Genomic DNA, 44538 nt, shown 5'->3' with positions numbered 1-44538 from the left:
CGTGCCGCTCGCCTTCGACGGGCCGGCCATGCTGCGCGGGCTGGCCCGGGCCGAGGCGCTGGCCGTCGTGCCGCCCGGCGGGGCGGACGCGGGGCGGGTCGTCGAGCTGGTGGAGGCGCCGTGAGCCGGCTGCGGCGGATCTCGGCGCCGGGCACGGAGCCGTGGGCGGACGCCGGGATCGTGCTGCCCGCCCGGCGCACCGCGCCCGCGATGGCGCAGGTCGGCTCGCGGCTGCTGCTCGCGCTCGCCGTGCTGGTCGCCACCTCGGTGATCGTCTACCTCGACCGGGGCGGCTACCACGACAACGCGGGCGGCGAACTGAGCTTCCTGGACGCGGCGTACTACGCCACCGTGACGCTCTCCACCACCGGCTACGGGGACATCACCCCGTACAGCGACGGTGCCCGGCTCACCAACATCCTGGTGATCACCCCGCTGCGCGTGCTGTTCCTGATCATCCTGGTCGGCACCACCCTGGAGGTGCTCACCGAACGCACCCGCCTGCAATGGCGGTTGAACCGCTGGAGGTCCACCGTGCGCGAGCACACCGTCGTCATCGGGTTCGGGACGAAGGGGCGCAGCGCCGTCGACACCCTGCTCGGGCAGGGGGTGAAGGCGGAGGAGATCGTGGTCGTCGACCCGCAGCGCAAGGTGATCGAGAGCGCCTCGCAGCACGGCCTGGTCGGGGTGGTCGGCGATGCGACCAGGACCGACACCCTGGTCCGGGCCGCCGTCCCCAACGCGGCCCGGATCGTGGTCGCCCCGGAGCGGGACGACACGGCGGTACTGATCACCCTGACGGCACGCCAGTTGAACAAGGCCGCCACCGTGGTCGCGGCGGTCCGGGAGGACGAGAACGCGCCGCTGCTGCGGCAGAGCGGGGCCGACGTGGTGGTCACCAGCTCCAGTTCGGCCGGGCGGCTGCTCGGGCTGTCGATGCTCAGCCCGCACGCCGGGGCGGTGATGGAGGACCTGCTGACCTACGGGAACGGGCTGGACGTGGTGGAACGGCCGGTCACCCGGGCCGAGGCCGGGCACAGTCCGCGCGAGTGCGAGGAGTTGGTGGTCGCGGTGGTGCGCGGCCGGCGGGTGCTCAACTACACCGAGCCGGAGGCCGCCGTGCTCCAGCTCACCGACCGGGTGATCGTCATCAAGTCCTCCGGTCCGGGCGGGGCCTGAACTCCGAACCGCCGTACGGCGCAGTAGGTTCGGGGCATGCATGCGATGACGATTCCCGTACCCGGCGGCCCCGAGGCGCTGGTGTGGTCCGAGGTCCCCGATCCGGTGCCCGGCGAGGGCGAGGTCCTGGTGGAGGTGGCGGCCACCGCCGTCAACCGCGCCGACCTGCTCCAGCGGCAGGGCTCCTACAACCCGCCTCCCGGCGCCTCGCCGTACCCGGGGCTGGAGTGCGCCGGGCGGATCGTCGCCCTCGGTCCGGGCGTGGCCGGCTGGGCGGTCGGCGACGAGGTGTGCGCGCTGCTGGCCGGCGGCGGCTACGCGCAGAAGGTCGCGGTGCCGAGCGGGCAGCTGCTGCCGCTGCCGAAGGGGCTGAGCCCGGAGCAGGCCGCGGCGCTGCCGGAGGTGGCCTGCACGGTGTGGTCCAACGTCTTCCTCACCGCCCACCTGCGGCCGGGCGAGACGGTGCTGCTGCACGGCGGCGCCAGCGGGATCGGGACGATGGCGATCCAGCTGGCCAAGGCGGTCGGCGCGCGGGTCGCGGTGACGGCCGGCAGTCCGGCGAAGCTGGCCCGGTGCACCGAGCTGGGCGCGGACATCGTGATCGACTACCGCGAGCAGGACTTCGTCGAGGTGCTCCGGGAGGCCACCGACGGGGCCGGGGCGGACGTGATCCTGGACATCATGGGCGCCAAGTACCTGCAGCGGAACGTGGACGCGCTGGCGGTCAACGGGCGACTGGTGATCATCGGGCTGCAGGGCGGGGTGAAGGGCGAGCTCGACCTCAACGCGCTGCTGCGCAAGCGGGCGGCGGTGATCGCCACCAACCTGCGCGGGCGGCCGCTGGCGGAGAAGGCGGCGATCGTGGCGGCGGTGCGGGAGCATGTCTGGCCGCTGGTCGAGTCCGGGGTGGTGAAGCCGGTGGTGGACCGGGTGCTGCCGCTGACCTCGGTGGGCGACGCGCACCGGGTGCTGGAGGCGGGCGAGCAGGTCGGGAAGGTCGTGCTGACGGTCTGAGCGGGGCCGGGCGGCTTCCGGCGACTGTCCGAAATGCTGTGTTTGTCGGTTTGTGTGACGCTGGTCCGGAGCTGTCCCGCCGCCGATGCCGCCCCCCGGGCGCGGTCGGCCGTCGGAAGGACTCCGACCGTGGCCGCAACTCCGCACGCCGTCCTCGGGCCGCTGCCCGCCGCGCCGTACCGCTGTCGTGACCGCTGTGATCGCCGTGACCGCCGGACCCGCGCCGCCCGTCCGACCGGCCGGGCCCGGCGGCTGCTCGCGGCGGCCGTGCTGGGGCTGACGCTCCCGCTGGCCGCCGCGACCGGGGCGGTGGCGGAGTCCCCGCCGAGTGCCTCGGCTCAGGCGGCGGGCTTCCCGGTGGCGGGCTTCCCGGTCTGGGGTGGTGATGGGGCCCAGGACGACGACCAGGCCCAGGGGGACGACCAGGCCCAGGGCGATGACGGGACCTGGGCCGACGACGAGAGCCAGGGTGCCGACGGGCCGGCCGTGTCGTCCGGGCCGGCCGTGGCGTCGCCCAGGGCCGCGCCGCCGCAGTACGTGCTGCCCGACCGGTCCCGCCCGGACTTCGCCGCACTCCGGGCGCACCGCCACCGTCCCGCCCTCGCGCCCGACCAGGTGCCGGATCAGGCCCCCGACCAGGCGTCCGAGCAGGTGCCGGACCGGGCCGGCGGGCAGCTGCCCGAGCAGGTCCAGGACCAGGGCGCCACGGCCGACCAGCCGGACGCGGACGCCCCGGAGGCGTCCGCCCCCGCCCCCGCCGCCGGGCCGGACACCGCCACGGTGGCCGCCGGTCGGTCCGAGGCGGTCGCGGTCGCCCCCGTCCTGCTCCCGGCCCGCTGGCAGGACCCCTCCACGCTCCAGCTGCCGCTGGGGGTGGGGCTGGGGTTGATCGGCTGCGGCCTGGGGCTGGTGGGGCTGCGGCTGCGGAAGGGCTGAGACGAGCGCGCGCCGGGGCGTGCGTCCCGGGGAGTGGAGATTCGGTGCGGGTTCCCGGCGGGTGTGTCCGAGGAGTGGGGTGGGTTTCGCGGGGTGTCGGGGGAGGTGCTGTGCGCGCCCGGGGCGGGGACGGACGGTGGGAACCGAGTATCCGTACGGATTCCCGCGGGGGCCGTCGGGGCGTACCGTCGTCACGGGTGGCGCAGGACGGCGGAACGCACGGGGGCTTCCGCCCGACCAACCCCAGTGAGAGAGAATGTTGTTCATGACGAATCCGATGAACGAGCGCTCGTCGCAGGAGCCCTTCCGGGCCGCCGGCGGGCAGTCGCAGGACGGCCAGAAGGTGCTGATCGTCGGACCGGACGGGCTGCCCGTGGGCCAGGGGTTCGCCACGGTGCCGCTGGAGGGGGACGACGAGGCGGACACGCCGCGCGAGCTCCCGGTGACCGAGATGGTCGAGCAGCCCGCCAAGGTCATGCGGATCGGCAGCATGATCAAGCAGCTGCTGGAGGAGGTCCGGGCGGCGCCCCTCGACGAGGCCAGCCGGGTCCGGTTGAAGGACATCCACGCCAGCTCGATCAAGGAGCTGGAGCTCGGACTGGCCCCGGAGCTGGTGGCCGAGCTGGAGCGGCTCTCGCTGCCGTTCACCGACGACACCATCCCCACCGAGGCCGAGCTGCGGATCGCCCAGGCCCAGCTGGTGGGCTGGCTGGAGGGCCTGTTCCACGGCATCCAGACCGCCCTGTTCGCCCAGCAGATGGCCGCGCGGGCGCAGCTGGAGCAGATGCGGCGCGCGCTGCCGCCCGGTCTGCACAACGGGGAGCCGGACGAGGAGGACCCGGGCCAGGGCCGCGGCATCCGTTCCGGCCCCTACCTGTAGGTCCACTGTCGCGGGGCCCGTCGGGGGGACGGGACGTACCGCGACGATCCGCCCCCGGACCACGGCGCCGCGGCCCGGCGCCGGTGGTCCGGGGGCAGGATCGGCCCTGGACCGATCACCGTCGGCGGAAGCCGATACCCTGACCCCTGTCGCTGGCCGGTCGAGCCGCCGCGGCAGGGGGTTCGCCGGGCCCGCGGGCCGGGCCCACCACGCACGGACGAGACCTAACGTCACGGTTGCGGCAGCACCACCGCGCCGAGGGGGAGCAGAGGACCATGAGCGAGCACGGCAACGCGGCGGTCGAGGGCTCCGCGCTGGGCCACGGCCGCTATGTGCTGCAGCGGCTGCTGGGCGAGGGCGGCATGGCCTCCGTGCACCTCGCCTACGACAGTGTGCTGGACCGGCAGGTCGCGCTGAAGAGCATGCACAGCGAGCTGGGCCGGGACGACTCGTTCAAGGAGCGGTTCCGCCGCGAGGCCCAGGCCGTGGCCCGGCTGGAGCACCCGAACATCGTCACGGTGTACGACAGCGGTGAGGACGTCGCCGCGGACGGCTCCAGCACGCCGTACATCGTCATGCAGCTGATCGACGGCCAGGGCCTGCGCGAGGCGATCAACGAGGCGGTGGTCCAGTACGGCGCGATGCCGACCGAGCAGGCCCTGCGGGTCGTCGTCGGGGTGCTGAACGCGCTGGAGGCCTCGCACGACATGGGCCTGGTGCACCGCGACATCAAGCCCGGGAACGTCATGTTCGACCGCAAGGGCAATGTCAAGGTCATGGACTTCGGCATCGCCCGGGCGCTGGAGTCGGGGGTCACCTCGATGACCCAGACCGGCATGGTGGTCGGCACCCCGCAGTACCTGTCGCCCGAGCAGGCGCTCGGCAAGCCGGTGGACGCCCGTTCCGACCTGTACTCGGTCGGCGTGATGCTCTTCGAGATGCTCACCGGCCAGCTGGTCTTCGACGGCGACTCGGCCTTCTCGATCGCCTACAAGCACGTCCAGGAGGAGCCCCCGGCCCCCTCCGGCCTGAACCGCTCGATCACCCCCGTGGTGGACGCGTTCGTGGCCCAGGCGCTGCGCAAGGATCCGGCGCACCGGTTCCAGAGCGCGGCCGCGATGCGGGACGAGGCGGAGCGGCTGATCGCGGAGCTGAAGGGCGGCGGTGCCGGGCACGCGCTGCAGGCCAGCTCCCCGCTGGTGATCAAGGAGGGCCCGCGCTCGGTGTCCGCGACGCCGCAGGCGCCGCAGACCCCGCACCCGTTCCAGCAGCAGCCGCCCCAGCACCCGCAGCACCCCCAGCAGCAGCACCCCCAGCCGCAGTACCGGACGCCGCCGCCCGCGTACCAGACGCCACCGCCGGCCTACCAGCAGCAGCGCCCGCAGTACCAGACCCCGCCGCCCGCGTACCAGACGCCGCGGCCGCAGGCCCCGCAGACGCCGCAGCCCTTCCGCCCGCCGATGCACGCCCCGGGCCCGCAGCCGATGCCGCCGTACCAGCAGCCGAAGCCCAGCGGCGGCGGCTGTTCGACGGCCTTCGTGGTGATCGCGATCATCGTCGGCGTGCTGGTGCTGGCCGGCATCATCATCGCGATCGTGGTCAACAAGGCGCAGACCACCACCAACGGCAAGTTCCATTCCGAGCGTCCGGCCGCGGTCGTGCTGGTGGGCCCTGAGGCCGACCGGAACGGGCTGGTCTGACCTTTTCCAGCCGCTTCGCACGTGTCACGGCCGCGCGCCGGAAGCGGTAGCGTTCGGGGATACGTAAGCGACAGGGCACCGCGATTCCGAGCGAACGCCCGGGGCGAGGAGCGATGGCACAGACGCAGCAGCCGGACGACGAGGCGGGTGCCCGCGCGAACGGAGCGACCGGCGGAATGCCGCGGATCCCCGAGCCGGGCAGTGAAGCCGCGACCTCCGCGCTGCCGCCGTTCGGCGGGGCCGGCGGGCTGCACACTCCGGGCCGCGGGGTCCCGATGGGCACGGTCGGCGACGGCCGCTACCGGCTGACCCACCGGCTCGGCCGCGGTGGCATGGCCGAGGTGTTCGCCGCCGAGGACATCCGGCTGGGACGCACCGTCGCGGTCAAGCTGCTGCGCGGCGAGCTGGCGCAGGACGAGGTCGCCCGGGTGCGTTTCACCCGCGAGGCACACGCCGTCGCCGCGCTGAACCACCACTCGATCGTCGCGGTCTACGACACCGGCGAGGAGTACGTCGGGGACGAGTCCACGCCGTACATCGTGATGGAGCTGGTCGAGGGCCGGACCGTCCGCGAGCTGCTGGTGGACGAGGAGGCGCCGCCGGTCGACCAGGCGCTGATCATCATCGCCGGGGTGCTGGAGGCGCTGGCGTACAGCCACCGCAACGGCATCGTGCACCGCGACATCAAGCCCGCCAACGTGATCATCACCCACGCCGGCGCGGTCAAGGTGATGGACTTCGGCATCGCCCGGGCGCTGACCGGTGGGGCCACCACGATGACCCAGACCGGCATGGTCATGGGCACCCCGCAGTACCTGTCGCCCGAGCAGGCGCTCGGCAAGGCGGTCGACCACCGCTCCGACCTGTACGCGGCCGGCTGCATGCTCTACGAGCTGCTCACGCTGCGCCCGCCGTTCACCGGCGACACCCCGCTGTCGGTGGTCTACCAGCACGTCCAGGACATGCCGGTGCCGCCCTCGCAGGCCAACAGCCGGGTGCCGCTCGGCCTGGACCCGCTGGTGCTGCGCTCGCTCGCCAAGAACCCGGACGACCGCTTCCAGGACGCCGACGAGTTCCGCGCCCATCTGCAGCACGCGCTGCGCGAGATGCACGGCGCGGCCGGGGCCGGCTGGGTCGGTACGGCCGCCGGGATGCCCGGCGACACCGGGGCCACCCAGGTGCTCCGGCCGGACCAGGCGGCGGCCACCCAGGCCTTCGGCGCGGTCGGCCCGGGCGACCAGACCTCGGTGCTGCCGTACTCGCCGGGCGGCCCGCACACCCCTGCGCCCTACCAGGGGGCGCACGGCGGTGGCGGCGACGACGAGTACGACGACCACGACGACCACGGCCGTCGGCGGCGCGGGCCGTGGGCCTGGGTGGCCGGCGGGATCGCGGTGCTGGTCGCGGCCGGGGCCGGGATCGCCTTCGCGCTCAGCGGGGGCGGCGGCGGCAACCTGCCCGTCCAACCCAGCACGCCCGCACCGGCGGTCAGCACCGTCGAGTCGACCACGCCGAACCAGAACGGCCAGCAGACCCAGCCGCCGTCGACCTCCGGCAGCCGGCGGCCGAACCAGCCGGCCGACACCGGGACGTACGGCAGCGGTGGCGGCACCGGCGGCAACAACATGTCGCCGTCGCCGGGTTCGGGCAAGCACTCGACCTCGCCGTCCCCGACGCCGAGCCACTCGGCCTCCGCCAGCACGACGCCGACCGGCGGGGCGAGCACCGCGCCGACCTCGGGGACGGGCGAGGGCAGCGGTTCGACCGTCCCGAAGCCGCCGCAGCCGTCGACGAAGCCGCCCGGCGGCAGCGGTGGTGCCGGTGGTGCCGGTGGCGCCGGCGGTGCGGGTGCCGCCGGTGGTTCCGGCGGCGGGCCCACGCTGCCGGCCGCCGGCTGACGGGATCAGTTGGCGAAGGCGTCCAGGACCTGCTCGTACTCCTGGCACCACCACGCCAACTGGCCCGCCGAGGCGGGGTAGAGCGGGTCGGCCCGGTGGTCGGCCCGCTGGTAGCGCCACTGCAGCATCCAGAAGTCGTTCAGCCGCTCCCACCAGACCCGGTGCGCGGCGGCCGCCAACTGCTCGGCGGTGGCGGCTCCGGAGGCCCGGTAGGCCTGTGAGTAGCGGCGGACCCGGACCAGGTCCAGGGCGCCGCCGGTGCGGTCGTTGAACAGCAGGGTGGCGGCCCGGACGGCCTCCTCGGCGCGCGGCTGCGGGCCCAGCTTGTCCCAGTCCAGGACGGCCGCGACCCGGTCGCCGTCGTACAGCAGGTTGAGCCCGTGGAAGTCGCCGTGGGTCCATCCGGTGGGCGGGGTGGCGAGCGGGTCGGGGCGGCGGTGGGCGTTTTCGGCGAGCAGTTCCAGCCGTTCGTCGAGCCGTTGGACGACCAGGGCGTCCAGGTCGCCGTACGGGCGGTGGGCGCGGGCGCGGTCCCGCAGGTCGCGGGCGAGTTCGGCGCTGTCGAGGGGGTCGGCGCTGCGGTAGCCGGCGGGTTGGTCGAGGAGGGCGCAGACCTCGTCGAGTGCGCCGTGCAGTCGGCCGAGCAGCGCGCCGAGCGCGTCGCACTGCGACGGTTCGAGCTCGGTGCCGTGCCGGTGTCGGCCATCGGTCCAGGGGAACAGCGCGAACAGCCGGCCGTCCAGGCCGGCCACCGTCCCGCCGCGGCCGGAGCAGCTCAACGGGGGTGCCACGGGCAGTCCCAGGGCGTGCAGGTCGGTCATCGCGCGGTGGTGGGCGAGGATCTTCGGACGGTTGGCGGTGGCGGCGTCGACGTAGCACTTCAGGAAGTACGTCCCGGCCTCGGCGGTGACCCGGTAGCCCCGGTTCAGCAGGCCTTCGGCGACCGGTTCGGCGGTCAGCAGCCGTCCCACCCGGAAGCGGGCCAGGACCTCGGTGAGTGCGCTGCGCGGGACGGGTGGACTGAGGGTCCCTATCGGCGGTGCGGCGAGGTCGGGGCGGGCCGGGGCGCAGGCGAGGGTCTGGCTGAAAGTCACGTGCAGAGGTTATGGCCCCCTGGTGGGGGCCCTTGACAAACCATCACATGTGTGAAGTGCCGTATCAGTACTGATGATCGGCCTGGTGCCGCGCCACGTAGGCGGCCGCCTGGGTGCGTCGCTCCATGCCCATCTTGGCGAGCAGACTGGAGACGTAGTTCTTCACCGTCTTCTCGGCCAGGTGCAACTCGTTGCCGATCTGACGATTGGTCATCCCCTCGCCGATCAGATCGAGGATCCGCCGCTCCTGCTTGGTGAGTTGGGACAGCCGCTCGTCCTCCTTCTCGCCGCCGTCGCGCAGTCGGGCGAGCACCCGGCTGGTGGCGACCGGGTCGAGCAGGGAGCGGCCGGCCGCGACGTCCCGGACGGCGGTGATCAGGTCGGTGCCGCGGATCGCCTTCAGGACGTAGCCGGAGGCGCCCGCCATGATCGAGTCGAACAGCGCCTCGTCGTCCGAGAACGAGGTCAGCATCAGGCACTTGATCTCGGGCAGCCGGGAGCGGATCTCGCGGCAGACCTCGACCCCGTTGCCGTCCGGCAGTCGGACGTCGAGCACCGCGACGTCGGGGTGGACCGCCGGGATCCGGGTGAGTGCCTCGGCGGCCGTGCCGGCCTCGCCGACGATCTCGATGTCGTCCTCGACGGAGAGCAGATCGTGCACGCCCCGCCGGACGACCTCGTGGTCATCGAGCAGGAACACCCTGATTTGTCCGTTATCAGTCACGTGCAAAGCCTCCCATATCACCGTACTCAAGGCCTATCGTGTCCAGCTTCGCGAAGGCGGGATCAGGCCACAACCGACCGAAACCGATACCGAGAACCCCCTTACGTACGGGCGTCCGCCCGGATAACGTGCGCTGGTGTCCTGAAGGCGCTCGAATTGAGAGCTGCGTCACGCCGACCGTCACCCCCACCCTTCCGACGGCGAGCCGGGCGCGGCACCCTCGGGGTCGTAGGCCCTGAACAAGTAGGACGTCCTAGCGCAAGCGCGCCAAGGGCGGACGCTGGGTAACGTTCTCGTGAGGGCCGCCGTCGGAACAGGATCACCACCTGCCACGCCATGGGTGCGCACACCCACGCGCGCCCCGCGAGGCGGTGACCGGACCGGTCACCGGCGACCCCGGGCGGCCGGACAGACCGAGGAGTGAACGTGACCGTCAAAAGCACGGCGAGGACCCGCAAGAAGGCGGCCCCCGCTGTCCCTGACACCCTCCGCGCCACGGGGACGGACGCCCAGCCGGAGCTCGTCCAACTGCTCACGCCGGAAGGCGAGCGGGTCGAGCACCCGGACTACCCCCTCACCACCACTCCCGAGGAGCTGCGAGCCTTCTACCGCGACCTGGTGCTGGTGCGCCGGTTCGACGCGGAGGCCACCACGCTCCAGCGCCAGGGCGAGCTGGGCCTGTGGGCCTCGCTGCTCGGGCAGGAGGCCGCCCAGGTCGGCTCCGGCCGGGCCATGCGTCCCGGCGACTACGCCTTCCCCACCTACCGCGAGCACGGCGTGGCCTGGTGCCGCGACGTCGACCCGCTGAACCTGCTCGGCATGTTCCGCGGCGTGAACCACGGCGGCTGGGACCCGAACGAGAAGAACTTCCACCTGTACACCATCGTGATCGGCGCGCAGGCCCTGCACGCCACCGGCTACGCGATGGGCATCACCAAGGACGGCGCCGACGACGCGGTGATCGCGTACTTCGGCGACGGCGCCTCCAGCCAGGGCGACGTCAACGAGGCCTTCACCTTCGCCTCGGTCTACAACGCGCCCGTGGTGTTCTTCTGCCAGAACAACCAGTGGGCGATCTCCGAGCCCACCACCACCCAGACCAAGATCCCGCTGTACCGCCGCGCCTCCGGCTTCGGCTTCCCCGGCGTCCGGGTCGACGGCAACGACGTGCTGGCCTGCCTCGCGGTCACCCGCTGGGCGCTCGACCACGCCCGCAGCGGCAACGGCCCGGTGCTGATCGAGGCCTTCACCTACCGGATGGGCGCGCACACCACCAACGACGACCCGACCCGCTACCGGCCCACCGAGGAGACCGAGGCCTGGAAGGCCAAGGACCCGATCCTGCGGCTGCGCACCCTCCTGGAGAAGGAGGGCCTGGCGGACGAGGAGTTCTTCGCCGCCGTCGACGCCGAGAGCGAGCAGCTGGGGCTGCGGGTGCGCGAGGGGGTGCGTGGGATGCCGGACCCGGACCCGACGCTGATCTTCGACCACGTGTACAGCGAGCCGCACGCGTTGGTCGATGAGGAACGGGCCGGGTACGTCGAGTACGCGGCCTCCTTCGAGGCGGGGGAGAAGCACTGATGGCCGGGCAGCTGAGCATCGCCAAGGCGCTCAACGAGGCGTTGCGCAAGTCGCTGGAGAACGACCCGAAGACTCTGCTGATGGGCGAGGACATCGGGAAGCTCGGCGGCGTCTTCCGGATCACCGACGGCCTGCAGAAGGACTTCGGCGAGGACCGGGTGATCGACACCCCGCTGGCCGAGTCCGGGATCATGGGCACCGCGATCGGCCTCGCGCTGCGCGGCTACCGTCCGGTGGTGGAGATCCAGTTCGACGGTTTCGTCTACCCGGCGTTCGACCAGATCGTCTCCCAGCTGGCCAAGATGCACGCCCGCGCGCTCGGGCACGTCAAGATGCCGGTCACCGTCCGCATCCCCTACGCGGGTGGAATCGGCGCGGTCGAGCACCACAGCGAGTCGCACGAGGCGTACTTCGCGCACACCGCCGGTCTGCGGGTGGTCAGCCCGTCCAACGCGCACGACGCGCACTGGATGCTGCGGCAGGCGATCGAGTCGGACGATCCGGTCATCTTCCTGGAGCCCAAGCGGCGTTACTGGGACAAGGGCGAGGTCGGGGCCGCCGCGGACCTCGGGCTGCACGACGCCCGGATCGTCCGTCCCGGCGCGGACCTGACGCTGATCGCCTACGGCCCGATGGTCAAGGTCTGCCTGGAGGCCGCCGCGACCGCCGAGGAGGAGGGCCGCCGGGTGGAGGTCGTCGACCTGCGCTCGCTCTCCCCGATCGACTTCACCGCGCTGGAGGAGTCGGTCAAGCGCACCGGGCGGGCCGTCGTGGTGCACGAGGCGCCGGTCTTCATGGGCATGGGTGCGGAACTGGCCGCCCGGCTCACCGAGAAGTGCTTCTACCACCTGGAGGCACCGGTGTTGCGGGTCGGCGGCTACCACGCGCCCTACCCGCCGTCCCGGGTCGAGGAAGCCTTCCTGCCCGACCTGGACCGCGTGCTCGACGCCGTCGACCGCGCGCTCGCGTACTGATCCGGGGGAGCGAAGATGACCACCGAAGTTCGCTCGCTCCGCGAGTTCAAGATGCCCGACGTGGGCGAGGGCCTGACCGAGGCCGAGATCCTCAGCTGGTACGTCAAGCCCGGTGACACCGTCACCGACGGGCAGGTCGTCTGCGAGGTGGAGACCGCCAAGGCGGCGGTGGAGCTGCCGATCCCGTTCACCGGGGTCGTCGAGCAGCTCTTCTTCCCGGCGGGCACCACGGTCGACGTCGGCACCGTGATCATCACGGTGGCGGTCGCCGGTGGGGCGGGGGCCGCCCCGGCCGCGCCCGCCGCTGCCGCGCCCGCCGCTGCCGCGCCCGCCGCCGCCCAGGCGCCGGCCGCCGAGCCGGAGCCGGAGCGGCGGGAGGTGCTGGTCGGGTACGGCCCGCGCACCGGCGCCACCCAGCGCCGGGCCCGGCGGACGACCACCACGACCGTCACCGCGTCCCAGCCGGCCCCGGTCGCGGCTGTTGCCGCCCCGGTCGCGGCCCCGGCCCCGGTCCCGGCCGCCCCGGCGGTCGTCCCGTCCGTGGTCGAACTTCCGTCCGGCGACCGGCCGTTGGCCAAGCCGCCGGTGCGCAAGCTGGCCAAGGACCTGGGCATCGACCTGCGGGCCGTCACCCCGACCGGCCGGGACGGCGTGATCACCCGCGAGGACGTGCACGCCCACGCGGCGGCCCTGACCGCGGCGCCGGCGACGGCGCCGGCCGTCGGGCAGCCGGTCGCGGTCGAGGCGGCCGAGGCCGTGCCGACGCCGCTGCCGGTGTCCACCGCGGGCGACGTCCGGGTGCCGATCAAGGGCGTTCGCAAGGCGACCGCGCAGGCGATGGTGGCCTCGGCCTTCACCGCCCCGCACGTCACCGAGTTCGTCCAGGTCGACGTGACCCGCACCATGAAGTTCGTCCGCAAGCTCAAGGAGAGCGGCGAACTGGGCCGGGACGTCCGGGTCAGCCCGCTGCTGCTGGTCGCCAAGGCGCTGCTGGTGGCGATCAAGCGGCACCCCGAGATCAACGCCCAGTGGGACGAGGCGGCCCAGGAGATCGTGATCAAGGGTCAGGTGAACCTCGGCATCGCCGCGGCCACCCCGCGCGGCCTGATCGTCCCGAACATCAAGGACGCCGGCGCCAAGACCCTTGCGGGCCTGGCCACTTCGCTCGGCGAGCTGGTCGAGACCGCCCGCCAGGGCAAGACCTCGCCGGCCGACATGCAGGGCGGAACGGTCACCATCACCAACGTCGGCGTCTTCGGCGTCGACACCGGCACCCCGATCCTCAACCCGGGCGAGGCGGCCATCCTGGCCTTCGGCGCGGTCCGGGAGCTGCCGTGGGTGCACAAGGGTAAGGTCGTCCCGCGCCAGGTCACCACGCTCGCGCTCTCCTTCGACCACCGGCTGGTGGACGGGGAGTTGGGCTCCCGGGTGCTGGCCGACGTGGCCGGGCTGCTGGAGTTCCCGAAGCGCCTGATCACCTGGGGCTGACGGCCCGCCGGGCATGACGAAGGGGCCCTGTTCCGTACCGCCGTACGGAGCAGGGCCCTTCGTCGTACCCGCCCGTCGACTACCGCTGGCGGCGGAGGCGCCGGACGGCGAGCAGGACGCCGCCCCCGAGGGCGAGCAGCACGGCGGAGGAGGTGGCCAGGAAGGCGTTGGTGGCGGAGGCGCCGGTGTGGGCGAGCTCCGGGGTGCCGGCCGGGGCGGTGGTCGCCGGGGCGGCCGTGGGGACGGCCCCGGCGGCGGGGGCGGCGGTGGTCTTCTCGGCGGCGGGCTGGGCGGCCTTGGCCGGGGCGGGCTTGGCCGGGGCGGGCTTGCCGGCCGGGGCCTGCTGGCCGGCGGTGTCGGCGGCGGGCGCGGTCCTGGGGTGGGTGACCTTCACGGTACGGAAGTCCCAGGACTCCGGCGTGAACTTGTCGTTGCTGGCGTCCGTCACCAGGTTCAGCGAGGTCAGGCCCTTCGGGGCGTCGGGGGAGAGGGACACCCGGAACGTGAAGTCGGCGGTCTGGTGGTTGGCCATCGGCTGCGTCAGCGAGTCGGTGTCGACGTCGATTCCGATGCAGCCCGCGTTGAGCTTCAGCGCCTTCCAGGTGCCGTGCTGCTTGACCTCGACCCGGAGGTCCTTGGTGCGCAGGGGAGCGCCCTGGCCGGCGGACGCCAGGCCGAAGGACGGGGTGGTCCGGGCGACGTCGGCGCCGCTGTCGTTGGCGACCGTCAGACCGAACTCGCTCCAGTTGCCGTCGGCGGCGATGCTGGTGGGGTCGGAGTGCAGGAACGCCGAGGTCGGGACGGTCGGTCCGGCGACGACGGGCGGGGTGTCGTACCGCTGGTCGCCGCAGGCCCAGCCGGTGTCGGCGGCGATGAACTGGACGCCGCCCGCGAGGACGGTGGTGGCGGCGAGCACGGCGATGCGGCGGCGGCCGGAGAAGGCGCGGTCGTTCTTCGCAATACGGGTGATAACGGACGTACGCATGACGTGACTCCCCAAGGTCATGGGTCTGACGGTGTGTGGGTGAAGACGACCGGCCCCGCTCCTGCTGAGCGGAAGCGCCCCCCGGCTCTGCCGGTCTCGCTCTCCGTGCCTTCACCCTGATAGACGTCCATCCCCGCCGGGGGTTGCAGGTGGATCGAAAAGTTTTTTTCGGGAGTCTTCGACCGGGCTTCGGGATACTGCCGGAATGACGGATGAGCTGACGATCCGGCCGGAAGCGCGGTCGGACGAGGGTGGGGAACGTCGGTCGCTGCGGCGGGACGCTTCGGCGCCGGCGCTGCTGGCGGGGCTGATCTGCGTCGTGGTGTCGTTCTCCGGCCCGCTGGTGGTGGTCCTCGCCGCGGCGGCCGCCGGGCGGCTGGACCCGGCGCACACGGCGTCCTGGATCTGGGCGGTGGCGATCGGCAGCGGGGTGAGCGGCTTCGCGCTCAGCTGGTGGACCCGGACGCCGGTGATCACCGCCTGGTCCACCCCGGGGGCCGCGCTGCTGGTGACCAGCCTGGGCGACTACCCGTACCGGGAGGCGGTCGGGGCGTTCCTGGTGAGCGCGGTGGTGGTGACGCTGTTCGGGGTGACCGGCTGGTTCGGCCGGCTGATCGCGGCGGTGCCGGTCGGGATCGTGAACGCGATGCTGGCGGGCATCCTGTTCTCCTTCGGCGCCGGGATCTTCGGCGCCGTGCACAGTGCGCCGGTGCTGGTGGTGGGCAGCTTCGCGGCCTTCCTGCTGGCCAAGCGGCTCGCACCGCGGTACGCCGTGCCGGTCGCGCTGCTGGTCGGCGGGGTGCTGGCGGCGGTCACCGTCGGGCTGCCGCTGCACCCGGGCCCGGGCGGGCCGACCGTGCCGGTGCTCACGGTGCCGGCGTTCTCCTGGTCCGCCGTGGTGGGACTGGCGCTGCCGCTGACGATCGTGGTGCTGGCCTCGCAGAACGCGCCCGGCCTCGGGGTGATGCGGGCCTTCGGCTACCGGGCGGACGACCGGCTGCTGATCGGTGCCACCGGCGCGATGTCGCTGCTGATGGCGCCGCTCGGCTCGCCCGGGGTGAACCTGGCGGCGATCACCGCGGCGATCTGCTCGGGCCCGGAGGCCCACCCGGACCCGCGCCGCCGCTACGTCGCGGGGATGTCCTCGGGCGCGGGGTACGTGCTGGTGGGCAGCTTCGGCGGAGTGCTGGTGAGCCTGTTCACCGGGTTGCCCAAGGAACTGATCGCGGTGATCGCCGGGGTCGCGCTGCTGGCCTCGCTGCAGGGCAGCCTGGCGGCTGCGGTCGCCGAGGAGCGCGGCCGGGACGCGGCGGTGGTGACCTTCCTGGCGAGCGCCTCGGGGATGAGCCTGTTCGGCATCGGCTCGGCGTTCTGGGGGCTGCTCTTCGGGCTCGGCACGCACCTGCTGCTGGACGTCGGGCGGCGGCCGCGGGGTTGAGCCCCCGTCGGCGCTCCGAATCCCTCGGAATTGATTGGTATGACCTGGACGATGTGGATCGTTCGGCCAGGCCGGTGACATTTTCGTCCGCCGGTGGGGGCGACACGCCGGTCCGGGTACGTCTCCGCTCCACCACCTGGGCGACACCGGGTGACCGGAACCCCGAGGACGCACCCGAATGCCTGCTGGCAACCCTGGCCGTCTCGTCCGGAGTCTGGCCGCCCTCGTACTGGTGTCCGCCGCCGGACTCCCCGCCGCCCTGGAACTGGTCGGTCCCTCGCCGTTCGGCGCGATCGGCGCCGGCGTCCCCCTCGACCTGGCGCTGCCGCCGCACACCGCACTCCGCGCCGACCAGCGGATACCCGCGGCCGCGCCGACCTTCGACATACGTCGGACCGGGGACCCGGCCAACCGGATCACCCTGGTCCTGCTCGGCGACGGCTACACCGCGGACGAACAGGAGGTGTTCCGGCAGCAGGCCGACAAGGCCTGGCACTCGCTGATGGACATCGAGCCGTTCCGCACCTATCAGGGGTTCTTCAACATAAGGCGGGTCGAGGTGGTCTCCCCGGCCTCCGGGATAGCCGAGAGCGAGGGCCGCGGCCGCCACCCCGCCACCCCGCTGGGGATGCACTTCTGGTGCGAGGGCACCGCCCGGCTGCTCTGCGCCGACGAGGGCGCCACCGCCCGCTACGCCGGGGACGGCGCCGGGCCGCAGTACCTGATCGCGCTGGCCAACTCGGTCGAGTACGGCGGCGCCGGGGGCACCGGGGTGACCACCCTGGCCGGGGGCAGCCCGGACGCCGGGCGGATCATCCAGCACGAGATCGGGCACACCGTGGGGGACCTCGGCGACGAGTACGACAGCGCCCCGGACGACGCCGACTACCCCAACCTCTCCACCCTCGACGCCGACGACATGCGCAGGAAGCAGACCAAGTGGTGGCGCTGGCTGGGCGCGGTCTCGCCGGACGGCGCCGGCACCGTCGGGGCGTACCGCAGCGCCAACGGCCTCTACCGGCCCACCCCCGACTCGGTGATGCGCACCCTGGGCAGCGCCTACAACCTGCCCTCCCGCGAGGCGATCATCGAGGCGCTGTACCGCAAGGTCCGGCCCACCGACGCCCCCTCGCCGCCGCCCGGCGAGGTCACCGGCCGCCCCCGGCTGGACGTCCGGCCGCTGCCGCTGACCGGCACCCGGCAGCTCGCGGTGGACTGGAAGGTGGACGGCGTCCCGGTCACCCCGCCGGCCCCGGACGGCGGCTGGCTGGACACCGCGGGGCTGGACCTCGCCCCGGGCCGGACGGCGACGGTGACCGCGACCGTCCGGGACACCACCGACTGGGTGCGGGACGAGGCCTTCCGGGACCGCTACATGACCCGGTCGGTGTCCTGGACGGTCACCGGCTGAGGCCGGTGAGCGGCGGGTCCGCGAGGTCGCGTCCCCCGGGGCCGGGGGTCCGCGAGGTCACACCCCCCGGATCTGGGCCTCCCATCATGGGATGACTAACCTGGACGGACTATGACCGTGGAGCCCGCCCGTTCAGCCCCGCCCCTGTCCGTTCCCGCTCCCCGAGCCACCGCCGAGCCCGCCGCCGAGCCCGCCGTCCCGGCAGGAACCGGCGTTCCCGCGCCGCCCGGTGTTCCCGTGCCGCCCGGCGGTCGGGCGGCCTGGCTGGCCTGGTCCGTCGGCGTCAGCGTCTACGTCCTGGCCGTCATCCACCGCACCAGCCTCGGCGTGGCCGGGCTGGACGCCGCCGAGCGCTTCGGCATCGGCGCCTCGGCGCTGTCCACCTTCTCGATCCTCCAGGTGCTGGTCTACGCGGCCATGCAGGTCCCGGTCGGCCTGCTGGTCGACCGGTTCGGGCCGCGCCGGGTGCTGCTGCTCGGCGTCCTGCTGCTGAGCACCGGTCAGCTGGCCTTCGCCTTCAGCTCCTCCTTCGCCCCGGCGCTGGCCTCCCGGGCGGTGCTCGGCTGCGGCGACGCGATGACCTTCATCAGCGTGCTGCGCATAGCCGCCCGGTGGTTCCCGGCCGCGCAGAACCCCTTCGTCGCCCAGCTGACCGGCCTGGCCGGGATGGGCGGCAACCTGGTCACCACCGTGGTGCTCGCCCAGGCGCTGCACAGCGAGGGCTGGACGCCGACCTTCACCGCGATCGCGCTGATCGGCGTCGCGGTGTTCGCCCTGGTCGCGCTGTTCCTCAAGGAGGCACCGGCGGCAGCCGTGCCCGTCGTCGCGCCCGTCGCCCGCCCGGGGATCCGGCGACAGGTCCTCGACTGCTGGCGGGAGCCGGGCACCCGGCTGGGCCTGTGGGTGCACTTCACCACCCAGTTCCCCGGTAACGCCTTCGGCCTGCTCTGGGGCATGCCCTACCTGGTCGAGGCCCAGGGGATGTCCCGGGGCGAGGCGGGTGGGCTGCTGACCCTGCTGGTGCTCTCCAACATGAGCTGCGGCTTCCTCTTCGGCCGGCTGCTGTCCCGCACCGCCCGGGCCCGGATGCCGATCGTGGTCACCGTCATCACCACCACCGGGCTCGGCTGGGCCCTGGTCCTGGCCTGGCCCGGCGGGCACCCGCCGATGTGGCTGCTGATCGGGATCATCCTGGTGATGGGCAGCAACGGCCCGGCCTCGCTGGTCGGCCTCGACTACGCCCGCTCCCGCAACCCGGCCGAGCGGCTGGGCACCGCCTCCGGGATCGTCAACATGGGCGGCTTCATCGGCACGATGATCACCCTCTTCGGCATCGGCGTACTGCTGGACGCCCTCTCCCCGGCCGGCGCCGAATCCTACTCGGCCACCGCCTTCCGCTGGGCGTTCTGCTGGCAGTACGTCCCGCTGGCGGTGGGCACCGCGATGATCCTCCGGCTCCGCCGGAAGGTCGTCGCGGCCGATGCGTAGGGTTTCTGACCTGCGGAAACGCGATTAACCTTCCTAGTAGGAAGGTTAATCGCGGGATCAACCCAACCAAAGGTCAGACATACGGTGTTCGAGTCAGCACCGGTACTCCCGCATGAACTCGGCCATCTGGGAGGCCGTCCCGTAGATGCGGGCGATCTCGCCGACATTCAGTTCCGCGTGCATGAGCCCGCGGGCGGGCGTCGGCGGGTGGCTCGGGTTCCTCGGTAACCCAGTCCTGGAACGGCTTGGAGGTCGTCTTGTTGGACCTCATCAGCAGGGCGTAGAGGCCCGCCTCGCTCACCACCCGCAGGAATGGATTTCCACGGCCGTACAGTTTCTGACCTGCGGAAACGTCGAATGCATCACTTTTAATGATGGTTACCGACCGCATATCGACGGTGCGGTGCTGATGGCCCTCCAGGCCCGCGTGGTTGACGCATGGATGCGCGAGTGGTGCCGACCCGGCGCGCGGTCGTGCGTGTACGCCGGGTGGTGCGCGCTGGTGGGCCTCAGATGGTGACGGCGAAGTTGGCCAGCACCCGTTCGGCCAGTTCCTTGTCGCCCTCGACGCCGACCGGGCCGGGGCGGCCGCGGCCGCAGGCGAGCCGGACGTACGTCTCCCAGTCCATGGTCAGCTGGACGTCGGGGGCCAGGCTGATCGACTCGTCCACGGTGCCGCGGCCGGCCGCGTCCACCCGGACGGTGCGCAGGAACTCCACCGGGCCGGTCACGTCCACCACCAGGGCCGTCCCGGCCGGGGCGCCGGCGCCGTGGGCGACGGCCTTGGGCAGGAACTGCAGCAGGTAGTCCCGGGTGACCAGGGCGCCCGGCGAGTCCAGGTTGCCCGGGACCTCCAGGGCCCGGCGCAGGTCCTGCTCGTGCACCCAGACGTCGAAGGCCCGCACCCGCAGCAGCTCGTGGTACGGGACGTCCGTGGCCAGTGGACCGGCCGGCCAGCGGACCGGCTCCTGCGGCGTCTGCTTGGCGTTCCGCAGCGCCCGGGAGCGCCGGATGACGGTGTACTCCAGCTCGCTGGTCATCTCCAGCGCGGTGTGGCAGCGGCGCTTGTCGACCGGCAGTTCGACGTAGCGGGCGAACTCGGTGGTCACGTGGCGAAGATCACGCGGCAGCGAGTGGATCGGGCGCGGGTCCCCGAGCAGCTCGGACTCCACCGCGATCACGTGCGAGACGACGTCCCGGACCGACCAGCCGGGGCACTCGGTGGCCCGGTTCCAGGAGCCTTCGGGGAGGGGGGCGACCAGCTCCGATATGGACTCGATGCTCTGCGTCCACGCCTCCGTGTAAGCCTGCACGGTCTGGTTGTCCGTCACGGGAATCTCCGGCCCTCCGTCAGCTTTCCTACGCTCCGCGCCCGGCCGTCGCGGTCGGCCGGGATGGTCCGGCTTCCGGGCGCGCACGCTAACCGCACGTTACGCTGCCGGGAGACAGCTGGGCAGCGCTTTCGGGTGACGATCGTAGGTCTCTTGCCGTGGACGGTGGTACTGTGCGCGCTTCATTGATCCAACTCGCGGTCTCGGACGCCGAGCCGCCCGCCGAGCGACGGGCCAGGGCCGCGTCATTGGTGCGGGCGCAGCAGGGTGCCGACCTGGTGGTGCTGCCGGAGCTCTGGCCGCTCGGCGGTTTCGCCCACGACCTCTGGTCGGACGGCGCCGAGACGCTGGACGGGCCGACCTCGGACGCGATGGCGGCGGCCGCCCGGGCCGCCGGGGTCTGGCTGCACGCCGGTTCGATCGTCGAACGCGACCCGGACGGGCCGATCTACAACACCTCGCTGGTGTTCGCGCCGGACGGCGAGCTGGTGCACACCTACCGCAAGATCCACCGCTTCGGCTTCGACAGCGGCGAGGCGGTGGTGATGGGCGCCGGGCAGGAGATCGTCACCGCGCCCACTGACTTCGGCACCCTGGGCCTGGCCACCTGTTACGACCTGCGCTTCCCGGAGCTGTTCCGGGCGCTGCTGGACGCCGGGGCCCAGCTGCTGGTGGTCCCGGCGGCCTGGCCGGCCAAGCGGCGTGACCACTGGACGCTGCTGGCCCGGGCCCGGGCGCTGGAGGAGCAGGCCTTCGTGCTGGCCTGCAACACCGCCGGGACGCACGCCGGGGTCGAGCAGGCCGGGTACAGCGTCGTGGTGGACCCGTGGGGCCGGGTGCTGGCCGAGGCGGGGGCGGGCGAGGAGGTGCTGACCGTCGAGTTCGACCCGGCCGAGGTGGGCCGGGCGCGGGAGGAGTTCCCGGTGCTGCGGGACCGGCTGCTGGGCATCCCGGCGCCCGTCCAGCGCTAGGCCCGGTCCGGCCGATCTTGCCGGACAGGACCTGGCGCATCCCTTTTCGGAGGGTTGGTTCGTACCTACCCCGGGCCGGTTTGAGAAGATGAGCACTCGTCGTGTTCCCTGCCGCCGGTCGGCCGGTCCGTCGCGGGTCGGTTCGGCGGCCCGCCCGAGGAGGTCGCGCGCATGTCCGGCACCGGCGCCGGCGACACCCCCCGCCCGGTCATCCACCGCAACAGCCTGCGCGAGCAGATCGCCGGTGCGCTCCGCGAGGAGATGATGGCCGGCCGGTTGGAGGCCGGCCGCAACTTCACCGTCAAGGAGATCGCCGAGCTCTACGGCGTCTCCGCGACCCCGGCCCGGGAGGCGCTGGTCGACCTCGGCGCGCAGGGGCTGCTGCGGGCCGAGCACCACCGCGGCTTCACCGTGCCGGAGCTGTGCTGGGACGACTTCCTGGAGATCTTCGAGTCCCGGGTGCTGATCACCGACAGCTTCTACCGCCAGTTCGCCACCCGCCGGGCGCTGCCCGACCTCACCCGGCTGCCCTCGCTGCGGCGCCGGGCCGACGCGGCGGTGCGGGCCGCCCGGGCCGGGAACCTGGATGTGATGGTGGGCTGCGACCGCCGGTTCTGGCAGGAGGTCTCCGCCCTGCTCGGCAACCGCCGGATCGAGGAGTACCTGGACTGGCTGCGGGTGCAGTCCTGGATGTACGCCGCGCCCTACCTGCGCGCGCTGCCCACCCTGGCCGGGGTCTGCTGGGACCGCCACCCCGAGCTGGTCGAGGCGATCGGGGACCGGGACCTGGTCGGCGCGCACCGGATCATCTGCGAGTGCAACCTGTTCACCGCCCGACTGCTGGCCGGGCTGGCCGGGCGGCCGCTGGAGTCGGTGACGGTGCTCGGGCTGCTCACCGAGGCCGCCGCCGGGGAGCCGCTGCCGGTCCCGGTCGAGCCGCCGCCGGCCGCGCCGTCCCCGGCCCGGCCGTCCGCCGGGTCCGCGACCCCGTCCGTGGACGCGTCCGGGTCCGGGGTTCCGTCCGGGGCCTCGTCCGGGGCCCCGTCGGAGTCCGGGACGCCGTGGTCGGCACGGTCCCGGCAGGGCGACGAGGTCGGCCGGGAGCTGGGCCGTGAACTGGGCCTGGGCCTCGGCCTGGTGCCGCAACCGCGCTTGGGGCCGCACACCAGGTTCGGCCGCCGACTGTCCCAACCCCGGCTGTCCGAACCGCCCCCCGAGGCCCCGCAGGGACGGCCCGATCCGCACCCCGCTCCGGGCCGGTAGGGTGGCGGGCGTCGAACCTCGGTACCCGTACGGGCCGTCCGGGTACCGACCCCGCCCCCCGTCGTCGTCCCGCCCCGCGGGCGATCCCGCCGTCCGGAGAGGAACTGCCGGCCATGGCCTGCGACCTCTGGCTCGTCCCGCTGGTGGACGTGCTGAGCCACAGCCCCGACAACCCCTTCCGGGACGACCTCGCGCACTACAACGCGGTGCTGACCTCGCGCGGACTGCCCGAGGTGCCGGTCTACCGGTTCGTCCCCGGGCTGAGCGGGGCGGTCGAGCCGATAGCCGCCTTCGACTACGACTCGCTGCACTTCCTGCGCCGCGCCTACCTGTTGGGCCTCACCGGCCTGGACATCACTCCGGTCGACGCGCTCGGCGGCGACTACGAGCAGCTGCTGGAGATGTTCGAGAGCAGCGCCGAACAGTCCCACCTGGTCTGGCACTTCGACCACGCCGGGGCGTACGTGCCGATCGAGTTCCCGGCCCCGCTGGTGGACGACACGCTGCTCGCCTCCGGCGGTCCGCTCGGCTCCAGCCACGGGCTGCTACGCGAACTCCAGGCCGTAGCGCCGGTGTTGGGCATCGACCCGGCCAACCCGCCGGCCCCGACCCGGCCGCTCGGCCCGACCGGCCTGGAGCAGCCGTTCGGCCCGCCGATCGACGACCTGCACCCCTTCGCCCGTGAGCGGCACGCCTGGTCGGGCCTGTACGCGGCGGCGGTCCGGAGCCTGGAGCAGGGCTCGATGATCGTCTTCGCGTAGCGCCCGGCGGGCTCCCGGAGACGGGAGTGCGAAGACGGGCCCTACCGCAGCGGCCCCTCCGGCGGCCGCTGGCGCGGCATGGTCGGCCTGGTCCCGGGCGGCGGCAGCACCCGCACCTGGGCGCCCACCCCGGGCTCGGTGCGCCCGCCCCAGGTCCCCGCGGACTGGGTGGGCAGCTGGGTCATCGACGCGCGGAACTCCAGCATCCACTCCGAGGTCTCGGTGCGGACCATGTCCGAGACGTCCTCGCAGAACCGGCGCAGCACCCCCAGGCAGCGCTCGGCGGCCTCGCCCGCGGTGCCCTCGGTGGGGCCGAGCACCTCGCGCACGCACTCCGACGCCCAGTCGAACTGGAAGGCCTCCAGACGGCGTTGCAGCGCCTGCGCGGTGGAGACGTCCCGCATCCAGCCGGAGGTGCACCCGAAGGCCCGGTCGGCGCCGTAGCAGGCGGCGGAGAGCGCCAGGCCGACGTAGCCCCAGGCGGCGCCGTGGGCGACGGCGCCGGTGAGGTCCACCAGCGGCGCGGTCACCCCGCCGACCGCGAAGCCAGCCGACCCGAAGCGCAGCACGCGCGCCCAGCGGCGCTTCCAGACCCGGTCACGGCGGTACCACTCGATGGCCTCGACCGCCCGCTCCTCGGACCAGCGGTAGAGCTCCTCCAGCCGCTCGGCGGGCTCGCCCCAGTCCCCGAGCGGGAACTGGCGGGCGCTCAGATCGGTCCGGCGACGGGTGGAGGCCCGCCGGGCCACGGCTGCGGCGGGCTGGTCCTCCTCACCGATCTCCTTGCCCCAGGCACTCTCCTCGGGCTGCATTTCCGGCTGGCTCACCTGTGGGGCTCCCTGTGGCGGGCGGGCGGCTCGGTCTGTCGGCGCATCGGCTGACCCGACGTCCGCTGACCCGACGTCCGCCGGTCGTTGTCCAACAGCACTTCTTACCGCCAAATGGCTTACCGCGGGGCGCTTCCCCGGTGATCGTTACCGGTTTCGGCCACCGGAAGCCCAGGCGGGACGGTTGCGGCGGTCGGCGAGATTTCACCCGTCCGAGCGAGGGTCCGGTGACCCGCCGTCCTGACCCGGGCACCCGCCGCTCATCCGACCCGGTCCGGCTTGGAGGAACCTCCGACGTCGTCGGCGTACGGAGCGCTCCGACTGGAGGATCGGACGGGACCGGGGAGCGACCGGAACAGGCCACCGACTACGCTGCCAGGCGTGAAGGTCCTCGTCATCGGCGGCGGCGCCCGCGAACACGCCCTGTGCCGCTCCTTGTCCCAAGATCCCTCCGTGACCGAGTTGCACTGTGCCCCGGGCAACGCCGGGATCGCCCAGGTGGCGACGGTCCACCCGGTCGACCAGCTGGACGGCGGCCAGGTCGTCGCGCTGGCCGCGAAGCTCGGCGCCGACCTGGTCGTGGTCGGCCCCGAGGCCCCGCTGGTGGCCGGCGTCGCCGACGCCGTGCGCGCGGCGGGCATCCCGGTCTTCGGCCCCTCCGGCGCGGCCGCGCAGCTGGAGGGCTCGAAGGCCTTCGCCAAGGACGTGATGGCCGGGGCCGGAGTGCCCACCGCCCGCTCCTACGTCTGCACCACCGCCGAGGAGGCCGCCGAGGCGCTGGACGCCTTCGGCGCCCCGTACGTGGTCAAGGACGACGGCCTGGCGGCCGGCAAGGGCGTCGTGGTCACCTCCGACCGCGCGGCCGCGCTGGCGCACGCCGCCTCCTGCGAGCGCGTGGTGATCGAGGAGTACCTGGACGGCCCCGAGGTCTCGCTGTTCGCGATCACCGACGGCACCACCGTGCTGCCGCTGCAGCCCGCGCAGGACTTCAAGCGCGCGCTGGACGGCGACGAGGGCCCCAACACCGGTGGCATGGGCGCCTACTCGCCGCTGCCGTGGGCCCCGGACGGGCTGGTCCAGGAGGTGCTGGACACCGTCCTGCAGCCGACCGTGGACGAGCTGCGCCGCCGCGGCACCGAGTTCTCCGGCCTGCTGTACGCGGGCCTGGCGCTCACCTCGCGCGGCACCCGGGTGATCGAGTTCAACGCCCGCTTCGGCGACCCGGAGACCCAGGTCGTGCTGGCCCGGCTGCGCACCCCGCTGGCCGGCGTGCTGCTCGCCTCCGCCACCGGCACCCTGGGCCAGCTGGAGCCGCTGCGCTGGGACGAGGGGGCGGCCGTCACCGTGGTCGTCGCCTCCGAGGGCTACCCGGCCGCGCCGCGCACCGGCGACCCGATCGAGGGCCTGGCCGAGGCCGAGGCGGACGGCACCGCGTACGTGCTGCACGCCGGGACGGCGGCGGACCAGGACGGCCGGGTGCTCAGCGCCGGGGGCCGCGTCCTGTCGGTCACCGCGACCGGCACCGACCTGGCCGAGGCGCGCGACCGCGCGTACGCGGCCGTGGACCGGATCTCCCTCAAGGGCGGCCAGCACCGCACCGACATCGCGCTGAAGGCGGCCACCGCCTGAGGCACCCGAGCCCCTCGCGGCCCCCGGGCGGACCCTCGCCCGGGGGCCGCGCCGTGCCCGGGGCCCCAGGGCCGACGGGCCGGCGCCCCGCCGCCAGTCCTGCCGCGAGCTCTGCCGAGAGCCCTGCCGAGAGCCCGCCGCGAGCCGCGCCGGGCCCGAACGGGGTGCCCGACAACCCGCAGGGCGCAGCGCCCAACGGCGTTTCCGGGCCGGGAGCGGTTCCCGGGCCGCCACACCGTTCGGCGGGCGGAATCCAGCACATCGGGTGACAGCACCCGCATCCGGCTGACGTAACCGGGCGCCCGGCCTTATGGTGCGCTGGATCGCCGTGTGACGGTGCCGTGCGCCGGGGTCGCCGCCGGGTAGCGGCGCGCCCGCGGGGGGATGCTGGACGGCGATCGGCCGGTCGGCCGCCCGGTGCTTCGCACCGGACCGGTCGCGGGCGCCCCGGCGGCGTCGTCGAACGGACCGCGGCGTCACCGGAACAACCGGGCGACGTCACCGGGACGAGTGGAAACCGGGCCGATCCGGAACACCCGCCCGGACCGGGGCGTCGAAAATGTCAGTAGCGCCACACAGCATGCACTGCCGGGGATCGGACGCCTCCGCTTCCCGGTCGGAACTGATCGTTTCGAGTCGGCTCAGGGCCCGTAGCGGGTGCCCGAGGGCTCCGAAGGGGGTGCCGCACCGTATGGCCGTCGACACCGCGCGCGCTCACGCCCAAGCGGTCCTGCGGATCCGGGGCCTCGCTCTGGCCGCTGCCGTCCTGCCCGCCGCCGTCGCGGTGGTCCTGCTCGCGGGCCGGTTCACCGGCCGGATCGGGGCGCCCGGCTCCTCCGACGCGGCCGGGTGGGACGCCGTCCGCTGGGTGGTCTGCGCGGTCGCCGCGCTGACCCTGCTGGTGGCCGGACTGACCGCCCGCGCCCTGCGCCGGGCCGTCCCGCCGCAGACCCCGGCCGTCCCGGTCGAGCGGGCCGGGGCCCCCGAGCTGTACCGGCTGATCGACGAACTGGCCGACCGGCTGGACGTCCCGGCGCCCTCCGCGGTGGCCCTCACCCCCGACTGCGACAGCTGGTTGGAGGACGTCCCGCCGGGCCGGCGCCCCGGCCCGCGGCGGCCGCAGCACCTGCCGACCGCGCCGGTCCTGGTGATCGGCTCGCCCTTCCTCTGGTGGATGCGGGCCGGCGAACTGCGCGCCCTGCTCGCCCCCGTGGTGGCCGGCACCGCCGCCTCCGCGGACCCGGAGATCGCCGCCGCCCGCCGCTTCCTGCGCGGCCTGGACGCCTGCCTGGACTCCGGCGCGGGCGCCGCCCCCGGCCTCGGCGGCGGCACGCTGGCGGCCCCGCCCGCGCCGCCCCGGCGCGGCCCGGCCGGGCTCGCCGACCGGATCGCCCGGCGGATCACCCGCCGGCTGCTCGGCGCCTGCCGCGGCCACGCCGCCGAGCTGGAGCGGTCCGTCGCGGGCTGGGCCTCCGAGCAGGCCCGGACGGTCGACTACGGCCTGCGGATCGCCGCCCAGGAGCAGGTCGGCCTGGCCTACGCCGGCTGGGACCGGCTGCTCACCCGGGTCGCGCTGCCCGCCTGGCGGCTCGGCCGCCACCCCGCGCACCTGAACGCCGGGGTGGTCTCCGCGCTGACCGAGCTGTCCCGCCGGGACCGGCTGGCCGACGGCTACGGCACCCGGCTCGGCGACCGCCCCGCCTGCGACCTGCTGGAGGAGCCCGGCGCGGTGGACCGGGCGGTCTCCCGGCTGGCCGCCGAGCTGTTCTTCGGCCGCCCGGCCGCCGGCGCCTGGCACGAACTGGAGTGGGCCGACTACCCGGCCGAGGTGGTGGACGCCGGCTGGCGGGCCCGGGCCGCCGCCCTGCAGGCCGCCCTGGACCGGCTGGCCCCGCAGTCCCGCCCCGGCGCCCCGACCCTGACCCGGCTGCTGGTCCGGCTCGCCGAGGGCGACGGCGAGCAGCTGGCCGCCGCGCTGGCCGCCCAGCTGGCCCGCACCACCACCCCGGCCCCGCTGCTGGAGCCCGACCGCACCGGCCGCGACCTGTTGGTCGACCATGTCACCGCGATGGTCTGCTGCGCCGCCGTGGACACCGCCGGCGGTGCCCCCGGGCTGGACTGGCTGGACGGCCCGGTGCTGCTGCTCGGCGGCGTCCGCCGCACCGACCTGGCCGCCCCGGTCGCCCAGGCCGTGGAGCAGGGCCAGGACGGTCCGCTGCGGGCCTGGCTGGACGCGGCCGAGGTCCGGCTGGAGAAACCCGTCCGGCTCTGACGTCCCAGTTGACGTCCCGGCAATGCCCTCCCGGCCCACCAGCAGCTTCCGTCCCGGGCGGCGCTCGGCGCCCCGCACGCGCCCCCGGGGCCCCGGGCCTCCGGCCGTCTCCGCAGGCCGGAGGCCCCGGCCCGACGGCGCCCGAGATTCCCGCCACCAATTGCTACCGTGGGGTGACGGAGCGCCAGCACTGTGTGGTGTATTAGACCGCACGCACATCCGGGGGGCACGTGCCAACCGGACGGAAGTGCACCTGGGAGGGGCGCGTGGGGACCGAACTCAACCGCCGCTGGGAGTCGGGCACGCACGCCTACAGCGTCTCCGACCCCTTCGGCCAGGGCCCGCTGCCCTGGCTGCGCAGTCCCGACCTGTACCTGGCCGGGGCCGAGGGCGCCGTGCCCTGGTACGTCTCGGTGGATGCGCCCGGCCAGCAGCCGCTGGGGGCCGGCGCGCGGCGCAAGCCGCCGGTCGGCACCCCGCAGAGCTCCAACGACGTGGACCAGCAGATCAAGGGCTTCGCCTCGGCCGGGGTGATCCGCCCCGGCGGTTCGGTGGACTTCCGGGTCACCGTCAACCCGCCCCGCGAGTTCACCGTGGGCGTCTACCGGATCGGCCACTACGGCGGCGACGGAGCCCGCCACATGACGGACAGTCCGCTGATCGCCGGTCTGGCCCAGCCCGCCCCGCTGGTGGTCGAGCGGACGGTCTCCTGCCACCACTGGTGGCACTCCTGGCGGTTGCAGGTCCCGCCGCACTGGAAGCCGGGCGCGTACGTCGCCGTGCTGACCACCGCCGACATGCTGCACCGCACCCATATCCCGTTCACCGTAAGGGACTTCGCCGGCCAGGGGCGCAAGGCCGAACTGCTCCTGGTGCTCCCGGACGTGACCTGGCAGGCGTACAACCTGTTCCCCGAGGACGGCCGCACCGGCGCCAGCCTCTACCACGCCTGGGACGGCCGGGGCGGTCTGGTCGGCGAGTCCGAGGCGGCCGTCACGGTCTCCTTCGACCGCCCGCACGCCACCGCCGGACTGCCGCTGCACGTCGGCCACGCCTACGACTTCATCCGCTGGGCCGAGCGCTACGGCTACGACCTCTCCTACGCCACCGCCACCGATCTGCACGCCGGCCTGGTGGACCCGTCCGAGCACCGCGCGCTGGTCTTCCCCGGCCACGACGAGTACTGGTCCGAGCCGATGAGACGGGCCGCCGAGCGGGCCCGGGACGGCGGCACCTCGCTGGTCTTCCTGTCCGCCAACACCATGTACTGGCGGGTCGAGTTGACCGCCGCCGCCTCCGGCGAACCCAACCGGCTGCTGAACTGCCGCAAACGGCAGAAGGTCGGGCCGGGCAACCCGGCCGCCGGGGTGCCGGGCGCGGCCAGCGCGCTCTGGCGGGACGCCGGCGAGCCCGAGCAGCACCTGCTCGGCGTGCAGTACTCGGGCCGGGTCGCCGCGCCCGTCCCGCTGGTCGCCCGGCACACCGCGCACTGGCTCTGGGACGGCACCGGACTGCAGGAGGGGGACGAGCTGCCCGGGCTGGTCGCGGGGGAGGCCGACCGGTACTACCCGAAGGTGGCGCTGCCGGAGCACACCGAGCGGGTGCTGCTGGCCCACTCGCCGTACCGGGACCTCGCGGGCCGCACCCGCTACCAGGAGACCTCGCTGTACCGGGCGCCCAGCGGCGCGTACGTCTTCGCGGCCGGCACCTTCGCCTGGTCGCCCGCCCTCGGCCGCCCCGGGCTCACCGACGAACGGGTCCAGCGGGCCACCGCCAACCTGCTGGACCGCCTCTGCAAGAACTGAACCCGGGCCGCGCGGGAACCTGACCCGGGCCGCGCAAGGACCGGGCCCGGGCTCCCCGGGAAGCGGGCCGGGGCGGCCGTGAAAGACTGCGGGGGCAGTGACCTCCCCTTTCGCGGTGCCCCACGCCCCGAACGACCCCTGAGGACTGAACACCTTGAGCGGATTTGTCACCAAGCCCGAGCCGGTCCAGGTACCCGGCCTGGTCCACCTGCACACCGGCAAGGTGCGCGACCTGTACCGCACCGGATCGGGCGAGCTGGTGATGGTGGCCAGCGACCGGATGTCGGCCCACGACTGGGTGCTGCCGAACGAGATCCCGGACAAGGGCCGGGTGCTCACCCAGCTCTCGCTGTGGTGGTTCGAGCGGATCGCCGACATCGTCCCCAACCACGTGATCTCCACCGAGGTCCCGGCCGGCGCCCCGGCCGACTGGAAGGGCCGCACGCTGATCTGCAAGAGCCTGGACATGATCCCGGTCGAGGCGGTCGCCCGCGGCTACCTGGCCGGCTCCGGCCTCTCCGAGTACCAGGAGAGCCGGACGGTCTGCGGCATCGCCCTGCCGGAGGGCCTGGTGAACAGCTCCGAGCTGCCCGCCCCGATCTACACCCCGGCCCTCAAGGCCGAGGTCGGCGAGCACGACGAGAACGTCCCGTACGAGGAGACCGCCCGCCGGATCGGCGCCGAGCTGGCCAACCAGGTCCGCCGCACCACCCTGGACGTCTACGCGCGGGCCCGGGACATCGCCCGCGACCGCGGCATCATCCTGGCCGACACCAAGTTCGAGTTCGGGCTGCTGGACGGCGAGTTGATCATCGGCGACGAGGTGCTCACCCCGGACTCCTCCCGCTACTGGCCGGCCGACGAGTACGAGCCGGGCCGCTCGCAGGCCTCCTTCGACAAGCAGCTGATCCGCGACTGGCTGGTCTCCCCGGACTCCGGCTGGGACCGCTACAGCGAGCAGCCGCCGCCGGAGCTGCCCGCCGAGCTGGTCGAGCGCACCCGGGCCAAGTACATCGAGGTCTACGAGCGGCTGACCGGCACCAGCTGGGCCTGATCCGCTCGCGGACGCCCGCGGGCGCGGCTCAGATCCAGCCGTGCTCGCGGGCGATCCGCACCGCCGCGTGCCGGTTCTCCGCGCCCAGCTTGGTGGCCGCCGAGGACAGGTAGTTGCGCACGGTGCCCTGGGACAGCGCGGCCCGCTCGGCGATCTCCGCGATCGGGGTGCCGTCCGCGGCCAGCTCCAGGACGTCCGTCTCGCGCGGGGTCAGCGGGGTCTCCCCGGCGCTGATCGCGTCCGCCGCCAGCTCCGGGTCCACGTACCGGCCGCCGGACCGCACGGTGCGGATGATGCCGGCCAGGTCGGCCGCCGAGACGGTCTTCGGCAGGAAGCCGCGCACCCCGACCTCCAGCGCCCGCTTCAGGTAGCCGGGGCGGCCGTGGCCGGTGACGATCATGCAGCGGCAGTCCGGCAGCAGCCGGCGCAGCTCGGTGGCCACCTCGATGCCGTCCTTGCCGGGCATCTGGAGGTCCAGCACCGCGATGTCCGGTTGGTGCGCCCGGGCCATCGCCAGCGCCTCCGGGCCGGAACCGGCCTGGGCGACCACCTCGATGTCGTCCTCCAGCGAGAGCAGCGCGGCCAGCGCGCCGCGGATCAGGTGCTCGTCGTCGGCGAGCAGGACGCGCACCGGCGCGGTGTCGGTCATCGGAGGGCCTTCCTCGGCAGCGGGGATCGGAGCGGTACGGCGGCGAGCACCCGGAAGGTGCCCGGCCCGGCCGTCGGGACGGTCAGTTCGCCGTCGTGGGCGGCCAGCCGCTCGCGCAGCCCGCGCAGCCCGGTTCCGGTGCCCTGGGACGGGAACGGGGTCTCGGGCACCCCGTCGTTCTCCAGTTCCAGCACCACCCGGCCGTCGTCCCGGCGCAGCCGGATCAGGCAGTGGGCGGCCTCGCTGTGCCGCAGCACGTTGGTGGTGGCCTCCCGGATCACCCAGCCGAGCACCGACTGCACCGGCAGCGGCAGCCCGTCGGCGTTCTCGCCCAGGTCGATCTCGCAGGCGATGTCGGCGGAGCGGAGCACGGCCCGGGCGCCGATCGCCTCGGCGTGCAGGTCGGCGGTGCGGTAGCCGCGGATGACGTCCCGGACCTCGCGCTGGGACTCCTGGGCGATCTTCTGCACCTCGGCCATCTGCTCGGCGGCCTCCGGCCGTCCGCGCCGGGCGAGTTGGACGGCGAGTTCGCTCTTCAGCGCGATGGTGGTGAGGTTGCGGCCCATCACGTCGTGCAGGTCGCGGGAGAAGCGCAGCCGCTCCTCCGCGACGGCCAGCCGGGACTGCGCCTCGCGGGCGGCGTCCAGCTCCCAGACGATGGCGGTCACCCAGGCGAAGCTGCGGCAGCTGCCGGCCAGGACGAGCGTGCCGATCACCATGCCGACCAGCCAGCCCGAGGTGGTGGCGGGGCTGATGCCGGCCAGCAGCATCGCGGGGGCGACCGCGCAGGGCAGGGCGGCCGCGCCGAGGAAGGCCCAGCGCAGGGGCAGGCCCACCCCCGCGGGGCCCGCGGTCGCGCCGACCAGGGAGGCGGCGACCACCGCGGTGAACGGCGGGCCGGGGTGGGGCGACAGCCCGTCGGAGGACGGGCCGAGGAGCAGCAGGGCCCAGGCCCCGGCCACCGTGACGACGGTGTTGACGGTCAGCCAGCGGCGGTAGCCACCGGGGCGTCCCAGGTAGCGGTCGAGGGAGGTGCGGTAGGCCCGGATGCTGACCAGGAGCGAGGCGAGGGACAGCGCCAGGGCGACCTGGGCGGTGCCGGCCGCGCCCCCGATCCGTACCGAGGAGGCGCTGGCCAGCAGGTTCACCGGCAGCATGATCCACGCCACCATGTAGAGCGACCAGCGGAAGTACAGCTCGGCGCGCTGCGGCTTGCCGTAGCCCCTCCAGCGGCGGATCGGCCCCCGGACCATCGCAGCGCTCCCCGTCTGATCACGATCGTGTTGCTGCCTTCATATCAGAGGCGGGACGGGGACGGGTCCTTCGGATTCTCGTCGTGCGGTTCAGCGGCGCGGCTCCCAGCGGAAGTACCGCACCGCGCCCCAGACTGCGAGGGCGCACCAGATCGCACCGGTGACCAGGTGCGGGGCGGCGGTGCCCCAGCTGCCGAGGAAGTCGGTCGGGGCGGCCGAGCCGTCGGTGCCGAACCAGCCGACCCGGATCAGCTGGAAGGCCGGGGTGGTCGGCAGCAGGCGGCAGATGTCGGCCAGCTGCGTGGGCATGACCTCCAGCGGGAAGAACAGGCCGGAGCCGAACTGCATGACCAGCATGACCGGCAGGGTGGTGATGCCCGCGCTCTCGACGGTCTTGGTGAAGGCGCTGGACAGTGCGGCCAGGGCGATCATGGTGCCCAGCAGCAGCACCAGGCCGACCAGCATCAGCAGCGGGTTGACCGGCATCGTCAGGTGCAGGCCGAGGCTGCCGCCGACCCCGATCAGGGCGGCCATGGACAGTCCGAGGGCGAGCGAGGGGACGGCGGTGCCGAGCAGGATCTCCAGGTCCCGGGCCTCGCCGGTGCGCAGCCGCTTGAGCACCAGTTCGCCGCGCCGTCCGACGTACGCGGCGGTCAGGTTGTAGTAGACGACGAAGGCCAGGATCATCCCGACCGACCCGTAGATCAGCATCGAGTCGACGTCCAGCCCGGGGGTGGTCTCGGCCTGCTTCTTGAGCATGCTGTGGAGGGTGCCGATCAGCACCACCGGCAGCACCAGGGCGGTGAACAGCGCGGTGCGGTTGCGCAGCAGCAGGGTGGCCTCGGCGCGGCCGAGGGCGATCAGGCGGCCGGCGGTGGTGCTCTGCGGGCCGGCGGCGGTGGAACCCTTGACGGGGACGGCGGTGGTCATCGGGCGGATCCGATCAGGCGGCGGCGGGCGGGACGGGCGGGGGCCTCGGGCGGGGCCTGGTGGGCGGCCTCGGAGGCGATGGCGAGGAAGGCCTCCTCCAGCGAGGCGCTGCGGGCGTCCAGGGCGCCGAGCGCGATCCCGTGCTGCCGGGCCCAGCCGAGCAGGTCGGTGAGGGTGTCCTGGAGGGCGGTGCTGTGCGCGGTGACCTTGCGGCCGTCGACGGTGAACTCGGCCCCGGCCAGGACGGGCAGCGGGGTCCCGGTGAACTCGGGGAGTTCGAAGGTGATCCGGGACGGCCGGCCGGCGATCACCTCGGCGACGGTGCCGGTGGTGACGACCTGTCCGCCGTGCATGATGGCGAGCCGGTCGGCGAGCTCCTCGGCCTCCTCCAGGTAGTGGGTGGTGAGCAGCACCGTGGTGCCCTGGGCGCGCAGTTCGCGGACCAGCTGCCAGACGGCGGCGCGCGCCTCCGGGTCGAGGCCGGTGCTGGGCTCGTCCAGGAACAGCACCTCCGGGCGGCCGAGCAGGGCCATCGCGAGGTCCAGCCGGCGCCGTTCGCCGCCGGACAGCTGCTTGACCCGGACGCCGGCCCGGTGGCCGAGGCCGACCAGCTCCAGGGCTTCGGCGACCGGGCGGGCGCCGCTGGTCATCCCGGCCCAGCTGCGCCCGGTCTCGGCGACGGTGAGCTCGCCGGGGAAGCCGCCCTCCTGGAGCATGACGCCGATCCGCGGGCGGACGGCAGCGCGCTCGGTGAAGGGGTCGTGGCCGAGCACCCGGACGGTGCCGCCGCTGGGCGCGGCCAGGCCCTCGATGACCTCCATGGTGGAGGTCTTGCCGGCGCCGTTGGTCCCGAGCAGGGCGAACAGCTCGCCGCGGCCGACGGTCAGGTCGACGCCGCGGACGGCCTGGTACTCGGTGGCGCCGGTGCCGTAGTGGCGGCGTAGGTCGGTGACCTCGATCACGTGGTCGCCGGGGCGGGCGGGCTGGCTCGTTTCCATGTCCCCAAGCCTTCCGCCGCCGGGGCCGCGCGGGCAGTGCGCGCCGTCATGGACGGGCGGTGCGGATCCACGGGTCGGCGATGACAAATGTCATGGGCGAATGGCGGACCGGGCGAATGGCGGGGTGGGGCGGGATCCGGGACCGGGCGGGATCGGGGGCCGGGCGGAGAAGTCGCCGGAATACGTCGAAGGCCCCCTCGATCGAGGGGGCCTTCGTACTGGAGCGGACGACGAGATTCGAACTCGCGACCCTCACCTTGGCAAGGTGATGCTCTACCAACTGAGCTACGTCCGCATGGTCAGACTATTGATTTGTACGGTGCTCGCGCACTGCGAGCGGACGACGAGATTCGAACTCGCGACCCTCACCTTGGCAAGGTGATGCTCTACCAACTGAGCTACGTCCGCATGGTGCCTGGTGGGGCACCCGCCGCCGCTTTGGATCTTTCCGTTGCGGCGACGAGGAATACTCTACAGCATCGTTCGGGGTGGTCGCCCCACCCTTTCGGTCCAGGCGGGCGGGGCGACCGGGGCGACCGGGGGCGGTGCCCCGACGCGGTCAGTTCGCCTCGGCGAACGCCTCGTACACGTGCTTGGGGATGCGGCCGCGGGCCGGCAGTTCCATGCCGCGGGACAGGGCCCAGGCGCGCACGGCGGCCGGATCCGGAGTGAGCGCGGTGCGGCGGAAGGACTTTCCGGTGCGGCTCTGGCGACGGCCGGCCGCGACGAACGGAGCGAGGGCCTCCCGCAGCTTTTCCGCGTTGTCCACGGACAGGTCGATCTCGTACGACTTCCCGTCGACGCCGAAGTGGACGGTTTCTGCGGCGGCGCCGCCGTCCAGGTCGTCGGAGAGCGTGACAACTACACGCTGAGCCATGGGTGTCAATCCTCTCGGGCAATTCGGCCGCCGGTTCGCGGAGTGCGAAGGGTGGCCTGATGTGCACCAACTCGCGCAAGCGCACACGGGCAGGCCTGGTGGCCCGCCGGATACGCAGCACTTGCCGCGACAGGTGGCCCTATTCTGCACCCGAAGGGGGTCGAAATCGAAGAGTTCGGCATTCTTTTCCGGATATTCACGAGTCTTCGCGTCGCCGCGGGATACCGAGTGCGGGACGGGAGGATCTGTCCCCAAGTGCCGTATTCGGGTGTTCTTCGGGCGTCTCCGTTCGGGGCTCCGAATCCCGGGAAACCGGCCGGGCCGGGCGGGGGGTGGGGGTGCCGGATCCCTTGTGGCGTAAGGGTCCTGGGTCTACGCGCGTCACCCTCCCCGGCCAGCAGAAGTGCCTCGAACGGCCGGTAGTCTGGAGTTCCCCCGCCTCACCGAAGACACCACCGGGAGTGCCAGTGGCACGCGTCGTAGTCGACGTCATGCTCAAGCCGGAGATCCTCGACCCCCAGGGCCAGGCGGTGCAGCGTGCACTGCCCCGTCTCGGATTCACCGGGATCGCCGACGTCCGCCAGGGCAAGCGTTTCGAGCTGGAGCTGGAGGGTCCGGTCGACGACGCCGCGCTCGCCCGTATCCGCGAAGCCGCCGAGACCTTTCTCGCCAACACCGTGATCGAGGACTTCACCGTCCGGGTCGAGGAGGCGGCGAAGTGACCACCCGCGTAGGCGTCGTCACTTTCCCCGGATCCCTCGACGACCGCGACGCCCAGCGCGCGGTCCGGCTGGCCGGCGCCGAGCCGGTCGCCCTCTGGCACCGTGACAATGATCTCCACCAGGTCGACGCCGTCGTCCTGCCGGGCGGATTCAGTTACGGCGACTATCTGCGGTGCGGCGCGATCTCGCGCTTCTCGCCGGTGATGGAGACCGTCATCGAGCAGGCCAGGCTCGGAATGCCCGTCCTGGGTATCTGCAACGGCTTCCAGGTGCTGTGCGAATCGCACCTGCTGCCGGGCGCGCTGACCCGGAACGACTCGCTGCACTTCATCTGCCGCGACCAGAAGCTGCGGATCGAGAACGCGGACACCGCCTGGACCCGGGATTACTCGGCCGGCCAGGAAATCGTCGTCCCGCTGAAGAACGGCGAGGGCCGCTTCGTCGCCGAGGCGCACGTCCTGGACGAACTGGAGGCGGAGGGCCGGGTCGTGGCCCGTTACCTGGACGTCAACCCGAACGGTTCGTACCGCGACATCGCCGGCATCACCAACGCCGCCGGCAATGTCGTCGGCCTGATGCCGCACCCGGAGCACGCCGTGGAGCCGCTCACCGGTCCGACCACCGAGGGCCTGGGCTTCTTCACTTCCGTCCTGAAGCAGCTGGTGAACGCCTGATGAGCCTCGACACCGTCAAGAACGCCGAGCAGACCCCGGACGCCGCCCAGCCCTGGGCCGAACTCGGCCTCAAGCAGGACGAGTACGCGCGCATCCGGGAGATTCTCGGCCGCCGCCCGACCGGCGCCGAACTCGCGATGTACTCGGTCATGTGGTCCGAGCACTGTTCGTACAAGAGCAGCAAGGTCCACCTGAAGCAGTTCGGCGAGAAGAAGCCCGATTCGGACGCGATGCTCGTCGGCATCGGCGAGAACGCCGGTGTCGTCGATGTCGGCCAGGGCTACGCGGTGACCTTCAAGGTCGAGTCGCACAACCACCCGTCGTACATCGAGCCCTACCAGGGCGCGGCCACCGGCATCGGCGGCATCGTGCGCGACATCCTGGCGATGGGCGCCCGCCCGGTCGCCGTGATGGACCCGCTGCGCTTCGGCGCGGCCGACCACCCGGACACCCGCCGGGTGCTGCCCGGGATCGTCGCCGGCATCGGCGGCTACGGCAACTGCCTGGGCCTGCCGAACATCGGCGGCGAGGTCGTCTTCGACTCCTGCTACCAGGGCAACCCGCTGGTCAACGCGCTGTGCGTGGGCGTCATGAAGCACGAGGACATCCACCTCGCGCAGGCCTCCGGGGCCGGCAACAAGGTCATCCTGTACGGCGCCCGCACCGGTGGCGACGGCATCGGCGGCGTCTCGGTGCTGGCCTCCGAGACCTTCGACGACACCAAGCCGGCCAAGCGCCCGGCCGTCCAGGTCGGTGACCCGTTCCAGGAGAAGCTCCTGATCGAGTGCACCCTGGAGATCTTCCGGGAGAAGCTCGTCAAGGGCATCCAGGACCTCGGCGGCGCCGGTCTGTCCTGCGCCACCAGCGAGCTGGCCTCGGCCGGTTCCGGCGGCATGCGGATCGACCTCGACACCGTGCACCTGCGCGACCACACGCTCTCGCCGGAGGAGATCCTCATGAGCGAGTCGCAGGAGCGGATGTGCGCGATCGTCGAGCCCGACAAGGTCGCCCGCTTCCTGGAGATCTGCGAGAAGTGGGACGTCATCGCCAACGTCATCGGTGAGGTGACCGACGGCGAGCGCCTGGAGATCTTCTGGCACGGTGAGCTCGTGGTGGACGTGCCCCCGCGCACCGTCGCCCACGACGGCCCGGTCTACCAGCGTCCGTACGCCCGCCCCAGCTGGCAGGACGCGCTCCAGGCCGACGCCCCCACCGCCGAGCGGCTGGCCCGCCCGACCACCGGCGAGGGCCTCAAGGCCGACCTGCTGAAGGTCGCGAGCCACCCGAACCAGGCCTCCAAGTCCTGGATCACGGACCAGTACGACCGTTACGTGCTCGGCAACACCGTGCTCTCGCACGGCGAGGACTCGGGCATGATCCGGATCGACGACGAGACCAACCTCGGTGTCTCGGTCGCCACCGACGGCAACGGCCGCTACGCCAAGCTGGACCCGTACACCGGTGCCCAGCTGGCCCTGGTCGAGGCCTACCGCAACGTCGCGGCCGGCGGCGCCAAGCCGCTCGCCGTCTCCGACTGCCTCAACTTCGGTTCCCCCGAGGACCCGGACGTGATGTGGCAGTTCGCCGAGGCGACCCGCGGCCTGGCCGACGCCTGCCTGGTGCTCGGCACCCCGGTCACCGGCGGCAACGTCTCGCTGTACAACCAGACCGGCGAGGTCGCCATCCACCCGACCCCGGTGGTCGCGGTGCTCGGCGTCATCGACGACGTCACCCGGCGCACCCCGGTCGCCTTCGCCGAGGAGGGGCAGCTGCTCTACCTGCTCGGCGACACCGCGGACGAGCTCGGCGGCTCGGCCTGGTCGCAGGTCGTCCACGACCACCTCGGCGGTCTGCCGCCCGTGGTGGACCTGGAGCGCGAGCGGCTGCTCGGCGACATCCTGATCGCCGCCTCGCGCGACGGCATGATCGACGCCGCGCACGACCTCTCCGACGGCGGTCTCGGCCAGGCGCTCGTGGAGAGCTGTCTCAAGGGCGGCCACGGCGCGCGGATCGTGGTGCCCGAGGGCACCGACCCGTTCGTCCTGCTGTTCTCGGAGTCGGCCGGCCGCGCCGTCGTGGCGGTGCCGCGCAGCGAGGAGCTCCGCTTCAACGACATGTGCACCGCGCGTGGCCTGCCGGCCACCCGGATCGGTGTCGTGGACGGCGACAGCCTGGACGTCCAGGGCCAGTTCAGCGTCACGCTGGCCGAGCTGAAGGACGCCCACACCGGCGTCATCGAGGCCCTGCTCGCCTGATCCGCAGGTGTCGAGGGACGGACGGTTCTCCGGAACCGTCCGTCCCTCGGCGTATGTTGAGCCCCATGCCTGCCAAGTCCCGTACGTACCAGCCGCAGAAGGTCCGCGCCGCGCTGGCCGCCCAGACCGGGGCGCTGCGCGCCGCCGTGGCGGGCCTCACCGACGCGCAGCTGGACCTGCCGACCAGGCTGGGGGAGTGGACCGTCCGGGAGCTGCTGGCGCACCTGGCCGTCCAGTTGGACTTCGTCCCCGCGCGCCTGGACGATCCGCTGCAGGGGCGTCCGCCGCTCGGCCTGCCGGGCTGGGTGGCCGCGGTCGGCACGGTGGCGCCGCTGTTGGACGAGCAGGCCAGGGAGCGGTCCGCGGCGGACTTCGCCGGGGACGCGGCCGCGGTGGCGGTGGCCTTCGGCCGGGCCGCCGACGCGCTGACCGGGCTGCTGGAGCGGCCCGAAGCCGCCGACCCGGTGCGGCGGTTCGAGATCCGGCTCGGCTCGATGACGCTCGCCGACCTGCTGGTCACCAGGCTGGTGGAGACGGTGGTGCACGCCGACGACCTGGCCGCCGCCCTCGGCCCGGAGGCCTTCCCGCACGACCGGCAGGCCGTCGCCGCCGTCACCCGGCTGCTGGCGGACGCCTTCGCCGATCAGGTGCCCGGCGGCGCGGTCGAGCTGCGGATCCCGCCGTACGCGGTGGTCCAGGCCGTCCCCGGGCCCAGGCACACCCGGGGTACCCCGCCGAACGTGGTCGAGACCGACCCGCTGACCTGGATCCGGCTGGCCACCGGCCGGCTCCCCTGGGCGGCGGCGGTGGCGGACCACGGGGTGTCCGCCTCGGGGGAGCGCAGCGACCTGGGGGAGTACCTGCCGGTCCTGGGCTGAGTGCCTGCCGGTCCCGGGCTGAGTGCCTCAGTGGACCTGCCCGGCCAGGGTCTCGGCGGCCTTGCGCAGCGGTTCGCCGGCGAGTTCCCCGTTCACGACCTGGCTGTCGGGGGCCTCGGAGAGCAGCAGCATCAGGTCGCCCTCGCCCTTGAGCGCGATCCGGGCGACCGCGACGGTGCCCCCGTCCGAGGCGAGCGTGGTCCGACCGACGGCGGGCCGGGTCTGGGCGAAGCGGGTCAGCTGGTCCACGCTGAGCCGCCCGTTGCGCTGGATCATCGGCAGCGCCAGGCTGACCGCGGTGTCGTTCCTCGACGTGGCCAGCAGGTCGACCTCGACGGTGGATCCGCCGAGGCTGTAGGAGCAGGTGATGTCGGCGCTCGGGGGAGTGGCGGGCATCTCGGTCATCGTCGGCGGGTGGGTGACCCCGGACGGCCAGGGCGCGGCCGGGACGCCGTCGCCCGTGTTGCCCGTGACGGAGTGTCCGTCCGTCACGGCCGGGGCGACGGTGCCGCCGATCCCGGCGGCGGCCGCGGCCTTCGCGAAGTCGAGGCCGAACGGGCAGTCGGTGGACTTGTTCTTGACCAGGTCCAGGGCGGTCGACCGGACGCGGTCGTAGCTGAGTCCGGTGCCGGTGGTGGTGCCGATGGAGGGTGCGGACGAGCAGGCGGCGGCGCCGAGGGAGATCCCGGCGGCGGCGAACACGGCGGTGAGCCTTCGGCGTTGGGCGGCGGTCATGCTCGCAGGGTAGGCCGTCGTTGTCCCGGGGGTTCGCCGATCAGGTCTCAACTCCGTTGCGGTCCATCGCTACGGGACGGCCGGGCCGCTCAGGTAGGTGCCGTCCGCCGAGTACGGCCAGGCGTTCGGGGCGCAGCCCTTGAGGCCGTAGATCTGCTGCATCATCGCGGGCGCGGGCTTGCCCGGGCCGGGACAGGTCTCGTGGCCGTGGCCGATCCGGTGGCCGACCTCGTGGTTGACGATCAGCGCCCGGTAGTCGTCCAGCGGGCCGCTGAACTGGGGGGAACCGGTGTTCCAGCGCTTGGAGTTGACGAGCACCTGGTTGCCGACGTTGCAGTTCACCTCGCCGTGGGTGTCCAGGCCGGAGGCGCCGCAGATCCTGTCCACCGTCGCCGGGGAGGCGATCTTCACGGTGAAGTCGTAGGAGCCGCCGGCGACCAGCTGGAAGCCGTTCCGGCGGTCGTTGGTCCAGCCCCGGCGGTCGCCGAGGATGCCGTGGATCTGGGCCGCGGCCGCCGTGGCGTCGATGCCGATGCCGTCCTCGACCTCCACCCGGTAGCGGCGCACGGTGCCGCGGCCGACCGCCTTGGCGCTGGCGGGGGCGATGGTGAAGGTGCCCGCGCCCTTGCCGGGGCCGGGGTCGGGCCCGGTGGGTGTGGTGGTCGCCGTCGGGGTCGGGGTCGGGGTGGCTGTGGGGGTCGGCGTGGGGGCCGGGGGCGTGCTGGGTGGCTGCTCGGCGGGCGGCGCCATCCGGGCCTGGGCGGCCGGGGCGGGGGCGGGCCGGTCCGGGGTGCTGGTCAGGACGAGGACCGCGGCGCCCAGCACCACGAGGGCGGCCAGCAGTGCCGTGAGCATGCCAGGGCCGATCCGGCGGCGTGACCGGCGGCGTCGGCGGCCGCCGGGAGCCTTCCCGGGCGGGGCGGCTCGCCTGCGGGCGGGTCTGGCAGCGGGCACGAGCGACACCTTGGCATGCGAACGGGTGAATGTCTACATACGTGGTATGCAGACGCCGGTTCGACCGCCCCCGGTGGAGCCCGTCGATCACGACGGGGGCGGTTGACCCCTGCGCCGCGGATGGCAGACTGCACTGCATGGCGCTTCACAGGAACCTTCTCGACGGCCCCGAACCCACTTTCCTGCCGGAGGACGAGCAGCCCTACCGGATGCTGGCGGAGGAGTCGGCCTCACCGACCCAGGTGGTCGCCGAATTCCCGGCCTTCTGCCTCGGCTGGGCGATGCTCGCCGACGACGCCTTCGTGGCCGGCCGCCACGTCGAGTCCTACGCCTACGCCCGCACCGGCTACCACCGCGGCCTGGACTCGCTGCGCCGCGCCGGCTGGAAGGGCCACGGGCCGGTGCCGTGGGAGCACCGCGGCAACCGCGGCTTCCTGCGCTGCCTGGCGGCGCTCGCCCGGGCGGCCGGCGCGATCAAGGAGACCGAGGAGGAGAACCGCTGCTGGCAGTTCCTGAAGGACAGCAGCGCGGAGGCGTACGCGGAGCTCAAGCCGTCCACCGAGCTGTAGGGCGTGCCCTAGGGACCCCGACGTGACGGTGCCCCCGGTGGATCGTCCACCGGGGGCACCGCTCTGTTCGGGCGCCTGGAGCTTCAGGCGCCCGTCACCTCAGGCCCTCGTCACTTCAGGCGCTTGCCGGCCGAGCGCAGCTGCTCGGCGGCCTCGCGCACGCGGGCGGCCATGCCGGCCTCGGCCAGCTTGCCCCAGGTGCGCGGGTCGTAGGTGTTCTTCTTGCCGACCTCGCCGTCGACCTTCAGCACGCCGTCGTAGTTGGCGAACATGTGGCCGGCCACCGGGCGGGTGAACGCGTACTGGGTGTCGGTGTCCAGGTTCATCTTCACGACGCCGTTCTCCAGCGCGGTGGCGATCTCCTCGGCGGTGGAGCCCGAGCCGCCGTGGAAGACGAAGTCGAACGGGTCGGTCTTGCCGTACTGCTTGCCGATCGCGTCCTGCAGCTCGCGCAGCAGCTCCGGCTTCAGCACGACGTTGCCCGGCTTGTACACGCCGTGCACGTTGCCGAAGGAGGCGGCCAGCAGGTAGCGGCCCTTCTCGCCCAGGCCCAGCGCCTCGGCGGTGCGCACGGCGTCGTTGACGGTGGTGTACAGCTCGTCGTTGATCTCGTGGGTGACGCCGTCCTCCTCGCCACCGGTCGGGGTGATCTCGACCTCCAGGATGATCCTGGCGGCGGCGGCCTGGGCCAGCAGCTCCTGGGCGATCGACAGGTTGTCCGAGAGGGTCTCGGCCGAGCCGTCCCACATGTGCGACTGGAACAGCGGGTTCTCGCCCCGGGCCACGCGCTCGGCGGAGACCGCCAGCAGCGGGCGGACGTAGCCGTCCAGCTTGTCCTTCGGGCAGTGGTCGGTGTGCAGCGCGACGGTGATGTCGTACTTGGCGGCGACGATGTGCGCGAACTCGGCGAGCGCGACCGCGCCGGTCACCATGTCCTTGTTGTGCTGGCCGCCCAGGAACTCCGCGCCACCGGTCGAGATCTGGATGATCCCGTCGCTCTCGGCCTCGGCGAAACCACGCAGCGCGGCGTGCAGGGTCTGCGACGAGGTGACGTTGATGGCCGGGTAGGCGAACTTGCCCGCCTTGGCCCGGTCCAGCATCTCGGTGTAGACCTCGGGAGTTGCGATGGGCATGCGATCCGCTCCTGTCGGGTTGCGGCGTACGGACGGTGCTGTCCGACGCTGTGTACGCCTTCGTGACGACTCCGTGCCGGCCCGCCGACGCGCGGCGCTGCGGTGTGGCTCTCCGGCACCAAGGTTCGAGGCGGCCTCCGCGGTACGCCCATGAGGGTGGTGGCCGCCGCGGACCGGACGCCTGTGCCATCTTCCCAGACTCGTGCCCGCAGGTCAGCAGGAGCCCGCCTGTCGGGACGTCGCGGTGGAGGGCTCGGCCGGAACTCGCCGGTGGCCCCGGGACCGGGCCGAGGGGCGCCGACGGGCCTCGGCCGGAAGCCGTCGGAAAGGTACGACCGCTATCCTGCGCCCGTGGACTACAACCAGCTGGCCGTCAATCTGCTCGACGCCAAATCCCTGATCTCGTCCCTCGGCGCCATCGGGCTGATCGCGATCATCTTCGCGGAGACCGGCCTGCTGGTCGGCTTCTTCTTCCCGGGCGACTCGCTGCTGATCATCGGGGGTGTCGCCGCCTCGAACGCCGCCTCCTCGGTGCTCGGCGACGGCGCCAAGCTGCCGATCGCCGTGCTGCTGATCGGCTGCCCGATCGCCGCGGTCGCCGGCGCCCAGCTCGGGCACCTGCTCGGCGCCAAGGTCGGACCGAGGATGTTCGACAAGCCGGACTCGAAGATCTTCCGCCGCGAGTACGTGTTGAAGGCGGAGGAGTACTTCAACAAGTTCGGCTCGGGCAAGGCCGTGGTGCTGGCCCGCTTCATGCCGATCGTCCGGACCTTCCTCAACCCGGTCGCCGGCACCCTGGAGATGCCGGCCAGGACCTTCTTCGTGTGGAACGTCATCGGCGGCGTGCTCTGGACCGAGTCCATGCTGCTGATCGGCTACTTCTTCGGCGACGCGCTCGCCCCGGTGATCGACAAGTACCTGATCCCGGCGGTGCTGCTGATCGTGCTGCTGTCGGTCTCGCCGATCCTGATCGAGGTCCTGCGGGAGCGCCGGAAGAAGAAGGCCGGCCTCGTCGAGGCCCCGGCCGCCGACACCGTGCAGAGTGCCGGCGGGCGGCACCGGCGCGGCTGAGGTCCGCGGCCACGCCTTCGTTCACGGCGCGTACGGCGAAGGGCCGGGGGCTGGTTAAACTGAAAAAAGAACCCCGCCCTGGTTCTGCTAGGGGGGTCGGGAACGGGGAGAGAGCCAGCGTGGCCCGGGCGGAAACG

At 73.3% G+C, this 44538-nt stretch carries 39 protein-coding genes, 2 tRNA genes and 1 pseudogene; 26 read left to right on the top strand and 16 right to left on the bottom strand.

Translation table 11 applies throughout. The annotated features are described in order from the left end of the window. From ABTZ03_RS22580 to ABTZ03_RS22550, 7 genes are all read left to right on the top strand, one after another. Positions 1–124: hypothetical protein (locus ABTZ03_RS22580; RefSeq protein WP_350514846.1), on the top strand; the 124-nt coding region annotated here is incomplete at its 5' end. Between the two features lie 86 nt (positions 125–210). Next, positions 211–1179 carry a potassium channel family protein gene (locus tag ABTZ03_RS22575; protein WP_350514845.1) on the top strand — a complete coding sequence of 323 codons (969 nt, stop codon included), beginning with the start codon at positions 211–213 and terminating at the stop codon, positions 1177–1179. Between the two features lie 36 nt (positions 1180–1215). Next, positions 1216–2193: an NAD(P)H-quinone oxidoreductase gene (locus tag ABTZ03_RS22570; RefSeq protein ID WP_350514836.1), complete on the top strand. Its 978-nt coding sequence runs from the start codon at positions 1216–1218 to the stop codon at positions 2191–2193. Positions 2194–2322: 129 nt separating this feature from the next. Further along, positions 2323–3129 (top strand): hypothetical protein, encoded by an 807-nt coding sequence (locus ABTZ03_RS22565; RefSeq protein WP_350514835.1) that lies wholly within the window; start codon positions 2323–2325, stop codon positions 3127–3129. 265 nt (positions 3130–3394) lie between these two features. Continuing rightward, positions 3395–4009 (top strand): bacterial proteasome activator family protein, encoded by a 615-nt coding sequence (locus ABTZ03_RS22560; protein ID WP_350514834.1) that lies wholly within the window; start codon positions 3395–3397, stop codon positions 4007–4009. A 275-nt stretch (positions 4010–4284) separates the two neighbouring features. Beyond that, on the top strand, positions 4285–5709 hold the full coding sequence (locus tag ABTZ03_RS22555) for a protein kinase domain-containing protein (protein WP_350514833.1): 1425 nt from the start codon (positions 4285–4287) through the stop codon (positions 5707–5709). A gap of 113 nt (positions 5710–5822) precedes the next feature. Continuing rightward, positions 5823–7607 carry a protein kinase domain-containing protein gene (locus ABTZ03_RS22550; RefSeq protein ID WP_502894553.1) on the top strand — a complete coding sequence of 595 codons (1785 nt, stop codon included), beginning with the start codon at positions 5823–5825 and terminating at the stop codon, positions 7605–7607. A gap of 5 nt (positions 7608–7612) precedes the next feature. Here the strand turns inward: ABTZ03_RS22550 and ABTZ03_RS22545 are convergent, their stop codons facing one another. Both ABTZ03_RS22545 and ABTZ03_RS22540 read right to left on the bottom strand, forming a co-directional pair. Continuing rightward, positions 7613–8701, bottom strand: a complete 1089-nt coding sequence (locus ABTZ03_RS22545; RefSeq protein ID WP_350514832.1) for a phosphotransferase — start codon at positions 8699–8701, stop codon at positions 7613–7615. Positions 8702–8765: 64 nt separating this feature from the next. Further along, positions 8766–9425: a response regulator gene (locus tag ABTZ03_RS22540; protein ID WP_350514831.1), complete on the bottom strand. Its 660-nt coding sequence runs from the start codon at positions 9423–9425 to the stop codon at positions 8766–8768. Positions 9426–9851: 426 nt separating this feature from the next. Here ABTZ03_RS22540 and pdhA point away from each other — a divergent pair, with 426 nt between their 5' ends. From pdhA to ABTZ03_RS22525, 3 genes are read left to right on the top strand one after another with little or no spacing between them, the layout of a single operon-like run. Then, entirely contained in the window at positions 9852–11006 is a 1155-nt protein-coding gene (gene pdhA, locus ABTZ03_RS22535; protein ID WP_350514830.1) for a pyruvate dehydrogenase (acetyl-transferring) E1 component subunit alpha, read from the top strand. Then, positions 11006–11980, top strand: a complete 975-nt coding sequence (locus ABTZ03_RS22530) for an alpha-ketoacid dehydrogenase subunit beta (RefSeq protein WP_400917000.1) — start codon at positions 11006–11008, stop codon at positions 11978–11980. The genes pdhA and ABTZ03_RS22530 overlap by 1 nt, the downstream gene beginning before the upstream one ends. A 15-nt stretch (positions 11981–11995) precedes the next feature. Next, a complete protein-coding gene (locus ABTZ03_RS22525) occupies positions 11996–13468 on the top strand; it encodes a dihydrolipoamide acetyltransferase family protein (RefSeq protein ID WP_350514829.1) in 1473 nt (490 codons plus the stop codon). Positions 13469–13547: 79 nt separating this feature from the next. Here the strand turns inward: ABTZ03_RS22525 and ABTZ03_RS22520 are convergent, their stop codons facing one another. Continuing rightward, positions 13548–14453 (bottom strand): hypothetical protein, encoded by a 906-nt coding sequence (locus ABTZ03_RS22520; RefSeq protein WP_350514828.1) that lies wholly within the window; start codon positions 14451–14453, stop codon positions 13548–13550. 205 nt (positions 14454–14658) lie between these two features. On the opposite strand from ABTZ03_RS22520, the gene ABTZ03_RS22515 reads away from it, so the two are divergent. The 3 genes from ABTZ03_RS22515 to ABTZ03_RS22505 all read left to right on the top strand — a co-directional run bounded on the left by ABTZ03_RS22515 (position 14659) and on the right by ABTZ03_RS22505 (position 18790). Next, positions 14659–15891, top strand: coding sequence for a benzoate/H(+) symporter BenE family transporter (locus tag ABTZ03_RS22515; RefSeq protein ID WP_350514827.1), 1233 nt, complete (start codon positions 14659–14661; stop codon positions 15889–15891). Between the two features lie 178 nt (positions 15892–16069). Continuing rightward, a complete protein-coding gene (locus ABTZ03_RS22510) occupies positions 16070–17302 on the top strand; it encodes a M64 family metallopeptidase (protein WP_350514826.1) in 1233 nt (410 codons plus the stop codon). A gap of 111 nt (positions 17303–17413) precedes the next feature. Beyond that, complete coding sequence (locus ABTZ03_RS22505) at positions 17414–18790, top strand: MFS transporter (RefSeq protein ID WP_350514825.1); 1377 nt, start codon at positions 17414–17416, stop codon at positions 18788–18790. A gap of 229 nt (positions 18791–19019) precedes the next feature. Here the strand turns inward: ABTZ03_RS22505 and ABTZ03_RS22500 are convergent. Continuing rightward, positions 19020–19181: pseudogene (locus tag ABTZ03_RS22500) on the bottom strand (BRO family protein); the annotation flags it as partial. Positions 19182–19299: 118 nt separating this feature from the next. Next, the gene (locus tag ABTZ03_RS22495; protein ID WP_350514824.1) at positions 19300–20121 is read right to left on the bottom strand and encodes a maleylpyruvate isomerase family mycothiol-dependent enzyme; all 822 of its coding nucleotides are present in this window, start codon (positions 20119–20121) and stop codon (positions 19300–19302) included. A gap of 173 nt (positions 20122–20294) precedes the next feature. Between ABTZ03_RS22495 and ABTZ03_RS22490 the strand changes: the two genes are divergently transcribed. From ABTZ03_RS22490 to ABTZ03_RS22480, 3 genes are all read left to right on the top strand, one after another. After that, positions 20295–21092: a carbon-nitrogen family hydrolase gene (locus ABTZ03_RS22490; RefSeq protein ID WP_350514823.1), complete on the top strand. Its 798-nt coding sequence runs from the start codon at positions 20295–20297 to the stop codon at positions 21090–21092. 171 nt (positions 21093–21263) lie between these two features. Then, on the top strand, positions 21264–22355 hold the full coding sequence (locus tag ABTZ03_RS22485) for a GntR family transcriptional regulator (RefSeq protein WP_350514822.1): 1092 nt from the start codon (positions 21264–21266) through the stop codon (positions 22353–22355). 113 nt (positions 22356–22468) lie between these two features. Then, positions 22469–23116: a putative DNA-mimic protein gene (locus ABTZ03_RS22480; RefSeq protein ID WP_350514821.1), complete on the top strand. Its 648-nt coding sequence runs from the start codon at positions 22469–22471 to the stop codon at positions 23114–23116. A gap of 41 nt (positions 23117–23157) precedes the next feature. Here ABTZ03_RS22480 and ABTZ03_RS22475 read toward each other — a convergent pair whose 3' ends face one another. Then, positions 23158–23943, bottom strand: a complete 786-nt coding sequence (locus ABTZ03_RS22475) for an SLATT domain-containing protein (protein WP_350514820.1) — start codon at positions 23941–23943, stop codon at positions 23158–23160. A 381-nt stretch (positions 23944–24324) separates the two neighbouring features. Between ABTZ03_RS22475 and purD the strand changes: the two genes are divergently transcribed. The 4 genes from purD (at position 24325) to ABTZ03_RS22455 (ending at position 30703) form a co-directional block, all read left to right on the top strand. After that, positions 24325–25572, top strand: a complete 1248-nt coding sequence (purD, locus tag ABTZ03_RS22470; RefSeq protein WP_350514819.1) for a phosphoribosylamine--glycine ligase — start codon at positions 24325–24327, stop codon at positions 25570–25572. A gap of 691 nt (positions 25573–26263) precedes the next feature. After that, positions 26264–27844, top strand: coding sequence for a hypothetical protein (locus ABTZ03_RS22465; protein ID WP_350514818.1), 1581 nt, complete (start codon positions 26264–26266; stop codon positions 27842–27844). A gap of 266 nt (positions 27845–28110) precedes the next feature. Next, positions 28111–29649, top strand: coding sequence for a N,N-dimethylformamidase beta subunit family domain-containing protein (locus tag ABTZ03_RS22460; RefSeq protein WP_350514817.1), 1539 nt, complete (start codon positions 28111–28113; stop codon positions 29647–29649). 154 nt (positions 29650–29803) lie between these two features. Further along, a complete protein-coding gene (locus ABTZ03_RS22455) occupies positions 29804–30703 on the top strand; it encodes a phosphoribosylaminoimidazolesuccinocarboxamide synthase (RefSeq protein ID WP_350514816.1) in 900 nt (299 codons plus the stop codon). A gap of 28 nt (positions 30704–30731) precedes the next feature. Here ABTZ03_RS22455 and ABTZ03_RS22450 read toward each other — a convergent pair whose 3' ends face one another. The 7 genes from ABTZ03_RS22450 to ABTZ03_RS22420 form a co-directional block, all read right to left on the bottom strand. After that, complete coding sequence (locus ABTZ03_RS22450) at positions 30732–31352, bottom strand: response regulator (RefSeq protein WP_350514815.1); 621 nt, start codon at positions 31350–31352, stop codon at positions 30732–30734. Then, complete coding sequence (locus ABTZ03_RS22445) at positions 31349–32605, bottom strand: sensor histidine kinase (RefSeq protein WP_350514814.1); 1257 nt, start codon at positions 32603–32605, stop codon at positions 31349–31351. The genes ABTZ03_RS22450 and ABTZ03_RS22445 overlap by 4 nt, the downstream gene beginning before the upstream one ends. A 90-nt stretch (positions 32606–32695) precedes the next feature. Then, positions 32696–33535, bottom strand: a complete 840-nt coding sequence (locus tag ABTZ03_RS22440; RefSeq protein ID WP_350514813.1) for an ABC transporter permease — start codon at positions 33533–33535, stop codon at positions 32696–32698. Beyond that, the gene (locus tag ABTZ03_RS22435; protein WP_350514812.1) at positions 33532–34533 is read right to left on the bottom strand and encodes an ABC transporter ATP-binding protein; all 1002 of its coding nucleotides are present in this window, start codon (positions 34531–34533) and stop codon (positions 33532–33534) included. Before ABTZ03_RS22435 ends, ABTZ03_RS22440 begins: the two co-directional genes overlap by 4 nt. A gap of 219 nt (positions 34534–34752) precedes the next feature. After that, positions 34753–34828, bottom strand: a tRNA-Gly gene (locus ABTZ03_RS22430). A gap of 40 nt (positions 34829–34868) precedes the next feature. After that, positions 34869–34941, bottom strand: a tRNA-Gly gene (locus ABTZ03_RS22425). Positions 34942–35092: 151 nt separating this feature from the next. Beyond that, positions 35093–35410, bottom strand: coding sequence for a histone-like nucleoid-structuring protein Lsr2 (locus ABTZ03_RS22420; protein ID WP_030056585.1), 318 nt, complete (start codon positions 35408–35410; stop codon positions 35093–35095). Between the two features lie 467 nt (positions 35411–35877). On the opposite strand from ABTZ03_RS22420, the gene purS reads away from it, so the two are divergent. From purS to ABTZ03_RS22400, 4 genes are all read left to right on the top strand, one after another. Beyond that, complete coding sequence (gene purS / locus ABTZ03_RS22415) at positions 35878–36132, top strand: phosphoribosylformylglycinamidine synthase subunit PurS (RefSeq protein ID WP_030278336.1); 255 nt, start codon at positions 35878–35880, stop codon at positions 36130–36132. Next, positions 36129–36806: a phosphoribosylformylglycinamidine synthase subunit PurQ gene (gene purQ, locus ABTZ03_RS22410; RefSeq protein WP_350514811.1), complete on the top strand. Its 678-nt coding sequence runs from the start codon at positions 36129–36131 to the stop codon at positions 36804–36806. The genes purS and purQ overlap by 4 nt, the downstream gene beginning before the upstream one ends. After that, positions 36806–39061, top strand: coding sequence for a phosphoribosylformylglycinamidine synthase subunit PurL (purL, locus tag ABTZ03_RS22405; protein ID WP_350514810.1), 2256 nt, complete (start codon positions 36806–36808; stop codon positions 39059–39061). The genes purQ and purL overlap by 1 nt, the downstream gene beginning before the upstream one ends. 65 nt (positions 39062–39126) lie before the next feature. Next, complete coding sequence (locus ABTZ03_RS22400; protein WP_350514809.1) at positions 39127–39939, top strand: maleylpyruvate isomerase family mycothiol-dependent enzyme; 813 nt, start codon at positions 39127–39129, stop codon at positions 39937–39939. Between the two features lie 27 nt (positions 39940–39966). Here the strand turns inward: ABTZ03_RS22400 and ABTZ03_RS22395 are convergent, their stop codons facing one another. Both ABTZ03_RS22395 and ABTZ03_RS22390 read right to left on the bottom strand, forming a co-directional pair. Continuing rightward, positions 39967–40674, bottom strand: a complete 708-nt coding sequence (locus tag ABTZ03_RS22395; protein ID WP_350514808.1) for a hypothetical protein — start codon at positions 40672–40674, stop codon at positions 39967–39969. 69 nt (positions 40675–40743) lie between these two features. Next, on the bottom strand, positions 40744–41529 hold the full coding sequence (locus ABTZ03_RS22390; RefSeq protein WP_350514807.1) for a DUF3152 domain-containing protein: 786 nt from the start codon (positions 41527–41529) through the stop codon (positions 40744–40746). Positions 41530–41765: 236 nt separating this feature from the next. Between ABTZ03_RS22390 and ABTZ03_RS22385 the strand changes: the two genes are divergently transcribed. Further along, positions 41766–42197 carry a DUF3151 domain-containing protein gene (locus ABTZ03_RS22385; RefSeq protein WP_350514806.1) on the top strand — a complete coding sequence of 144 codons (432 nt, stop codon included), beginning with the start codon at positions 41766–41768 and terminating at the stop codon, positions 42195–42197. Between the two features lie 110 nt (positions 42198–42307). Here ABTZ03_RS22385 and fbaA read toward each other — a convergent pair whose 3' ends face one another. After that, positions 42308–43330, bottom strand: a complete 1023-nt coding sequence (gene fbaA / locus ABTZ03_RS22380; RefSeq protein WP_350514805.1) for a class II fructose-bisphosphate aldolase — start codon at positions 43328–43330, stop codon at positions 42308–42310. A 351-nt stretch (positions 43331–43681) separates the two neighbouring features. Between fbaA and ABTZ03_RS22375 the strand changes: the two genes are divergently transcribed. Continuing rightward, positions 43682–44401 (top strand): DedA family protein, encoded by a 720-nt coding sequence (locus tag ABTZ03_RS22375; RefSeq protein ID WP_350514804.1) that lies wholly within the window; start codon positions 43682–43684, stop codon positions 44399–44401. Positions 44402–44538: the final 137 nt, after the last annotated feature.

It is taken from the genome of Kitasatospora sp. NPDC096077 (assembly GCF_040303245.1).
Classification (GTDB): Bacteria; Actinomycetota; Actinomycetes; order Streptomycetales; family Streptomycetaceae; genus Kitasatospora.
The sequence above is the reverse complement of the archived record's forward strand: the minus strand, read 5'-3'. Positions and strand labels throughout refer to the sequence as shown.

Coding starts and splice junctions, on each gene's coding strand:
- fbaA (WP_350514805.1), bottom strand. CDS start 43,330: ATGCCCATCGCAACTCCCGAGGTCTACACCGAGATGCTGGACCGGGCC.
- ABTZ03_RS22480 (WP_350514821.1), top strand. CDS start 22,469: ATGGCCTGCGACCTCTGGCTCGTCCCGCTGGTGGACGTGCTGAGCCAC.
- ABTZ03_RS22390 (WP_350514807.1), bottom strand. CDS start 41,529: ATGCTCACGGCACTGCTGGCCGCCCTCGTGGTGCTGGGCGCCGCGGTC.
- ABTZ03_RS22420 (WP_030056585.1), bottom strand. CDS start 35,410: ATGGCTCAGCGTGTAGTTGTCACGCTCTCCGACGACCTGGACGGCGGC.
- ABTZ03_RS22560 (WP_350514834.1), top strand. CDS start 3,395: ATGACGAATCCGATGAACGAGCGCTCGTCGCAGGAGCCCTTCCGGGCC.
- ABTZ03_RS22395 (WP_350514808.1), bottom strand. CDS start 40,674: ATGACCGCCGCCCAACGCCGAAGGCTCACCGCCGTGTTCGCCGCCGCC.
- ABTZ03_RS22400 (WP_350514809.1), top strand. CDS start 39,127: ATGCCTGCCAAGTCCCGTACGTACCAGCCGCAGAAGGTCCGCGCCGCG.
- ABTZ03_RS22530 (WP_400917000.1), top strand. CDS start 11,006: ATGGCCGGGCAGCTGAGCATCGCCAAGGCGCTCAACGAGGCGTTGCGC.
- ABTZ03_RS22465 (WP_350514818.1), top strand. CDS start 26,264: ATGGCCGTCGACACCGCGCGCGCTCACGCCCAAGCGGTCCTGCGGATC.
- ABTZ03_RS22520 (WP_350514828.1), bottom strand. CDS start 14,453: ATGCGTACGTCCGTTATCACCCGTATTGCGAAGAACGACCGCGCCTTC.
- ABTZ03_RS22555 (WP_350514833.1), top strand. CDS start 4,285: ATGAGCGAGCACGGCAACGCGGCGGTCGAGGGCTCCGCGCTGGGCCAC.
- ABTZ03_RS22505 (WP_350514825.1), top strand. CDS start 17,414: ATGACCGTGGAGCCCGCCCGTTCAGCCCCGCCCCTGTCCGTTCCCGCT.
- ABTZ03_RS22575 (WP_350514845.1), top strand. CDS start 211: ATGGCGCAGGTCGGCTCGCGGCTGCTGCTCGCGCTCGCCGTGCTGGTC.
- ABTZ03_RS22510 (WP_350514826.1), top strand. CDS start 16,070: ATGCCTGCTGGCAACCCTGGCCGTCTCGTCCGGAGTCTGGCCGCCCTC.
- ABTZ03_RS22570 (WP_350514836.1), top strand. CDS start 1,216: ATGCATGCGATGACGATTCCCGTACCCGGCGGCCCCGAGGCGCTGGTG.
- ABTZ03_RS22485 (WP_350514822.1), top strand. CDS start 21,264: ATGTCCGGCACCGGCGCCGGCGACACCCCCCGCCCGGTCATCCACCGC.
- ABTZ03_RS22385 (WP_350514806.1), top strand. CDS start 41,766: ATGGCGCTTCACAGGAACCTTCTCGACGGCCCCGAACCCACTTTCCTG.
- ABTZ03_RS22550 (WP_502894553.1), top strand. CDS start 5,823: ATGGCACAGACGCAGCAGCCGGACGACGAGGCGGGTGCCCGCGCGAAC.
- ABTZ03_RS22445 (WP_350514814.1), bottom strand. CDS start 32,605: ATGGTCCGGGGGCCGATCCGCCGCTGGAGGGGCTACGGCAAGCCGCAG.
- ABTZ03_RS22525 (WP_350514829.1), top strand. CDS start 11,996: ATGACCACCGAAGTTCGCTCGCTCCGCGAGTTCAAGATGCCCGACGTG.
- ABTZ03_RS22440 (WP_350514813.1), bottom strand. CDS start 33,535: ATGACCACCGCCGTCCCCGTCAAGGGTTCCACCGCCGCCGGCCCGCAG.
- ABTZ03_RS22435 (WP_350514812.1), bottom strand. CDS start 34,533: ATGGAAACGAGCCAGCCCGCCCGCCCCGGCGACCACGTGATCGAGGTC.
- purL (WP_350514810.1), top strand. CDS start 36,806: ATGAGCCTCGACACCGTCAAGAACGCCGAGCAGACCCCGGACGCCGCC.
- ABTZ03_RS22450 (WP_350514815.1), bottom strand. CDS start 31,352: ATGACCGACACCGCGCCGGTGCGCGTCCTGCTCGCCGACGACGAGCAC.
- ABTZ03_RS22515 (WP_350514827.1), top strand. CDS start 14,659: ATGACGGATGAGCTGACGATCCGGCCGGAAGCGCGGTCGGACGAGGGT.